At 71.1% G+C, this 56113-nt stretch carries 53 protein-coding genes and 1 pseudogene (1 of these 54 running past the window's edge); 29 read left to right on the forward strand and 25 right to left on the reverse strand.

Annotated elements, in window-relative coordinates:
• Positions 1–673, forward strand: the end of a protein-coding gene (locus ACIBLA_RS22350) for an MFS transporter (RefSeq protein WP_399199576.1). 677 nt of this gene lie to the left of the window's left edge; 673 of the gene's 1350 nt are visible here — the last part of the coding sequence; its start codon lies beyond the left edge, outside the window; it ends in the stop codon at positions 671–673.
• Positions 674–724: 51 nt separating this feature from the next.
• Here the strand turns inward: ACIBLA_RS22350 and ACIBLA_RS22355 are convergent, their stop codons facing one another.
• The 3 genes and pseudogenes from ACIBLA_RS22355 to iscB form a co-directional block, all read right to left on the reverse strand.
• Positions 725–1318, reverse strand: a complete 594-nt coding sequence (locus ACIBLA_RS22355; RefSeq protein ID WP_399199577.1) for a Uma2 family endonuclease — start codon at positions 1316–1318, stop codon at positions 725–727.
• Positions 1319–1429: 111 nt separating this feature from the next.
• The gene (locus tag ACIBLA_RS22360) at positions 1430–1846 is read right to left on the reverse strand and encodes a hypothetical protein (protein WP_399199664.1); all 417 of its coding nucleotides are present in this window, start codon (positions 1844–1846) and stop codon (positions 1430–1432) included.
• 8 nt (positions 1847–1854) lie between these two features.
• Positions 1855–2727, reverse strand: a pseudogene (gene iscB / locus ACIBLA_RS22365) (RNA-guided endonuclease IscB); the annotation flags it as partial.
• A 435-nt stretch (positions 2728–3162) separates the two neighbouring features.
• On the opposite strand from iscB, the gene thpR reads away from it, so the two are divergent.
• Entirely contained in the window at positions 3163–3747 is a 585-nt protein-coding gene (gene thpR / locus ACIBLA_RS22370; RefSeq protein ID WP_399199578.1) for an RNA 2',3'-cyclic phosphodiesterase, read from the forward strand.
• 168 nt (positions 3748–3915) lie between these two features.
• Here the strand turns inward: thpR and ACIBLA_RS22375 are convergent, their stop codons facing one another.
• Together ACIBLA_RS22375 and ACIBLA_RS22380 are read right to left on the reverse strand one after the other, a co-directional pair.
• Positions 3916–4899, reverse strand: coding sequence for an aldo/keto reductase (locus tag ACIBLA_RS22375; protein ID WP_399199579.1), 984 nt, complete (start codon positions 4897–4899; stop codon positions 3916–3918).
• Between the two features lie 74 nt (positions 4900–4973).
• Positions 4974–5663: a GDSL-type esterase/lipase family protein gene (locus tag ACIBLA_RS22380; RefSeq protein ID WP_399199580.1), complete on the reverse strand. Its 690-nt coding sequence runs from the start codon at positions 5661–5663 to the stop codon at positions 4974–4976.
• Between the two features lie 65 nt (positions 5664–5728).
• On the opposite strand from ACIBLA_RS22380, the gene ACIBLA_RS22385 reads away from it, so the two are divergent.
• Positions 5729–6727 (forward strand): WD40 repeat domain-containing protein, encoded by a 999-nt coding sequence (locus ACIBLA_RS22385; protein ID WP_399199581.1) that lies wholly within the window; start codon positions 5729–5731, stop codon positions 6725–6727.
• A 9-nt stretch (positions 6728–6736) separates the two neighbouring features.
• Here ACIBLA_RS22385 and ACIBLA_RS22390 read toward each other — a convergent pair whose 3' ends face one another.
• Positions 6737–7537: a TetR/AcrR family transcriptional regulator gene (locus tag ACIBLA_RS22390; protein WP_363242732.1), complete on the reverse strand. Its 801-nt coding sequence runs from the start codon at positions 7535–7537 to the stop codon at positions 6737–6739.
• A gap of 82 nt (positions 7538–7619) precedes the next feature.
• Between ACIBLA_RS22390 and ACIBLA_RS22395 the strand changes: the two genes are divergently transcribed.
• Complete coding sequence (locus ACIBLA_RS22395; protein WP_399199582.1) at positions 7620–8606, forward strand: ATP-binding cassette domain-containing protein; 987 nt, start codon at positions 7620–7622, stop codon at positions 8604–8606.
• Positions 8603–9430: an ABC transporter permease gene (locus tag ACIBLA_RS22400; protein ID WP_399199584.1), complete on the forward strand. Its 828-nt coding sequence runs from the start codon at positions 8603–8605 to the stop codon at positions 9428–9430. Before ACIBLA_RS22395 ends, ACIBLA_RS22400 begins: the two co-directional genes overlap by 4 nt.
• 80 nt (positions 9431–9510) lie before the next feature.
• On the opposite strand, the gene serC is transcribed toward ACIBLA_RS22400, so the two are convergent.
• The gene (gene serC / locus ACIBLA_RS22405; protein WP_399199585.1) at positions 9511–10629 is read right to left on the reverse strand and encodes a phosphoserine transaminase; all 1119 of its coding nucleotides are present in this window, start codon (positions 10627–10629) and stop codon (positions 9511–9513) included.
• A gap of 134 nt (positions 10630–10763) precedes the next feature.
• On the opposite strand from serC, the gene ACIBLA_RS22410 reads away from it, so the two are divergent.
• Complete coding sequence (locus ACIBLA_RS22410; RefSeq protein WP_399199659.1) at positions 10764–13667, forward strand: FAD-binding and (Fe-S)-binding domain-containing protein; 2904 nt, start codon at positions 10764–10766, stop codon at positions 13665–13667.
• Here ACIBLA_RS22410 and ACIBLA_RS22415 read toward each other — a convergent pair.
• Both ACIBLA_RS22415 and ACIBLA_RS22420 read right to left on the reverse strand, forming a co-directional pair.
• The gene (locus tag ACIBLA_RS22415) at positions 13627–13980 is read right to left on the reverse strand and encodes a hypothetical protein (RefSeq protein WP_399199586.1); all 354 of its coding nucleotides are present in this window, start codon (positions 13978–13980) and stop codon (positions 13627–13629) included. The genes ACIBLA_RS22410 and ACIBLA_RS22415 overlap by 41 nt on opposite strands.
• Positions 13977–14450: a hypothetical protein gene (locus ACIBLA_RS22420; protein ID WP_363242737.1), complete on the reverse strand. Its 474-nt coding sequence runs from the start codon at positions 14448–14450 to the stop codon at positions 13977–13979. The genes ACIBLA_RS22415 and ACIBLA_RS22420 overlap by 4 nt, the downstream gene beginning before the upstream one ends.
• A 167-nt stretch (positions 14451–14617) precedes the next feature.
• Here ACIBLA_RS22420 and ACIBLA_RS22425 point away from each other — a divergent pair, with 167 nt between their 5' ends.
• The 7 genes from ACIBLA_RS22425 (at position 14618) to ACIBLA_RS22455 (ending at position 24584) form a co-directional block, all read left to right on the forward strand.
• Positions 14618–15613: an EamA family transporter gene (locus tag ACIBLA_RS22425; RefSeq protein WP_399199587.1), complete on the forward strand. Its 996-nt coding sequence runs from the start codon at positions 14618–14620 to the stop codon at positions 15611–15613.
• 90 nt (positions 15614–15703) lie between these two features.
• The gene (locus ACIBLA_RS22430; RefSeq protein WP_399199588.1) at positions 15704–16513 is read left to right on the forward strand and encodes a TIGR03084 family metal-binding protein; all 810 of its coding nucleotides are present in this window, start codon (positions 15704–15706) and stop codon (positions 16511–16513) included.
• A complete protein-coding gene (locus tag ACIBLA_RS22435; RefSeq protein ID WP_399199589.1) occupies positions 16510–18237 on the forward strand; it encodes an acyclic terpene utilization AtuA family protein in 1728 nt (575 codons plus the stop codon). The genes ACIBLA_RS22430 and ACIBLA_RS22435 overlap by 4 nt, the downstream gene beginning before the upstream one ends.
• Positions 18234–19832: a carboxyl transferase domain-containing protein gene (locus ACIBLA_RS22440; protein WP_363242741.1), complete on the forward strand. Its 1599-nt coding sequence runs from the start codon at positions 18234–18236 to the stop codon at positions 19830–19832. Before ACIBLA_RS22435 ends, ACIBLA_RS22440 begins: the two co-directional genes overlap by 4 nt.
• An 8-nt stretch (positions 19833–19840) precedes the next feature.
• Positions 19841–21802 (forward strand): acetyl/propionyl/methylcrotonyl-CoA carboxylase subunit alpha, encoded by a 1962-nt coding sequence (locus ACIBLA_RS22445; protein WP_399199590.1) that lies wholly within the window; start codon positions 19841–19843, stop codon positions 21800–21802.
• Positions 21799–22941 carry an acyl-CoA dehydrogenase family protein gene (locus ACIBLA_RS22450; protein WP_399199591.1) on the forward strand — a complete coding sequence of 381 codons (1143 nt, stop codon included), beginning with the start codon at positions 21799–21801 and terminating at the stop codon, positions 22939–22941. The genes ACIBLA_RS22445 and ACIBLA_RS22450 overlap by 4 nt, the downstream gene beginning before the upstream one ends.
• 44 nt (positions 22942–22985) lie before the next feature.
• Positions 22986–24584, forward strand: coding sequence for a 4-coumarate--CoA ligase family protein (locus ACIBLA_RS22455; protein WP_399199592.1), 1599 nt, complete (start codon positions 22986–22988; stop codon positions 24582–24584).
• Positions 24585–24615: 31 nt separating this feature from the next.
• Here the strand turns inward: ACIBLA_RS22455 and ACIBLA_RS22460 are convergent, their stop codons facing one another.
• From ACIBLA_RS22460 to ACIBLA_RS22485, 6 genes are all read right to left on the reverse strand, one after another.
• Positions 24616–25248, reverse strand: coding sequence for a hypothetical protein (locus ACIBLA_RS22460; RefSeq protein ID WP_363242745.1), 633 nt, complete (start codon positions 25246–25248; stop codon positions 24616–24618).
• A 25-nt stretch (positions 25249–25273) separates the two neighbouring features.
• Positions 25274–26494, reverse strand: a complete 1221-nt coding sequence (locus tag ACIBLA_RS22465; protein ID WP_363242746.1) for an AAA family ATPase — start codon at positions 26492–26494, stop codon at positions 25274–25276.
• 39 nt (positions 26495–26533) lie between these two features.
• Entirely contained in the window at positions 26534–27763 is a 1230-nt protein-coding gene (locus ACIBLA_RS22470; RefSeq protein WP_363242747.1) for a methyltransferase domain-containing protein, read from the reverse strand.
• On the reverse strand, positions 27760–28221 hold the full coding sequence (locus ACIBLA_RS22475) for a hypothetical protein (protein ID WP_399199593.1): 462 nt from the start codon (positions 28219–28221) through the stop codon (positions 27760–27762). Before ACIBLA_RS22475 ends, ACIBLA_RS22470 begins: the two co-directional genes overlap by 4 nt.
• Positions 28218–28499, reverse strand: coding sequence for a hypothetical protein (locus ACIBLA_RS22480; protein ID WP_399199594.1), 282 nt, complete (start codon positions 28497–28499; stop codon positions 28218–28220). The genes ACIBLA_RS22475 and ACIBLA_RS22480 overlap by 4 nt, the downstream gene beginning before the upstream one ends.
• 187 nt (positions 28500–28686) lie before the next feature.
• A complete protein-coding gene (locus ACIBLA_RS22485) occupies positions 28687–29304 on the reverse strand; it encodes a TetR/AcrR family transcriptional regulator (RefSeq protein WP_363242749.1) in 618 nt (205 codons plus the stop codon).
• A gap of 100 nt (positions 29305–29404) precedes the next feature.
• Here ACIBLA_RS22485 and ACIBLA_RS22490 point away from each other — a divergent pair, with 100 nt between their 5' ends.
• The 4 genes from ACIBLA_RS22490 to ACIBLA_RS22505 all read left to right on the forward strand — a co-directional run bounded on the left by ACIBLA_RS22490 (position 29405) and on the right by ACIBLA_RS22505 (position 31970).
• Positions 29405–30151 (forward strand): SDR family NAD(P)-dependent oxidoreductase, encoded by a 747-nt coding sequence (locus ACIBLA_RS22490; protein WP_399199660.1) that lies wholly within the window; start codon positions 29405–29407, stop codon positions 30149–30151.
• Positions 30152–30219: 68 nt separating this feature from the next.
• Positions 30220–30612, forward strand: coding sequence for an ester cyclase (locus ACIBLA_RS22495; protein ID WP_363242750.1), 393 nt, complete (start codon positions 30220–30222; stop codon positions 30610–30612).
• Between the two features lie 324 nt (positions 30613–30936).
• On the forward strand, positions 30937–31764 hold the full coding sequence (locus ACIBLA_RS22500; RefSeq protein ID WP_399199595.1) for a helix-turn-helix domain-containing protein: 828 nt from the start codon (positions 30937–30939) through the stop codon (positions 31762–31764).
• Positions 31761–31970: a DUF397 domain-containing protein gene (locus ACIBLA_RS22505; protein ID WP_399199596.1), complete on the forward strand. Its 210-nt coding sequence runs from the start codon at positions 31761–31763 to the stop codon at positions 31968–31970. The genes ACIBLA_RS22500 and ACIBLA_RS22505 overlap by 4 nt, the downstream gene beginning before the upstream one ends.
• 4 nt (positions 31971–31974) lie before the next feature.
• On the opposite strand, the gene ACIBLA_RS22510 is transcribed toward ACIBLA_RS22505, so the two are convergent.
• Positions 31975–33165, reverse strand: coding sequence for a methyltransferase domain-containing protein (locus ACIBLA_RS22510; protein WP_399199597.1), 1191 nt, complete (start codon positions 33163–33165; stop codon positions 31975–31977).
• 453 nt (positions 33166–33618) lie between these two features.
• Between ACIBLA_RS22510 and ACIBLA_RS22515 the strand changes: the two genes are divergently transcribed.
• From ACIBLA_RS22515 to ACIBLA_RS22530, 4 genes are all read left to right on the forward strand, one after another.
• Positions 33619–33936 (forward strand): hypothetical protein, encoded by a 318-nt coding sequence (locus ACIBLA_RS22515; protein WP_399199598.1) that lies wholly within the window; start codon positions 33619–33621, stop codon positions 33934–33936.
• A gap of 145 nt (positions 33937–34081) precedes the next feature.
• Entirely contained in the window at positions 34082–34768 is a 687-nt protein-coding gene (locus ACIBLA_RS22520) for an enoyl-CoA hydratase family protein (protein WP_363242810.1), read from the forward strand.
• A complete protein-coding gene (locus tag ACIBLA_RS22525) occupies positions 34756–35343 on the forward strand; it encodes a TetR/AcrR family transcriptional regulator (RefSeq protein ID WP_363242756.1) in 588 nt (195 codons plus the stop codon). Before ACIBLA_RS22520 ends, ACIBLA_RS22525 begins: the two co-directional genes overlap by 13 nt.
• Before the next feature lie 26 nt (positions 35344–35369).
• Complete coding sequence (locus ACIBLA_RS22530) at positions 35370–35738, forward strand: hypothetical protein (RefSeq protein WP_363242757.1); 369 nt, start codon at positions 35370–35372, stop codon at positions 35736–35738.
• A gap of 28 nt (positions 35739–35766) precedes the next feature.
• On the opposite strand, the gene ACIBLA_RS22535 is transcribed toward ACIBLA_RS22530, so the two are convergent.
• Positions 35767–36873 carry a citrate synthase 2 gene (locus tag ACIBLA_RS22535; RefSeq protein ID WP_363242758.1) on the reverse strand — a complete coding sequence of 369 codons (1107 nt, stop codon included), beginning with the start codon at positions 36871–36873 and terminating at the stop codon, positions 35767–35769.
• Between the two features lie 342 nt (positions 36874–37215).
• Between ACIBLA_RS22535 and pdxH the strand changes: the two genes are divergently transcribed.
• On the forward strand, positions 37216–37845 hold the full coding sequence (gene pdxH, locus ACIBLA_RS22540) for a pyridoxamine 5'-phosphate oxidase (protein ID WP_363242811.1): 630 nt from the start codon (positions 37216–37218) through the stop codon (positions 37843–37845).
• 379 nt (positions 37846–38224) lie between these two features.
• Positions 38225–39628 (forward strand): PAS domain-containing protein, encoded by a 1404-nt coding sequence (locus ACIBLA_RS22545; RefSeq protein WP_399199599.1) that lies wholly within the window; start codon positions 38225–38227, stop codon positions 39626–39628.
• Between the two features lie 28 nt (positions 39629–39656).
• Here ACIBLA_RS22545 and ACIBLA_RS22550 read toward each other — a convergent pair whose 3' ends face one another.
• Complete coding sequence (locus ACIBLA_RS22550) at positions 39657–40412, reverse strand: SIS domain-containing protein (RefSeq protein ID WP_363242760.1); 756 nt, start codon at positions 40410–40412, stop codon at positions 39657–39659.
• 200 nt (positions 40413–40612) lie between these two features.
• On the opposite strand from ACIBLA_RS22550, the gene ACIBLA_RS22555 reads away from it, so the two are divergent.
• Together ACIBLA_RS22555 and ACIBLA_RS22560 are read left to right on the forward strand one after the other, a co-directional pair.
• A complete protein-coding gene (locus ACIBLA_RS22555; RefSeq protein WP_363242761.1) occupies positions 40613–41308 on the forward strand; it encodes a metal-dependent transcriptional regulator in 696 nt (231 codons plus the stop codon).
• A 648-nt stretch (positions 41309–41956) separates the two neighbouring features.
• Positions 41957–42820: an alpha/beta fold hydrolase gene (locus ACIBLA_RS22560; RefSeq protein WP_399199601.1), complete on the forward strand. Its 864-nt coding sequence runs from the start codon at positions 41957–41959 to the stop codon at positions 42818–42820.
• Between the two features lie 227 nt (positions 42821–43047).
• Here ACIBLA_RS22560 and ACIBLA_RS22565 read toward each other — a convergent pair whose 3' ends face one another.
• The 4 genes from ACIBLA_RS22565 to ACIBLA_RS22580 form a co-directional block, all read right to left on the reverse strand.
• Positions 43048–43458: a PPOX class F420-dependent oxidoreductase gene (locus ACIBLA_RS22565; protein ID WP_363242764.1), complete on the reverse strand. Its 411-nt coding sequence runs from the start codon at positions 43456–43458 to the stop codon at positions 43048–43050.
• A gap of 379 nt (positions 43459–43837) precedes the next feature.
• The gene (locus ACIBLA_RS22570; protein ID WP_399199602.1) at positions 43838–45541 is read right to left on the reverse strand and encodes a transporter; all 1704 of its coding nucleotides are present in this window, start codon (positions 45539–45541) and stop codon (positions 43838–43840) included.
• Complete coding sequence (locus tag ACIBLA_RS22575) at positions 45538–46410, reverse strand: ABC transporter ATP-binding protein (protein ID WP_363242766.1); 873 nt, start codon at positions 46408–46410, stop codon at positions 45538–45540. The genes ACIBLA_RS22570 and ACIBLA_RS22575 overlap by 4 nt, the downstream gene beginning before the upstream one ends.
• Positions 46411–46490: 80 nt before the next feature.
• Complete coding sequence (locus ACIBLA_RS22580) at positions 46491–47177, reverse strand: bifunctional DNA primase/polymerase (protein ID WP_399199603.1); 687 nt, start codon at positions 47175–47177, stop codon at positions 46491–46493.
• A gap of 318 nt (positions 47178–47495) precedes the next feature.
• Here ACIBLA_RS22580 and ACIBLA_RS22585 point away from each other — a divergent pair, with 318 nt between their 5' ends.
• Positions 47496–48878 carry a transcriptional regulator gene (locus tag ACIBLA_RS22585; protein ID WP_363242768.1) on the forward strand — a complete coding sequence of 461 codons (1383 nt, stop codon included), beginning with the start codon at positions 47496–47498 and terminating at the stop codon, positions 48876–48878.
• A 332-nt stretch (positions 48879–49210) separates the two neighbouring features.
• Complete coding sequence (locus ACIBLA_RS22590; RefSeq protein ID WP_399199604.1) at positions 49211–50929, forward strand: hypothetical protein; 1719 nt, start codon at positions 49211–49213, stop codon at positions 50927–50929.
• Positions 50930–51053: 124 nt separating this feature from the next.
• Here the strand turns inward: ACIBLA_RS22590 and ACIBLA_RS22595 are convergent, their stop codons facing one another.
• Positions 51054–52361: an ABC transporter substrate-binding protein gene (locus ACIBLA_RS22595; RefSeq protein ID WP_399199605.1), complete on the reverse strand. Its 1308-nt coding sequence runs from the start codon at positions 52359–52361 to the stop codon at positions 51054–51056.
• 183 nt (positions 52362–52544) lie between these two features.
• On the opposite strand from ACIBLA_RS22595, the gene ACIBLA_RS22600 reads away from it, so the two are divergent.
• Positions 52545–52982, forward strand: coding sequence for a hypothetical protein (locus ACIBLA_RS22600; RefSeq protein WP_363242771.1), 438 nt, complete (start codon positions 52545–52547; stop codon positions 52980–52982).
• A gap of 110 nt (positions 52983–53092) precedes the next feature.
• The gene (gene purU / locus ACIBLA_RS22605; RefSeq protein WP_363242772.1) at positions 53093–53989 is read left to right on the forward strand and encodes a formyltetrahydrofolate deformylase; all 897 of its coding nucleotides are present in this window, start codon (positions 53093–53095) and stop codon (positions 53987–53989) included.
• A gap of 26 nt (positions 53990–54015) precedes the next feature.
• Here purU and ACIBLA_RS22610 read toward each other — a convergent pair whose 3' ends face one another.
• A complete protein-coding gene (locus ACIBLA_RS22610) occupies positions 54016–55452 on the reverse strand; it encodes a maleylpyruvate isomerase N-terminal domain-containing protein (protein WP_363242773.1) in 1437 nt (478 codons plus the stop codon).
• Complete coding sequence (locus ACIBLA_RS22615; RefSeq protein WP_363242774.1) at positions 55449–56030, reverse strand: sigma-70 family RNA polymerase sigma factor; 582 nt, start codon at positions 56028–56030, stop codon at positions 55449–55451. The genes ACIBLA_RS22610 and ACIBLA_RS22615 overlap by 4 nt, the downstream gene beginning before the upstream one ends.
• Positions 56031–56113 lie beyond the last annotated feature (83 nt).

The following is a 56113-nucleotide window of genomic DNA, read 5'->3' on the forward strand; positions in this document are numbered from 1 at the left end:
CCCGCGCGGCAAGGGCCAGCTGCGGGAAGGGCTGCGTTACGTCGCGGGAAAGCCCGAACTGATCTGGCCGATCGTGCTCGTCGGTTTCATCGGCACCTTCGGCTTCAACTTCCCGATCTGGCTCTCCGCCTTCGCGGACGACGTCTACCACGCGGGCGCCGGTACGTACGGCCTGCTCAACACCCTGATGGCAGCCGGCTCCCTGATCGGCGCCCTGCTCGCCGCCCGCCGGGGCACCTCCCGGATGCGGCTGCTGGTGGCGGCGGCGGTCCTCTTCGGTGTGCTGGAGATCGTGGCCGCGTTCGCGCCGACGTTCTGGATCTTCGCGGTGCTGCTCGTGCCGATCGGCATGTGCGGCCTGACGGTCAACGTGACGGCCAACTCCAGCATCCAGATGACCACGGACCCGGCCATGCGCGGCCGGGTGATGGCCCTGTTCATGATGGTCTTCGTGGGCGGTACGCCGCTGGGCGCCCCGCTCGTCGGGTGGGTCACCGACACGTACGGGGCCAGGGTCGGCTTCGCGGCGGGCGGCGCGGTCGCGGCGCTGGCGGCGGTGGGCGTGGGGGCGATGCTCGCCCGCGCGGGCGGCCTGCGCGTCAAGATCGACCTGCGGCCGGGGCATCCTCATGTGACGTTCGTGCCGCGGGAGAAGCTGGCGACGGCGGCGTGAGGGACGGCGCCCGCTCGCCCGGAGGGTTCGGGGGAGCGGGCGCGAGGGGGTTCAGCCGCGCGGGAACTCGTCGGTCTTGAGAGTCAGCCCGACGACGGTGTCCTTGAGCTTGATCTCCTCACCGAAGTCGACGGTCCGGTCGACGCCGTACTCGTCCTTCTTCGGTTCGGTGAAGACGCGGCAGCGGCCGACGTACGGATCGACGACGAGATAGACGGGCACGCCGGCGGTCGCGTAGGCGGCCTTCTTCGGGCCGTAGTCGTTGAGGGCGGTCGACTTGGAGATCACCTCGGCCACTAACTCGATGTCCTCGTAGTCCCAGAGACCCTTCGCGTTCTTGGCGGCCTCGCCGGACAGCGCGACAACATCGCAGGCGAACCCGTTCAAGTGGCCGGGGAAGTCGAAGCGGACGTCGGACTTGACCCGGCTGCGCGCGTACCCGGCTGCCCTTAATTGCTCGTAGATGTCCGTGATGATCTGCCAATGGGTGTCCCGTTGCGCCGCTATGAAGACGTGCCCACCGACGATCTCGACCTTGTATCCTCCGGGTACGGGCAACTCCTCAAGCCACTCGAACATCCTGTCCAGAGTCAGTTCGTCGCTCTCGTTGGCCATGGCGATCCTGTCGGTTTCTACGACGGTCATTGATCTCTCCTTTTTCGTGGATACCCCCTGCTCTTAGCTGGGGCAGGAAATGAAGTTCCTGCGGAGCAGGGCAGGGATAGCCGATTCGCCGCCAGGGCGGATCGGCGTCCGCTACGCGGCTGCTGTACGGGCCCGTTCGGGTTGGGTGGTGTAGGCGTAGCCGTCGGCCCGTTGGAGGAGTCGAACGTGCTTGTGGCGGATGCCTTGGACGGTTCCGTGGGTGGTGGTGATGTTGAAGCTGCCGGTGGCGCGTACGGCGACACGGCCGGTGTGCGTCCCCTGCTTCTTGCCAGTGGGCACCACCGCCCGCACGAGGTCGCCGGTGGCGTAGCCGAAGAACTGCTTCTGCCTCGGTATGTGCAGGCGGGGGAATCCGTGCTTGTCGCTGCGGGTCCGGGTGTGCGTGCCACGACCGGCGCATCCGGCGACCAGCACAGTGGTGACGGTTTCGGTGATCGCGTCGAGCTTGCCGACGGCAGAGCGTCCGATGTGTGGGTCTTCGGCAGGCCGCAGCGAGTGCGGTTCCACTTCGTTCGGCCGCCTGAGGCGGTGTGGGTGGGGAGGATGGCGTCGAGTGCCCGCCATAGCGCCCAGCGGGTGGAGTTGACTGCCGCTGCGTCGCGGAGCGGGGCCTTGGCGCGCTTGAGGATGTCGGCGGCCCGCTTCGGGGCGAACTCCTCAACGGGATGATTGGACTTGGTCTCGTTGCAGGGGATGCAGGCGAGGACGAGATTCGAGACGCGGTCGGAGCCGCCCCAGGAACGGGGGTGTACGTGGTCGATGTTGAGCGGCACGTTCGTGATGCCGCAGTACACGCAGGCGCGCCCGAACTTGGCGAGCAGATACTCGCGCACCTCCGTACCAGCCAAGGTGCCTCTCTGGTACTCCGCCCCTTCCAACGGCTTTCCGGCCGAGATGGCGTGGGTGTCGAATGCGACGCGTTCGACACCCACGGCGCGAACCGGAGTCCAGCGTGCGAGCCGGTTCGTCCACGACATCGTGGTCTCGACACGGTGCCGCAGGCTGGGGGCGAGCCAGCCTTTCGGCTTCGTACGGTTGAGAAAGCGGGGTGCCCGGTACCGGAGGTTGCGGGTGCGCCGTCCGCGCCGGTAGGCCGAGCGCTGCTCCATCTTCTTCCGAATCGTCGCGCCTCGGTGATCGAGCCGCACGCTGTACCGGCCGCGCCTCTCACCGGCCTGGACGGTGAACACGGCGATACCGGTGTGCTTGGAGCCGGGGTCGATGCCCAGCTCTACCCCGTCGACCTCCGAGTCGGCGGCGGTGCGGTCTTTGAGGCGGATGACGAACGGCGTGTGCCGGTGGACAACAGCGCGTCCCTTCTTGAGCAGCTTGCGCGCCCGAGCCGGGGTGGTGGGCTGCAACGGGTGGTGGTGCTTGTCGAGCACCATGACGTATGGGTGGGACTCACGTCCCGTCTCCCGAACCTTGCAGTCCGGGGTGACGCCGGCAGCGCCAGGTGAAGCGCTGTCGGTCTCCTCTCGCACATGTTCCGCGCTCGGCGCCTTACGGCGCTCGAGCCCCGTTTCGTCCCTGATCCCGGGGTTGTCTGCTGACTCGAATTCAAGGGAGAGCTGCTGAGGAAGCACAGCGCTGTTGATCTTCTGTCGTACGCGGAACGTAGCCAACTTCGGTCACCTCCTACTTGGTGTTGGCTGGTGCTGGTAACACATGGACCTCAGCCAGTCCGGCTGAAAGCCCCCTCGTTTACGAGGGGGATCCGGTTACCGTGGCGCTCCTCCCCGCTGCCGTACGAAATTCGGCAGCCGCGCAGTACAACGATATCCACGGTGTCCCGGTCACGCCCGAATGCCAGACTGGCCGCCATGCGCCTTTTCGCCGCCGTGCTGCCGCCCGCCCATGCCGCCGACGAACTCGCCGCCGCCGTCGACCGGCGGGTGCGGGGGCTTCCCGGGGCCGACGGGATGCGGTGGACCGGGCAGGCCGGGTGGCACTTCACGCTCGCCTTCATGGGGGAGGTCGACGACGCGCTCGTGCCCGAGCTGACCGAGCGGCTGGAGCGTGCGGCGCACCGGACGTGGGCGTTTCCGCTGCGCCTGCGCGGCGGCGGGCACTTCGGCGGGCGCGCGCTGTGGGCCGGTGCCACCGGGGGCATCGCGGAGCTGCGGCGGCTCGCCGAACGCGCGGACGCCGCCGCGCGCCGGACCGGCCTGCCGATGGAGGAGCACCGGAGCTACCGGCCGCACCTCACGCTGGCCCGTACGCGGACCGAGACCGACCTGCGCCCCTACGTGGCCGCGCTCGACGGTTTCGAGGGCACGCCGTGGGAGGTCGGGGAGCTGGCGCTCGTACGGAGCAGGCTGCCCGTGGCCGGGGTGCCGGGGGAGCAGCCGCGGTACGAGACGCTGGTGCGCTGCCCCACCGCCAGGCCCGCGGCCGGCGGCCGTTAACCTCGACGCGTGGACCCCAAAACCCGGAACCGGATCATGGCCGCCGCGCTGGTGCTGATGTTCGTGATCGTCGCCGTGGCGGGAGCGGTCGGCTAGGGCGTGTTGTGAAACACGCCCTGGCGACCGTCGGAGGGCACGGCCCAAGGGCCGCGCCCTCCCGTGGCGGCACTACCAGGCGAACGCCTCCGGAGACGGCCCCGGACCGGGGAAGATCTCCTCCAGCGACGCCAGCACCTCCTCCGACAGCTCCAGCTCCACCCCGCGCAGCGCGGACTCCAACTGCTCCGCCGTACGCGGGCCGACGATCGGCCCCGTCACACCGGGCCGCGTGAGCAGCCAGGCCAGCGCCGCCTCGCCCGGCTCGACGCCGTGCTTGGCCAGCAGGTCCTCGTACGCCTGGACCTGCTCACGGATCTTCGTGTCCGCGAGCCGGCTGCTCGAACGCTTCCCGGTGCCGCCCTCGCGCTCCTTGCGGATCGCACCGCCGAGGAGCCCGCCCTGGAGCGGCGACCAGGGGATGACCCCGAGGCCGTACTCCTGCGCGGCCGGGATGACCTCCATCTCGGCGCGGCGCTCGGCGAGGTTGTAGAGGCACTGCTCACTGACCAGGCCGTACGAGCCCAGTCGGCGAGCCGTCTCGTTGGTCTGGGCGATCTTCCAGCCGGGGAAGTTCGACGAACCGGCGTAGAGGATCTTGCCCTGCCGGATCAGGGTGTCGATCGCCTGCCAGATCTCCTCGACCGGGGTGTCTCGGTCGATGTGGTGGAACTGGTAGAGATCGATGTGGTCGGTCTGGAGCCGCTTGAGGCTGGCGTCCACCGCGCGGCGGATGTTGAGGGCCGACAGCTTGTCGTGGTTGGGCCACGCGTCGCCCTCGGCGGCCATGTTCCCGTACACCTTGGTGGCGAGCACCACCTTGTCGCGACGGCCGCCGCCCTGGGCGAACCAGGTGCCGAGGATTTCCTCCGTACGGCCCTTGTTCTCCCCCCAGCCGTAGACGTTGGCGGTGTCGAAGAAGTTGATGCCGGCGCCGAGCGCGTCATCCATGATGGCGTGGCTGTCGGCCTCGTTCGTATGAGGCCCGAAGTTCATGGTGCCGAGGACGAGTCGGCTGACTTTGAGTCCGGTGCGTCCGAGCTGCGTGTACTTCATGGCTCAACAGCCAACGCCTTCGAGCGTCCTCGAAGCAAGACCTCACTTCGAGTGACGGGGAGCGGGAGTGACGCTCACCGCCCGGCGTACGGCGCGCCCAGACCCCACGCCTGATGCATCGCGTCGGCGAACGCGCCTGCGAGCAGATGCTCCCCCGAGGGGCCGGGGTGGGTGCCGTCGTAGGTGTCGCGATGGATGTCGTACGACGCGGGGCGTGAGGCCGGCAGCAGCGGCGACTGGGGTTCGTCCAGGTCGGCGACCGTCTTGGCCAGCAGGTCGTTGAAGCGGTCGACCTCGGCGGCGAACGCCGGGTCGGTGGCGGCGCGGGTGTTGGGTATGACGGGCAGCAGCACGATCCGTACGCGCGGATTCGCGGCACGTGCCTCGGCGATGAACTCCCGTGTGTGCACGGCCGTTTGGTCGCTGTTCGTGTAGAAGCCGAGGTCTATCAGGCCCAGCGAGACGAGCAGCACGTCCACGCGGTGCGCGGCGACCGTCGCGCGGATCACCGGCGCCATGTGCTGCCAGCCCTCGCCCCAGCCCGCGAGGTGCGACCAGGCCTTCGCGGGGAAGTCGGGGGCGCGGTACGCGTACGAGACGGGGGCGTTGGGGTGCGCGTCGGAGTCGTACAGGCCGGTCCGGGGGCCGACGATCGCGTACGGGCCGCCGTACGACGCGTTCAGGTGCTGCCACATCCGGTAGCGCCAGGTGAAGTCGCCGGCGCGGCCGATGGTCATCGAGTCGCCGACGAACATGAAACGCATCGGGTCATCATCGCTGATCGAGGGAGGACGGCCGAGCCCGGCCCGTGGGATGGCAGTCTTGGACCATGGTCATGGTCATTCGCCCCTGTTCGCGTCTCGCCGGCGCCGCAATCGCGGCGGCGGTGCTCGCGCTGTCCGCCCCGGTGGCGGTGGCCGCCCCCGCAGCGGACCCCGACCGGAGCTTCCGGATCACGGACCCACGCATCACCGAGTCCAGCGGACTCGCAGCCAGCCGCGCGCATCCCGGCGTCTACTGGACGCACAACGACCAGGACAAGCCCCTGATCTACGGCGTCGACTCCCGGACCGGCGAGACCGTCGCGACCATCACCATGCGCGGGGTCGGGGAGCCCCGCGACATGGAGGCGATCTCCGTCGGCGCCGACGGGAACATCTACGTCGGTGACATCGGCGACAACCTGAACGGCAGTTGGGACCACGTCTGGATCTACCGCTTCCCGGAGCCGAAACGACTCGCGGACGCGACCGTCGACGCGACGCAGTACACCGTCAAGTACGCGGACGGCCCGCGCGACGCCGAGGCGCTGATGGTCCACCCCACCACGGGCCGCGTCTACATCGCCTCGAAGAACGAGGACGGCGGCGGCCTCTACGAAGGCCCCGCGAAGTTGACCAGCGACGGCACGAACACCTTCGAGCGCGTGGGCGAGGTGCCCTGGGTGACCGACGGCGCGTTCTCGCCGGACGGCAAGGAGCTGACGCTGCGTTCGTACTTCAGCGCCCGCGCCTACGTGTGGAAGAACGGCCGCCTGGGCGCGGACCACCGCGTCCGCGCCCCGATCCAGGCCCAGTCGGAGTCGGTGACGTACACGCTGGACGGCTCGGCCCTGATGTTCGGCACGGAGGGCACGCGCAGCGAGGTCAGCCGCGTCGACCTCGGGAAGGGCGGCGGCTCGTCGTCGGGGGGCGGCGGGAGCGCGGGGAACGGCAGTGCGGGTGAGGACGCCGGGGGCGACGGCGGGAACATCACGATCGGCACGGTGGTGCTCGTGGGCGCGGCGGTGCTGTTCTTCGCCTTCAGGCGCAAGAAGGGAAGCACCTGACGTACGGGCCTATTTGCGCTGTTCGTCGGTGCCCTGTGGGCCGGCGCGCTGGGCGACCAGGACCGACAGGCCGTCGAGCAGGCGCTGGAGGCCGAACTCGAAGTGGTCGAAATCCGGGCCGAACGCGTCCTCTCCCAGCGCGGCCATCAACGGGTAGCGACCGCTGGTCATCACCGCCGTCAGGATCGGCTCCTGTGCCTGCCAGAACTCGTCGTCGCTCAGGCCGGTCACCGTACGCGCCTCGACCGATTGGACACGGGTGCGGGCGACCCCGGAGACGTAGCCGCTGACCATGATGATCACGGAGACCAACTCCGGGGAGGTCAGGCCCATGTCCTTGATCCCGGCGAGCATCGACTCCATGCCGCCGACCGCGCCGGGGCCGAGGACGGGCCTGGTCTGGTTGACGGAGAGCAGCCAGGGGTGGGCCTGGTAGAGGGCGAGTTCTTCGCGGGCCGCCGTTTCGACGGTCTTCCGCCAGCCGGGGGGCGCGTCGGCGGTGCCCGTCTCCGAAAGGCGGGGCCGGCGGGCCTTGTCGCCCTGGACGCGGTCCAGCATCAGGTCCACCAGCTCGGCCCGGCCGGGGACATGGCGGTAGAGCGACATCGTTCCCGCGCCCAGTTCCGTGGAGAGCCGGCGCATCGAGACCGCCGCGAGTCCTTCGGCGTCCGCGATCTCGACGGCTGCTGTGACGATCCGGTCGAGGGTCAGCCCCGGTTTCGGGCCACGGGTCGCGCGTTCGCCGGTGCCCCAGAGGAGTTCCAGGCTGCGTGACACATCGCCGCTGCCGCTGCTGTCCGTCGTCGTCATGGCTTCAGCCTAGTCGGCCGGGCATTAATTGGGTACGTTGTACGCGCTATGGGTACGCCGTACTCAATTCTTTGGAGGGGCAGTGACCACCGACTACGCCGTGCACGCCGAAGCGATCCGAAAGAGGTACGGGGACAAGCGGGACAAGCTGGGTAAGCGCGGGGTCAAACACGCCCTCGACGGCTTCGACCTCGCCGTACGCACCGGAACCGTCCACGGGCTCCTCGGCCCCAACGGCGCGGGCAAGACCACAGCGGTGCGCGCCCTCGCCACCCTGCTCAAGCTCGACGGCGGGCGCGCGACCGTCGCCGGGGTCGACGTGGACCGCGACCCGCGGACCGTCCGGAGCCTGATCGGGCTCACCGGGCAGTACGCCGCGGTGGACGAACTCCTCACCGGCCGGCAGAACTTGGAGATGTTCGGCCGGCTCTTCCACCTCGGCGGACGCCGCGCCGCGCTGCGCGCAGGCGAGTTGCTGGAGCAGTTCGACCTGACGGACGCGGCGGCGAAGGGCGTGGGCGAGTACAGCGGCGGCATGCGGCGCCGGCTCGACCTCGCCGCGTCGATGATCCTCGCCCCACGGGTCCTGTTCCTCGACGAGCCGACCACCGGGCTCGACCCGCGCGGACGCGGCGAGGTCTGGGACGCGGTGCGGGCGCTGGTCGCGGGCGGTACGACGGTGCTGCTCACCACGCAGTATCTGGACGAGGCCGACAAGCTCGCCTCCCACATCACGGTCATCGACCGGGGGCGGGCCATCGCGGACGACACCCCGGCTCAGCTGAAGAACACCGTGGGCGGCGACCGGATCGAGGTCGTCGTGTACGAGTCCCACGAACTCCCGGCGGCGGCCGAGGTGGTGGCCCGCGTCGCGGGCTCCGCGCCCGGCACGGACACCGAGGGACGCCGGGTGCACGCGCCGGTCAGTGACCGGGTGGCCGCGCTGACGGAGGTCGCGCGGGAGCTGCGGGACCGGGGGATCGCGGTGGAGGACATCAGCCTGCGCAGACCGAGCCTGGACGACGTGTTCCTGCGGCTGACGGGTCATCGCACGGAGGTGGCCGCATGACCACGAACGTAAGCCTGTCGCCGGAGGGCACGCACGGCCGCGCCTTCTGGGCGGTGGCCGACTGCTGGAACCTCGTACGCCGCAGCCTGACCCACTACCGGCGTCAGCCCACCTTCATCCTCTGGACGCTGGGCTTCCCGCTCGTATCCGTACTGCTCTACGGCTACGTCTTCGGCAGCGCCATGAAGGTGCCGGGCGGCGGGGACTACCGGGAGTTCCTGATGCCGGGCATGTTCACCATGACCATGGCCTTCGGCTTCATGAACACGGCGACCGCTTTCGTCACCGACGCGGGCAGGGGCGTCCACGACCGCTTCCGGTCGATGCCGATGGCACCGTCCGCGGTGGTCACCGGGCGGGGCGTCGTGGACCTGATCACGGCGGGCGCGGAACTGGCGATCCTCGCCCTCGCGGCCCTGGCGATCGGCTGGCGCGCGGACGGCGGCCTGCTCGCCTCCGTGGCGGGCTTCGGTCTGCTCCTGTTGCTGCGCTTCTCGCTGATCTGGCTGGGCGTCTGGCTCGGCCTGGTGGTCCCCGGCCCGGAACAGGCAGGCAGTCTCTTCGCCGTCGCCTTCCCGGTGACGATGATCTCCAGCGTCTTCGTGGCCCCGTCCCTGATGCCGGACTGGCTGGGCACGGTAGCGGCGTGGAACCCGGTGTCGGCGACGGTGACGGCGATCCGCGAACTGTTCGGCAACCCGGTGGCGAGCGGCGGCAGTTGGCCGGAGGAGCACGCGCTGCTGCTGTCGGTGGCCTGGCCGGTGGCGATCACGCTGGTGTTCGTTCCGCTGGCGGTACGGAGGTTCCAGCGGCTGAGCCGGTGAGCGTCAGGTCGCTTTCCCGGGCTCCCCGGCCCGGTCGGTGACCGACCGGGCCGGGCCGGGGAGCGAGACGTACGGCGTCGTCAGAGCTTGTCGATCACGTAGTCCACGCACGCCGTCAGTGCCTCGACGTCCGCCGGGTCGATCGCCGGGAACATCGCGACCCGCAGCTGGTTGCGGCCCAGCTTGCGGTACGGCTCCGTGTCCACGATGCCGTTGGCGCGCAGGGCCTTCGCGACCGCCGACGCGTCGATCTCGTCCGTGAAGTCGATCGTGCCGATCACCTGCGAGCGCTGCGCCGGGTCGACGACGAACGGTGTCGCGTACTTGGACGACTCCGCCCAGCCGTACAGCGCACGCGCCGACGTCGCCGTGCGGGCGGTCGACCAGGCGAGGCCGCCCTGGGTGTTCAGCCAGGTCAGCTGCTCGTTCAGGAGGAAGAGCGTGGCGAGCGCCGGGGTGTTGTACGTCTGGTTCTTCAGCGAGTTGTCGATCGCCGTCGGCAGCGAGAAGAACTCCGGCACGTGCCGGCCCGAGCCGTGGACGCGCGCGGCGCGCTCCAGCGCGGCCGGGGAGAAGACGCCGATCCACAGGCCGCCGTCGGAGGCGAAGGACTTCTGCGGGGCGAAGTAGTAGACGTCGGTCTCGGCGATGTCGACCGGCAGGCCGCCCGCGCCGGACGTGGCGTCGACCAGTACGAGCGCGCCCTCGTCGGCGCCCGCGACGCGCTTGACCGGCGCGGCGACACCGGTGGAGGTCTCGTTGTGCGTGAGCGCGTAGACGTCCACGCCCGTTTCGGCCGCCGCGTCCGGGTGGGTGCCCGGCGAGGAGGAGATGACGGTCGGCTCGGCCAGCCACGGCGCCAGCTTCGACGCCTTCGCGAACTTCGACGAGAACTCGCCGAAGGACAGGTGCTGGGACCTGTTCTCGATCAGACCGTGCGTCGCGATGTCCCAGAAGGCGGTGGAGCCGCCGTTGCCCAGGATCACCTCGTAGCCCTCGGGGAGCTGGAACAGCTCGCGCACACCGTCGCGCACCGCGCCGACCAGGTTCTTCACCGGGGCCTGGCGGTGGGACGTGCCGAGGAGAGACGTACCGGTGGCGGCCAGGGCGTCCACCGCCTCCGTACGCACCTTGGAGGGGCCAGCGCCGAAACGACCGTCGGCGGGCTTGATGTCAGCGGGAATCTGAATATCGGCCACGGCCGCAGCCTAGACGTTTTCTGTCGGCCGTCAGGGGAGTGGTTCACGTCGTGAGACGTGGTGAGACGCGGGTGGCGGGGCATCCTGGGGGAATGGCTGAGCACAGGGAGCGGCACGGGAAGCGGGACACAGCGATGCGTACGGCACCTGCGAGGGCGGCGGTACCGGCGGCGGCGACCACCGCCCTGGCCAGAGACCTGGCCGGTGCCGTCCGCGGCGACGTGGACTTCCGCGCCGCCGCCCGCGCCCTGGTCACCATGGACGCCTCCAACTACCGCCGCGTGCCCGTGGGCGTCGTCGCCCCGCGCGACGCGGACGACGTCGCGGCGGCCCTGGCCGTCTGCCGCACGCATGGCGTGCCCGTCGTGCCACGCGGCGGCGGCACCTCCATCGCGGGGAACGCGATCGGTGTCGGCGTCGTCCTCGATCTCACCCGGCATCTTCGCTCGATCGTGTCGGTCGACACCGAGGCGCGTACCGCGATCGTGCAGCCCGGCGTCGTCCTCGACCGGCTGCGCGACACCGTCGCACCGCACGGTCTGACCTTCGGGCCCGACCCGTCCACGCACAGCCGCTGCACGCTCGGCGGCATGATCGGCAACAACTCGTGCGGGTCGCACTCGGTCGCGTGGGGTACGACCGCCGACAACGTCCACGAGCTGTCGGTCACGACGTACGGGGGCGACACCCTGCGGCTCGCCCGGGGCTGGGACCGTGCGCCCGACGGCCTGCGCCCCCTGCGCCCCCTGGTCGAGCGCAACCTCGCGCTCCTGCGCACCGGTTACCCCACCGGTCTGCCGCGCCGTATCTCCGGCTACGCGATCGACGCGCTGCTCCCCGAGAACGGCACCGACCTCGCCCGCGCCTTCTGCGGCAGCGAGGGCACGCTCGGCGTCGTCACCGAGGCCGTCGTACGGCTCGTCGAATCGCCGCCCGCGCGGGCGCTCGCGGTCCTCGGCTACCCCGACGAGAGCGGGGCGGCCGAGGCGGCGGCCGGGCTGCTGCCGTATCACCCGCTCACCGTCGAGGGCATGGCCGACGACCTCGTCCCCGGCCCGCACGACCTGCCGCGCGGCGGCGCCTGGCTCTTCGTGGAGACCGGCGGCGCCACCGCCGCCGAGGCCCGCGCGCACGCCGAGCGGATCGTGCGCGCCGCCGACGCCCTGGACGGCACGGTCGTGGCCGACCCGGCCGGGATCCGGGCGCTGTGGCGGGTACGGGAGGACGCGTCGGGCACCGCCACCCGCAGTGCCGACGGCGGCGAGGCGTGGCCGGGCTGGGAGGACTGCGCCGTACCGCCTGCCCAACTCGGCGCGTACCTGCGGGACTTCCGCGCGCTCCTCGCCCAGCACGGGCTACGGGGCACGCCGTACGGGCACTTCGGCGACGGCTGCATCCATGTCCGCATCGACTTCGACCTGTTGAGCACGGCTGGGGTGCGTGTCTTCCGCCGCTTCTCGGAGGACGTCGCCGACCTCGTCGTCGCGCACGGCGGCTCGCTCTCCGGCGAGCACGGCGACGGGCTCGCGCGCTCGGAGCTGCTGCCGACAATGTACGGGGACGAACTGACCGCCCTCTTCGGACAGTTCAAGGACGTGTGGGACCCGGCGGGCGGGATGAACCCCGGCTCGATCGCCCGGCCCGCCCGGCTGGACGACAACCTGCGCTTCGAGGTCCTGCCGCGCGAGCGCGTCGACGTCGCCTTCGCCTACCCGCACGACGGCGAGACGGACGGAGTCGTGGGCGGGGACTTCTCGGCGGCCGTACGGCGCTGTGTGGGCGTCGCCAAGTGCCGTGTGGAGGGGCCGAGTTCGGGCGCCGGGGTGATGTGCCCGTCGTACCGCGCGACCGGTGACGAACAGCACTCCACGCGCGGGCGCGCCCGGCTGCTGCACGAGATGCTCGCCGGTGAGGTCGTCACGGACGGCTGGCGCTCGACCGAGGTCAAGGACGCGCTCGACCTCTGTCTGTCCTGCAAGGGCTGCCGCAGCGACTGCCCGGTGGGCGTCGACATGGCCACGTACAAGGCGGAATTCCTGCACCACCACTACGCGGGCCGGCGCCGCCCCGCCGCGCACTACGCGATGGGGCGGCTGCCGCGCTGGCTGCGGGCCGCGGCGTCCTTCGCGCGCGTGCTGAACGCGGCGGTACGGCTGCCGGGAGCCGCCGCGCTGGCCAAGCGCATGGGCGGGATCGCCCCGGAGCGCTCGATCCCGCGCCTGGCGCCGCTGACGTTCACGCGGTGGCTGCGGCGGCAGGGGCGGGAGCCGGTGAAGGACCCGGCGGTGGTGCTGTGGCCGGACACCTTCACCGAGCACCTGTCGCCGTCGGTGGGGCGGGCGGCGGTCCAGGTCATGGACGCGGCCGGCATCGCGCACGCGCTGCCGCCCGGCCCGGTCTGCTGCGGTCTGACGTACGTCTCCACCGGCCAGCTCGAACAGGCCCGCGCGGTCATGCGCCGCACCCTGGACCGGATGGAACCTTTGCTCGAACGGGGCCTGCCGGTCCTCGTCCTGGAGCCGAGCTGCGCCGCCGCGCTCAAGACGGACCTGCCGGAACTGCTCGCCGACGACCCGCGCGCGGCCCGACTCGCCGCGTCGGTACGGACGTTCGCCCAGACCCTGGAGGAGTACGCCCCCGACTGGCAGCCCCCGCGCGTCGACCGCCCGGTCGCGGGTCAGACCCACTGCCACCAGCACGCGGTCCTCGGCGACGCGGCGGAGCGCCGCCTGCGCGAACGGGCGGGCCTCACCGGCGAGTTGAGCGGCGGCTGCTGCGGCCTGGCGGGCAACTTCGGCTTCGAGAAGGGCCATTACGACGTCTCGGTGGCCTGCGCGGAGGACCAACTGCTCCCGGCGGTCCGGTCGGCCCCGGAAGGTACGGAACTGCTGGCGGACGGCTACTCCTGCCGTACTCAACTGGACCAGCTGGCCTCCGCCGACGCGAGGCACCTGGCGGAGGTCCTGGCGGAGGCGCTCGGCCCGGCCGGCCGATCCGTCAGTCCGTCTGCTTCGGATGCCCGGTCCCGGCGAAGGTGATCCATGCGATGTGGTTCGTGTCGTCCACCAGGTACCAGATCCGCCCTCCTCCGGTGACTTCGAACTGCCATCGTTCCAGGCTCTGCCCCTTGAATGAACCCGTACCGAGCGCGCCCTTGAGCCGGTGCTGACGCTCTGGGGTGTCCGCAGCGCGCGGATGTGCGCGGATGCGGTCGTACGCCCGGCGTAAGTTGCCCGCCGCGTGCCGCGACAGGTGCTCCCAGCCCGTGGCGGCCTCGCTGTTCGCGAATCGGAGGTCGTATTCGACGTCAACGGGCGGGGGTGCCGCCCGGTCTCCGCGCTTGGGGCTCATGCCGAGACCTCCGGGCGCCGCGCGGGACCGAGGTCGCCCTCGGGATCCCGCGTCACCGCCCCGAGCAGGGCCGGGTCCGCGTACACCTCGGCCGTGTGCCGCCACTGGATGAGCAGGAGTGCGATGGGTGAGAGGTTGTCCAGGGCTGTCGCGCCCTGTGCGGTGCGGACGAGGTCGTCGATCAGTCCGTCCACATCCTCGGGCGGGAGGAATGTGGTCCATGGCAGGGCGTCCGGCAGTGCGGACCGCAGAGCGGCGATGTTCTCCGTCCGCACGAGTCCGGCCAGCAGGCGAGCGGTGAAATCGACCACCGCACTGTCCCTCTCCAGTTGGTCGACGCTGATCAGGGCGAGGTCATCGGCGTCGCGGCGCCGCAGCCGCAGCGCGCGGACGCTGTCGAGGCGGCGCGTTGTCTTCGCCGGGTGATGCAGCAACTCGCTGAAAGGGACGTACTCGTAAGCTGCGGTCATGACATCCACACTACCTCGGATGTCTAGCTCTGGTAACTCGTTTGAGGGCGGTGTCGGCGCGTGCCTACCGTGGCGGGTCCGCTCGGTGAATGGTCGGACTCGCGAGTGCAGTATGTTAGATCTCTCGGTCTATTGTGTTGTCCTATTCGATGTGAGGGAGGTCCCCGGTGGATGAGCCGCGTACCGCAGCCGTGGGCGCTGCCGTCTCGACCCCGGAGGCCGTCGGAGCGGTGGGGGCCGTGGGCGGTGGCGGGTCCGGGGTCGGGGCCACGGCTTCGCGGCGGGCGCTTGGGCCCGTTGCGCTCGTTGTCGGGGGCATCGTGTCCGTGCAGTTCGGTGCCGCCGTCGCCGTACTGCTGATGCCGCGCGCCGGTGCCGTCGGTGTGGTGACGCTGCGGCTCGTGCTCGCGGCCCTCGTGCTGCTGGTGATCTGCCGGCCCAGGGTCCGGGGTCACTCGCGTGCGGACTGGGGCACCGTGCTCGTCTTCGGTGCCGTCCTGGCGACCATGAACGTCCTCTTCTACCAGGCCGCCGACCGCATTCCACTGGGCGCCGCCGTGACCCTGGAAGTCCTCGGCCCGCTCGCCCTGTCCGTGATCGTCTCCCGCAGGCTCGGCAATCTCCTGTGGGCCGGGCTCGCGCTCGCCGGTGTGGTGCTGCTCAGTGGCGGCGGGTTCGACCGGCTTGATCCGGTGGGCGCGGCGTTCGCGCTCGCGGCCGGTGCGATGTGGGCGACGTACATCGTCTTCAGCGCCCGCATCGGGCAGCGCTTCCCGCAGGCCGACGGGCTCGCGCTCGCCATGGCGTTCGGTGCCGTGCTCACGCTGCCCCTGGGGATCGTGGAGGCGGGTTCGAAGCTGATCGTGCCGTCCACGATCGGGCTGGGCCTCGCGGTCGCGCTGCTGTCGTCGGTCCTGCCGTACACCCTGGAGATGCTCGCCCTGCGGCGGCTGCCCGCGTCGACGTTCGCGATCCTCATGAGCATCGAACCGGCCGTCGCGGCCATGGCGGGCTTCTTCATCCTGCACCAGGCGATGTCCTTCACCGACGCGCTCGCGATCGCGCTGGTCATCGCGGCCAGCATGGGTGCCGTACGGGCGCAGGCCGACAAGCGCGCGGCCGAGGGGAAGGCCGAGCGGGAAGAACTGGCCGCCGAGACGTAAAGCAAGCACGCTTGCTTGTTTCTGTGGGCGCTGCCATGCTCCGGGGCACGTACGACGCCGTGTCCCGACAGCCCGATCGGAGCGCATTCCGTGTCCGACCCCGCCGCGCATCCCGCCGCGTCCCTTCTTGACGATCTGCGCGCCGAGAGCGAGGAAGCCGACCGGCTCGTGGCCGAGTTGGACGACACCGGCTGGTCGCTCGCGACCCCGGCGGCAGGCTGGACCGTCGCCCACCAGATCGCCCATCTGGCGTGGACCGACACGGCGGCCCTCCTCGCCATGACCGACGAGGCCGCCTTCGCCGACGAGGCCGCGAAGGCGCTCGCCGCCCCCGAGACTTTCGTGGACGAGGGCGCCGAGGCGGGAGCCGCCCTGCCACCCGTACGGCTCCTCGCCCACTGGCGCGAGGGCCGCGAACGGCTCCAGCAGGCGCTGCGCTCCGCGCCCGACGGTGGGCGTTTTCCCTGGTACGGGCCGCCGATGAGCGCGCCGTCCATGGCGACCGCCCGCCTGATGGAGACCTGGGCGCACGGCCAGGACATCGCGGACGCGCTCGGCGTACGGCGCGAGCCGACCGCGCGGCTGCGGCATGTGGCGTGGATCGGCGTACGGGCCCGCGACTACGCCTACCTCGTACGGGGTGAGCAGCCGCCCACCACTCCCTTCCGGGTCGAACTCACCTCTCCGGGAGGGGAGTTGTGGACGTACGGCCCCGAAGACGCCGACCAGCGCGTCACCGGCCCCGCGCTCGACTTCTGTCTGCTCGTGACCCAGCGCGCCCACCGCGCGGACCTCGCCGTACGGGCCGAAGGTGCCGACGCCGACCGGTGGTTGGACATCGCGCAGGCCTTCGCGGGCCCGGCCGGGCCCGGCCGCCCGGCGAAGGGGGCGGCGCGGTGAGCACCCCGGCGCGCGTCCTGCGGATCGGCAACGCCTCCGGCTTCTACGGCGACCGCTTCGACGCGCTGCGCGAGATGCTCACAGGCGGCCACCTCGATGTCGTCACCGGCGACTACCTCGCCGAGCTGACCATGCTCATCCTCGGCCGCGACCGGCTGAAGAACCCGGCGGCCGGTTACGCCAAGACCTTCCTGCGGCAGCTGGAGGAAGGGCTCGGGCTCGCCCACGAACGCGGCGTGAAGGTCGTCGCCAACGCGGGCGGGCTGAACCCGGCCGGACTGGCCGCCGCCGTACGCGAATTGGCCGCGCGCGTCGGCGTCCCTGTACGCGTCGCGCACGTCGAGGGCGACGACCTGCTGACACCCGGCCGCGACTGGGGCGAGGGCGTGCTCACCGCCAACGCCTACCTCGGCGGGGCAGGGATCGCGGAATGCCTGCGCGCGGGCGCCGACGTGGTGGTCACCGGGCGGGTCACGGACGCGGCGCTGGTGACAGGACCCGCCACCGCGCACTTCGGGTGGGGTACGGGCGGTCCGGATGATCTCGACGCGCTCGCCGGCGCCGTCGTCGCCGGGCACGTCCTGGAGTGCGGCACCCAGGCCACCGGCGGCAACTACGCCTTCTTCGGCGACCACGACGGCGGACGCGACATCCGCCGCCCCGGCTTCCCTCTCGCCGAACTCCACCCCGACGGCACCGCCGTCATCACCAAGCACCCCGGCACCGGCGGCATCGTCGACATCGGCACCGTCACCGCGCAGTTGCTGTACGAGACCGGAGGCGCCCGGTACCCGGGCCCCGACGTGACGGCCAGGCTCGACACCGTACGGCTCACCCAGGACGGCCCCGACCGGGTCAGGGTCTCCGGCGCACGCGGCGAACCGCCGCCCCCCACGCTCAAGGTGGGGCTGAACCGGATCGGCGGCTGGCGCAACGAGATCGTGTTCGTGCTGACGGGCCTCGACATCGACGCCAAGGCGCGGCTGGTGCGCGAGCAGGTGACGGAGGCGTTCGCGCGCGCCGACCGGGCCCCGGCATCCGTCCGTTGGGAACTGGCCCGCACCGACCGCGCGGACGCCGGCACCGAGGAGACGGCAAGTGCCCTGCTGCGGCTGGTCGTTCGGGACAGCGACCCCGACGCCGTCGGCCGCGCGGTCAGCGGCGCCGCCGTCGAGCTGGCGCTGGGCAGTTACCCCGGCTTCCATGTGACCGCGCCGCCCGGCAAGGGCGCGCCGTACGGCGTCTTCGAGGCGGCGTACGTCGACGCCGCCGACGTCCCGCACACGGCGGTGCTGCCCGACGGCACGCGCGTACCGGTGCCGACTCCCGTACGTACGAGGCCACTTGAGCCCGTCCCGGAGCCCCCGCTCCCCGAGCCTCTGCCCACCGGACCCACCCGCCGCGCCCCCCTCGGTCTGATCGCCGGTGCCCGCAGCGGCGACAAGGGCGGGGACGCCAACGTCGGTGTGTGGGCGCGCAACGACGGTGCCTGGCGCTGGCTCGCACACGAGCTGAATACCGACCTGTTCCGTCAACTGCTCCCGGAGACAGCTGACTTGCCCGTCGTACGACACATCCTGCCGAACCTGCGCGCCCTCAATTTCACCGTCCAGGGCCTCCTCGGCGAAGGCGTCGCCGCCCAGGCCCGTTTCGACCCGCAGGCCAAGGCGCTCGGCGAATGGCTGCGCTCACGCCACGCCGACATCCCGGAGGAACTGCTGTGACCGTCTTCGTATCGGCGCTGGACGTGACGTCCCCCGACTACGCCGAGCACCGCGCCGAGATGCTCGGCAAGCTCGCCGAACTCGGCACGGAGCACGCCAAGGCGCTGGCCGGCGGCGGCGAGAAGTACGTGGCCCGGCACCGTAAACGCGGAAAGCTGCTGGCCCGCGAGCGCGTCGAGCTGCTGCTCGACCCCGACACCCCGTTCCTGGAACTGTCCCCGCTCGCCGCCTGGGGCAGCGACTACCCCGTCGGCGCGTCCATGGTCACCGGCATCGGCGTGGTCGAGGGCGTCGAGTGCGTCATCACCGCCAACGACCCGACCGTGCGCGGCGGCGCGTCCAACCCCTGGACGCTGAAGAAGGCCCTGCGCGCCAACCAGATCGCGTACGAGAACCGGCTGCCGCTGATCAGCCTTGTCGAGTCCGGCGGCGCGGATCTCCCCTCCCAGAAGGAGATCTTCATCCCCGGCGGCGCGCTCTTCCGCGACCTGACGCGGCTGTCCGCCGCCGGGATCCCGACCGTCGCGGTCGTCTTCGGCAACTCGACGGCGGGCGGCGCGTATGTGCCCGGCATGTCCGACCACACCGTGATGATCAAGGAGCGGTCCAAGGTCTTCCTCGGCGGACCGCCGCTGGTGAAGATGGCGACGGGCGAGGAGAGCGACGACGAATCGCTCGGCGGGGCGGAGATGCACGCCCGTACGTCGGGGCTCGCCGACCACTTCGCGGTGGACGAGCCGGACGCGATCCGCCAGGCGCGGCGGATCGTCGCGCGCCTCAACCACCGTAAGGCGCGTCGGGATCCCGGCCCCGCCGATCCTCCCAAGTACGAGGAGGACGAGCTGCTGGGCATCGTCCCCGGCGACTTGAAGATCCCCTTCGACCCGCGCGAGGTGGTGGCGCGGATCGTGGACGGCTCGGACTTCGACGAGTTCAAGCCGCTGTACGGGCCGAGCCTGGTGACGGGCTGGGCGCGGCTGCACGGCTATCCGGTGGGGGTGCTGGCCAACGCGCAGGGCGTGCTGTTCAGCGCCGAGTCGCAGAAGGCCGCGCAGTTCATCCAGCTCGCCAACCAGCGGGACATCCCGCTGGTCTTCCTGCACAACACGACCGGTTACATGGTCGGCAAGGAGTACGAGCAGGGCGGCATCATCAAGCACGGCGCGATGATGATCAACGCGGTCGCCAACTCGACGGTCCCTCATCTGTCGGTCCTGATGGGCGCGTCGTACGGCGCCGGGCACTACGGCATGTGCGGCCGGGCCTACGACCCGCGCTTTCTCTTCGCGTGGCCGAGCGCCAAGTCGGCGGTGATGGGCCCGCAGCAACTGGCGGGGGTGCTGTCGATCGTGGCGCGGGCGTCGGCGGAGGCCAAGGGGAATCCGTACGACGAGGAGGGGGACGCGGCGCTGCGCGCGATGGTGGAGGCGCAGATCGAGTCGGAGTCGCTGCCGGCGTTCCTGTCCGGGCGGCTCTACGACGACGGGGTCATCGACCCGCGTGACACCCGAACGGTGCTCGGCCTGTGCCTGTCGGCGGTCCACACGGCGCCGGTCGAGGGCGTGCGGGGCGGCTTCGGCGTCTTCCGAATGTGAGGATTTTGATGATCACGTCTCTTTTGGTGGCGAACCGCGGTGAGATCGCGTGCCGCGTCTTCCGCACCTGCCGCGAGCGCGGCATCGGGACGGTCGCGGTCTTCTCGGACGCGGACGCGGGCGCGGGCGCGCTGCACGTACGGGAGGCGGACACGGCGGTACGGCTGCCGGGGTCGGCGCCCGCCGACACGTATCTGCGTGGCGACCTGATCGTGAAGGCGGCACTGGCGGCGGGCGCGGACGCGGTGCATCCCGGCTACGGATTCCTGTCGGAGAGCGCCGAGTTCGCGCGGGCGGTGCTGGACGCCGGGCTGGTGTGGGTGGGGCCGCCGCCGGAGGCGATCGAGACGATGGCGTCCAAGACGCGGGCGAAGGAATTGATGGCGGCGGCGGGCGTCCCCCTGCTGGCGCCGGTGGACCCGGCATCGGCGACGGAGGCGGACCTGCCGCTGCTTCTTAAGGCGGCGGCGGGTGGCGGGGGCCGGGGGATGCGGGTGGTCCGCTCGCTCGACGCCCTGGCCGACGAGTTGGCGGCGGCCTCGGCGGAAGCCCGTTCGGCGTTCGGTGACGGAGAGGTCTTCGCGGAGCCGTACGTGGAACGGGGCCGGCATGTCGAGGTCCAGATCCTCGCCGACGCGTACGGCACGGTGTGGGCGCTGGGCACGCGCGACTGCTCCTTGCAGCGACGGCACCAGAAGGTGATCGAGGAGTCCCCGGCGCCGGGCCTGACGGCCGCTCTGCGCGCGACGCTGACGGACGCGGCGGTGGTGGCGGCGCGGGCCGTGGAGTACCGGGGCGCGGGCACGGTCGAGTTCCTGATCTCGCCTGCGGGCGGCGCGTACTTCCTGGAGATGAACACCCGCCTCCAGGTCGAACACCCGGTGACGGAGGAGGTGTTCGGCCTGGACCTGGTGGCCCTCCAACTCGCCTTGGCGGAAGGCGCGAAGCTCCCCCCGGAGCCCCCGTCCCCCGTCGGCCACGCGGTGGAGGCCCGTCTGTACGCGGAGGACCCGTCGCGGGGGTGGGCACCGCAGCCGGGGCGGGTGCACGAGTTGACGGTGTGGGGGGTGGGGGCCACCGACGCGGGCGGACCACGTCTCCGCGTCGACGCCGGGTACACGTCGGGGGACAGCGTCGGGGTGCACTACGACTCCATGCTCGCCAAGGTCATCGCCTGGGCGCCCACCCGTGCCGAGGCCGTCCGGCTGCTGGGCGACGCGCTGCGGCGGGCGCGGGTGCACGGGCCGGTGACCAACCGCGAGCTGCTCGTACGGTCCCTGCGCCACCCGGACTTCACCGGCGGGCAGTTCGACACCGGGTTCTACGAGCGCCACCTCGACGCGCTCACCGAGTCCGACGGCGAGGGCGCCCGGCACGCCGCCGTCGCCGCCGCGCTCGCCGACGCCGTACGGCGCGGTCACCCCGTCGGCGGGTGGCGGAACCTCGCGTCGCAGCCGCAGACCAAGACGTACGGCGGGTACGAGGTGCGTTACCACCGCACCCGCGACGGATTCCGCGTGGAGGACGACGCGGTGCGTGCCGTACGCGTCGTCGCTGTCACACCCCACCGCGTGACCCTCGAAGTCGACGGCGTACAGCGCCACTTCGACGTCGCTGAGTACGGCGCCGAGTACGGCAACGACGACGACCACGTCTACATCGACAGCCCCACCGCCTCGTACCGCCTCCTCGCCCACCCCCGCTTCACCGACCCCCGCACCGCCACCGCCCCCGGTTCGCTGCTCGCGCCCATGCCCGGCACCGTCGTACGGATCGCCCACGGGATCGGCGAAGGCAGCGCCGTCACCGCCGGGCAGCCGCTCATCTGGCTGGAGGCCATGAAGATGGAGCATCGCATCGTCTCTCCCGCCTCCGGCACGCTCACCGCGCTCCACGCCGCCCCCGGCAGTCAGGTCGAGGTCGGCGCGCTCCTCGCCGTAGTCACCGATCTCCCACAGGGGGAACTATGAGCATCGTCGAAACGCAGGAACACCAGGACCTCCGCGCCGCCGTCGCCGCCCTCGGCCGCCGCCACGGCCGCGGCTTCGACCGCGAGACGCTGTGGAGCGAGGCGGGCAAGCTCGGCTATCTCGGTGTGAACCTCCCCGAGGAGTACGGCGGCGGAGGCGGCGGACTCGCCGAACTCTCCATCGTCCTCGAAGAGTTGGGCGCCGCAGGCTGCCCCCTGCTCCTCATGGTCGTGTCGCCCGCCATCTGCGGCACCGTCATCGCCCGCTTCGGCACTGAGGAGCAGAAGCGCGCCTGGCTCCCCGGCCTCGCCGACGGCTCCCGCACCATGGCCTTCGGCATCACCGAACCCGACGCCGGATCCAACTCCCACCGCATCACCACCACCGCGCGCAAGGCGGACGACGGCGAAGGCGGCGGCTGGATACTCAACGGCCGCAAAGTCTTCGTCTCCGGCGTCGACATCACCGACGCCACCCTCATCGTCGGCCGCACGGAGGACGCCAGGACCGGCTCCCTCAAGCCCTGTCTCTTCATCGTCCCGCGCGACGCACAGGGTTTTCACCGGTCACAGATCGACATGGAAATCCTGGCGGTGGAGAAGCAGTTCGAGCTGGTCCTGGACGACGTACGGCTCCCCGCCGACGCGCTCGTCGGCGACGAGGACGCCGGGCTCCTTCAACTCTTCGCCGGCCTCAACCCCGAACGCGTCATGACCGCCGCCTTCGCCCTCGGCATGGGCCGCCACGCGCTCGACAAGGCCGTCGACTACGCCAAGACCCGCCAGGTCTGGCGGCAGCCCATCGGCGCGCACCAGGCCATCGCGCACCCGCTCGCCCAGGCCCACATCGAGATCGAACTCGCCCGCCTCATGATGCGCAAGGCCGCGCACCTCTACGACGCGGGCGACGACGCGGGCGCGGGCGAGGCAGCCAACATGGCCAAGTACGCGGCGGGGGAGGCCTGCGTACGCGCCGTCGACCAGGCCGTACACACCCTCGGCGGCAACGGCCTCACCCGCGAGTACGGCCTCGCGTCCCTCATCACCGCCTCACGCGTGGCCCGTATCGCGCCCGTCAGCCGCGAGATGATCCTGAACTACGTTTCCCATCAGTCCCTGGGTCTCCCCAAGTCGTACTGAGACAGGCCATTCTGGACCGTCCACGCGTCGAAGGGGCCGTTGTCATGATCTTTCACAGCGAGTACGCGGACGTCGAAGCGGTCGAGCAGCCCATCCACAAGGCCGTCCTCGGCCGCGCCGCTGAGTTCGGCGACGCCCTCGCACTGGTCGACGGCATGGACGGAAGCACCGTCAGCTACGCCCAACTGGACGTCTCCCACCGCCGTTTCGCCGCCGGTCTCACCGGGGCCGGTCTGCGCAAGGGTGACGTACTGGCCCTGCACAGCCCCAACACCGTCGCGTATCCGGTCGTGTTCTACGGGGCCACCCGCGCGGGCGCGTCCGTCACCACCGTCCATCCGCTGTCCACCGCCGAGGAGTTCGCGAAGCAGCTGCGCGACTCCTCGGCGCGCTGGATCGTCACGGTGTCGCCGCTGCTCGAAGTCGCCCGCAGATCAGCCGAGTTGGTGGGCGGGATCGAGGAGATCTTCGTCTGCGACCGGGCGCCGGGGCACCGTTCGATGCTGGACATGATCGCAACGGAGCCGGACCCGGCCTCCTCGGACGTCCCCATCGACCCCGCCGAAGACATCGCGGCCCTGCCCTACTCCTCCGGCACCACCGGCACCCCCAAGGGCGTCATGCTGACGCACCGCTCCATCGCCACCAACCTCGCGCAGCTCGACCCCGTCATCCCGATGCACCCCGGCGACCGCATCCTCGCGGTGCTTCCCTTCTTCCACATCTATGGCCTCACGGCCCTGATGAACGCGCCGCTGCGGACCGGCGCCACCGTCGTCGTACTGCCGCGCTTCGACCTCGACCAGTTCCTCGGCGCGATCGAGACGCACCGCATCAACGGCCTGTACGTCGCCCCGCCGATCATCCTCGCGCTCGCCAAGCACCCGGCCGTCGCCCGCTACGACCTCTCCTCGCTCGACTACATCGTGTGCTCCGCCGCGCCCCTCGACGCCCGCCTCGCCGAGGCCTGTTCGGCGAGGCTCGGGCTGCCGCCCGTCCGGCAGGCGTACGGCATGACCGAGCTGTCACCGGGCACGCACGTGGTCCCGCTGGACGCCGACACCCCGCCCGCAGGCGCCGTGGGAAAGCTCCTGCCCAGCACCGAGATGCGCATCCTCTCCCTCGACGACCCCGGCGCGGACGCCCCCGCCGGCGCCGAGGGCGAAGTCCTCATCCGGGGGCCGCAGGTGATGAAGGGTTACCTCGGACAGCCCGAGGAGACCGCCCACATGATCGACGCCGACGGCTGGGTGCACACCGGCGACATCGGCCGGGTCGACGCCGACGGCTGGCTGTTCGTGGTCGACCGGGTGAAGGAACTCATCAAGTACAAGGGGTTCCAGGTCGCCCCGGCCGACCTCGAAGCGCTGCTGCTGGCCCACGAGTCGATAGCGGACGCGGCGGTGATCGGTGTCTACGACGAGGACGGGAACGAGATCCCCAAGGCGTACGTCGTCCGCCAGCCCTCGGCGCCCGAACTGACGGAGCGGGACGTCATGGCGTACGTCGCCGAACACGTTGCCCCGCACAAGAAGGTCCGCAGGGTCGAGTTCATCGGGGGCGTGCCACGGGCGGCGTCCGGGAAGATCCTTAGGCGTGAACTGCGGGACCGGGAGCGGGAGTCGGAGCCGGAGGCCGTATAACCCGTTCCGGCCTGCGCGGCGCCGCCGGTTGTCAGTTGGCCCCGAGATTTTCCAGATCCGCCACGAAGTCGGTGTACGACTGGTTGATCCCCACCGGGTTGTTGATGAGTCCCGCACGCCGCGCCTCAGACATGATGTCCGGGCCCTCGGTCTCCCGGTATGCGGGGGATCCGATTTTGTTCTGAAGCAGTTCCTTGGGGTTCTTGAGGGTGCCAGTGTTCTTGCCCCGTAATCGTGCGGGGACGCTCCACCCGGCGTGTAGGTGAGGGAACGCGTCCGGGAAGAGGAGCAGCCACGCTTCCGTCTCCTCGGCGGCGAGGGCGAGCGCCGTGCCGCACGGGCTTTCCTTGGCCAACGCGTCGGCAAGTCGGCGGCGGACCGCCGCGTACTGCGGTCCGGTGGGGGCGTCCAGGTCTTCGTGGACGATGAGCCCCGACAGACGTGCGCGGTCGCGTGCGGCGCGGCCCTTCGCCTTGTTGACGATCGTGCCTATGCGCTTGGTGAGGTTGTCCCCGGTGGCCGTCTTCAGCCTTACGGGGTCGCCGATGCGGACGAGTTTGCTCTTCAGCGCGGGCCGCAGTTCCCGGACAAGGATCTCCACGGTCTTGCAGTCGTTGGTGTCCTCCCCCGCGACCACGATCACGGACGCGCCTGGGGGTGTCATTCTTGCGTCTTTGCCTTTGGCCCTGTTACTCAATGCCGCCGCCGAGCACCCCGGAGAACCACAGCTCGCCCAGTGGAAGGTCTTCGCTGGACTCCACAATCTCCTCGATCTGCTCCGTACTGAGGGCGGGGATGATCGACGCCCCGAGATCGTCGCGCTCGCAGACGACCAGTTCGTCGGGACGCAGCCGGTCCGCGAGAGCCGGCGAGTGGGTGGCCACCAGGTACTGGCTTCGGGCACTGGCTTCGCGTAGCCGCTCAACCAGCAGTTCAAGGGCTTGAGGATGGAGCCCGTGGTCGATCTCCTCCACACATGTCAGCGCCGCCGGGCGCGGATCGTAAAGCAGGGCCAGCAAGGCGAGGAGCCTGACGGTGCCGTAGGAGGCGTCGGCGAGCGGTGTGGACCGGCGCAAGCCGTGTTCTTTGAGGATCACGGTGATCTCGTCGGCTGAGCCTCCGGTTAATTCGAACTCGATCGTTCGCAGTTGCGGCAGCACCGAGCGCGCGTCCGCCAGCAGGCGGCTCCATACCTCGTCGTCCTCGCTGAGGTCGAAGAGAAAGTCCGCCAGATTGCGCGCGTCGGGAGCGAGAGCGTTGCTGACACCGAAATGGGTCCGCGACGGCCGTCGGGCGGCGTCCACATCCACATCGAACACGCGAAGTGAGGACAGACGCCGGGCCACAGCGGTGACTTCGGCGCCCCCCTCGGTCTTGGCGAGCCGGGGCAGGGTGGACAGACCGCTGCTCAGTTTATTGATGCCGATGTTGCTGTGCCCGGTCTTCTTGTCGCCCTGAGTGTTGGTGACGGTCGCCTGCTGGCCGGAGACGGTGATTCTCCGGCCACGCCCACGGGTGCGTTTGAACACGAACTTCTCGCGCCGCATGAGGATGCTGCGTCCGTCGTGACGCCTCTCCCCCGGGAGTAACCTGCGCTGGATTGTCAGCTCGTAGTTGTCGGGAGCGTTGACCGTCGAGTGGGTGGTCCAGGTCGCGGTCAGGCCGATTCGCAGGCTGCTGGGCGGCTTCTCGCCGCCCCAGAAAGCCACCTCCTCGAAACCGCCCCGGGATTCGAGCGCCGGCTGGAGATCGGTACGGATGATGTCTGCGAGGAAGCTGAAGACCTGGAGGACGTTCGACTTGCCGACACCGTTCGGGCCGACGAGCACGGTGAGGTCACCGAGCGGAATGCTGACGTCTCGCAGGCTGCGGAAGTTCTCGGCCTCGAGGCGGAGCAGGCGTGCGGGCATGCGCTGAGACTACTTTGATCTGACCTCGATCCGGCCGGTTTACCACATTCCAGGTGAGCCGTTGAGATCGAGTGACGATGGGCAGGTACTCGTGCGCTCCATTCGTTTCCCGGCCCACATCCTGAACGATTGCCCGCCTTCTGAGGTCAGGTCACGCAACACGGGATTGTCAGGCGAGTCCAGCCAGGCCCGTTCACCATCCGCGTCCACGGTCAGCCCGAAGCGGTCGAAGCCGGGGCGTTCCTGCTCCACCCACCAACTGTGCGCGGCTTCCACCTCGTCCCACAGGCGTCGGGGACCCGACTGGTACACCTTGGCTTCCTCGCGGTCGGCGCGGAAGACCACGACCGCCCATGACCTGTCCGAGCGCCCGTAGAACCACACGGCGCGCCTGCCGTCACGTTCGCGGTCGACCGTGTGGGCGACGGCGGGGACGCGCAAGCCCAACGCGAATCCGATCACGTCGAAGCTTCCCGTGCCGCGGAGCTCCGCCTCGGTCATCGCCGTGAACGACGTGTCCGCGGCATCCATCGCGCCCGCCGGAACGAACTCGTCATGCCGGGGCCACACCATCCGCTGAGAACGCAGGCGCATGAATGCCACCGGGCGCGAGAACGGTCCCGACGCACTCCGACGGTCTTCGGCGACCACCAGGCGGGCGGTGGCCTCGCCGGGCCCGTAGTAGGTCCCCCAGGGAACGAGGATCACCCCTCCGGGGCTGGACTGTTCCACCCATGCGAACGGGACCTTTCGCAGACCGCACGTGACGATGACGCGGTCGTACGGAGCCCGTTTCGCGTATCCGAGGAAGCCGTCTCCGTGCACCACTTCCACCGGAAGTCCGAAGCGGTTCAACGCCTCCTGAGCCTCTGACGCGACGGCGCCGTCCACCTCCGCGGTGACGACATTCCCGGCGCCCAGTCGGTGCGCGAGAAGCGCGGCGTTCCATCCCGTGCCGGTGCCGATCTCCAACACACGGTGACCTGGCTTCACGTCAAGGTCGGCCAGCATGGAGAAGACCAGGCTGGGCATGGACGATGACGAGCTGAACAACGTGCCCGGCTCCTGGCCGACATGCGCGCCGTCGTCCCACTGGGTGACGATGGGGACGTCCGAGTCGGCGTACCTCTGCCACGCCTGCGGGTCCTGCTCCTTGTCGACCGCGACGCATCGGCCGGTGGCCATGTCGTGCGGCCACATCACGTCTGGCAGGAAGCGGGAGCGGGGAACCGCTTGACAGGCCTCGGCCCAGTCGGGCGAAGTCGTCACTTTCGGTGGTCTCCGTCGCCGGGGGGCGTGGATCCGTCCGGGTGTGGGTCCTCGGTCGGCGACCACGGCTGACCGGGAAGCCCGTCCCCTTCGCCGTCGTCCTGGCCGTGCCCGCCGCCTTGTGCGAGATGGGTGGTGCCGGATCGGATGGGCACTGCTTCTCCTCCTTGAGAGGCACGGGTCCTCATTGTGCTGGGCAATTCACCGAGGCCGGTGCGGCTACGGGTGTTGGCGTCCGCGACGCGGGCGCTGAGCAGTTCGGCCTGGCTCAGCGGCCGTACGCGGGCCGGGTCGGCGTCCCACTCGCGTCCGCCGCCGAGCGGGCGGAGCTGGACGTAGGGGCCCTGTCGGGCCATGACGACGCCGACCCGGTCACGGCCCGAGTCGCGGACGGTGTCCCCGACGGCGGGCGGCGCGGGCGGTGCGGCCTCCCGTACCGGCCGCGCACCGTCCGTCACCGCCCGGCCCCGTCCACGATGACGGCGGCGAGCGCGAGGGCGACGGGCGCGGAGCAGACGCCGAGGTGGATGAGCGCGTAGCGGGTGGCGCGTCCGGCATCGCTGTCGTCGGTGACGGGCCACGGGGTGCGGACGTCCATGGCGGGCAACTGAATCCCGGCCCGCGTCAACGCCTCCGCCAGCGAGTCCCGCGCCTCGACGGCTTCCTGAATCTTCTCGGTGGCGATGCGCTGGGGGGTACGGCGGGGGAGCGGCGGCTTGGGAGTCGTGGACGTCATGGGGGGCTCCTTCGGCTGTGAATTGCCGTGCGTAGTGGGCTCATTACGAGAATGCGCCCGCGGAGGAGCCGTCCACGCCGAGTACGGGGGGTGCTTCCCTGGCAGGTGAAACACCTTCCACACCTGCCACGCCGGCCGGACCAAGCCCTCGCCGCCCCCGCTTCTGCGCGGCTACCGTCGACCGCCCCTACCTTCCCGCGCCAGGTGGCCAGCTTCGCAAGGCCATGTCAGCCACCTGCTGGAGGTCGTCACGCGTGGCGCCGCTGACGGCTTGGACGGCGATGCCGTTCGCCACGGTCATGAGGTAACGGGCGAGCAGGCCGGGATCGGCGTCGGGGGGCAGGTCGCCGTCGTCGACGGCTTGCTGGAACCGGTCGCGGAGGACTGAGGTGTGCTCGTTGCGCCAGACGGCGAGGGCGTCGCGGGCGTTGCTTCCCGGGGCTCCGGCGGCGAGTGATCCCTGGACGCCGAGGCACCCGGTGGGGCAGCCGGGGCGGGTGGTGGCCCGGACGGAGCCGTTGAGGAACGCGGTGGCCACCTGCCGAGCAGTCGGTTCTCGCAGGGCCAAGGCCCCGTACGAGGCGGGGCCCTCGGTGTAGCGCTCCAGGGCCTTGCGGAACAGGTCCTCCTTGTTGCCGAAGGCCGCGTACATGCTGGTACGGGTGATGCCCATGGCCTTGGTGAGATCGGTGAGGCTGGCGCCTTCGTAGCCCTGCTCCCAGAAGACCCGCATGGCGGTTTCGAGCGCCTTGTCGGCGTCGAAACCCCTCGGTCGGCCGATCGGTGCCTTCTGTCCCGTCTCCATGCGATTGATCATACCTCTTCTGTACCGGTCGATACGTAAGGTGCTACGGTGTCTTTCAGTATCGATCGGTACCGAACTTTGTGGAGGTCGTGACGTGAGCGTGGGACAGCTTGAAGGCAAGACAGCCGTCGTCACCGGCGGCGGCACCGGAATAGGCCTGGCCACCGCCGTACGGCTGGCGGCCGAGGGTGCGCACGTGTTCATCACCGGCCGGCGCAAGACCGTGCTGGACGCGGCCGTCGAGACCATCGGCCCGGCACGGGCCACCCCGGTGGTGGGCGACATCTCCAGCCTGGCCGACCTGGACCGGCTCTACGACGCGGTACGCGCCCGCGGCCGGGGCCTGGACGTACTGTTCGCCAACGCCGCCACCGCGTCGTTCGCGACGCTGGAGCAGGTCACCGAGGAACACTTCGATGAGACCTTCGGCGTCAACGTCCGGGGCACCTTGTTCACGGTGCAGAAGGCGCTGCCGCTGCTCAACGACGGCGCATCGGTGATCCTGAACTCCTCGGTGCGCGCCGACGACGGCGTCGCGGCGTTCGGCGCGTACGCGGCCTCCAAGGCGGCGGTCCGGTCCTTCGCCCGCACCTGGGCCAACGAGTTGAAGGACCGGGGCATCCGCGTCAACGCGATCTCCCCGGGCACCATCGACACCCCTGGACTCGACGCCGTGACCGCGGGAGACACGTCCCTCACCAAGTCACAGTTCGCCGCAGGTGTCCCACTGGGCCGGATCGGCCACCCGGAAGAGGTCGCCAACGCGGTGGCCTTCCTCGCTTCCGAGCAGAGCGGGTTCGTCCACGGCAGCAACCTGTACGTCGACGGCGGCGAGAACCAGATCTGACCTGCGGGCGCGGAACGTCATCACCTTCCGAATGCACAACCCCGATCCGGGGCGACAGAGAGGCCATCATGTCCGGCACCGACCTGCGCACGTTCTTCCAGCGCTACATCGACGCACTCAACACTCATGAGTTTCAGCGCATGACCGAATTCATCCACGACGAGCTCATCATGAACGGCCGGCCGGTCACGCGGGACGACGTCATCGCGGAGCTGGAGGGACACGGCGCCGCGGTGCCGGACTTCACCTGGCGCGTCCAAGACCTCGCCATCGAGGACGATCGCATCGCGGCCCGTCTGTTCAACAAGGGCACGCCCGTGAAGGAGTGGTTCGGCCTGACCCCCACCGGCGCCACGGTCGAGTACGCGGAGTACGCCTTCCACAAGGTCCGTGACGGGCGCTTCTACGAGATGAACTATCTGATCGACGCCCAGGCGGTTCAGCGGCAACTGGCCGACTGACGGGCCCGCCGCCTCGTCCCGTCGCACCCGCTAGAGCCCTCCGGTGCCGCCGCAGGACTGCGAACGCCGGGATGGGTACGCAGCGCACTGTGCGGTCTTGCTGCCTGGGCATGAGGTGAGCCTTCTGCGCGCTTTCCGGATCCGTTCCCGGAAACGACGCTGGGCGCACCGGACACGGTTCTCCGGGCGCGCCCGGCCTGGCAACGACTACTTTCGATTGGTTGTTGCGCGGTTTCCCCATCGGGGGCCAATAGCGTGAATTACCTTGCGCGAAGGGCTCGTTACGGGGCGAAAGCCCCTTCACCTTTCACGGAGGGCAGCACCATGCCGACGAGACGAGTGGTCACCAGCCGCAGCAGGGAACCCCGCGCACGGTTCGCGGAGGAACTGCGCTCCCTGCGCGCCGCACGCGGCGAGAGCCTGCGCCAGCTTGGCGAACGGCTGGGCTGGGACTGGTCGTTGTTCGGCAAGATGGAGAAGGGCGAGACGCTGGGCGGCCCGGAGGTGGTCCAGGCGCTCGACACGTACTACGGGACGCCGGGGTTGTTGCTCGCGCTGTGGGAGTTGGCGGTGAGTGACAAGTCGCAGTTCAAGGAGCAGTACCGACGGTACATGTCGTTGGAGTCGGAGGCGACGAGTCTGTGGCACTTCGCGGTGAGCATGTTGCCGGGGTTGTTGCAGACGGAGGGGTACGCGCGGGAGGTGCTGGCGGCTGGTGGGACCAAGGAGCCTCAGCTGACACAACAGGTTGAAGCCCGAATGGGGCGGCGGGAGTTGCTGGAGGGCGACAACGCGCCTCCGTTCCGAACGATCCTTTCGGAGGCGGTACTGAGAACGCCGCTGCGCAACTTGGGAGAGTGGCGGAGGCAGTTGGAGTACCTGCGGAAAGTGAGCGAGCGGGATGAAGTGATCATTCAGGTGCTGCCGTTCCTTGCGGGACCGTACGGCTTGGACAGCACCGACGTCTGGTTCCTGCGCCTTGCAGGCGGGCGCACCGTGGCGTACACCGAGAACGCCTATGGGGGCGAACTCATTGAGACAGACGGGCCGGTTGAACGCCTACAACGTGCTTACGATGCCGTACGTGACTTGGCCATGTCCCCGGCCGAGTCACGAAAGTTCATCCTGCGCATGTTGGAGGAAGTGCCTTGAAATCCCTCGACCTGAGCGCCGCTAACTGGCGCAAGAGCTCCTACAGCAATTCGGATGGTGGTGCCTGCGTCGAGGTCTCCGACGACTTCGCTGCCGTCGTCCCCGTGCGCGACAGCAAGAACCCCCACGGCCCGGTGATCGCGTTCCACGCGCCCGGCTGGGCTTCGTTCGTCTCGGCCGTGAGGCACGGCGCGTTGGACGCCTGACGCGTCAGTTGTACGAGGCGGGCCCGCCGACCGGCATGACCGGTTCGCGGGTGCCGTCCGCCCCCTCCACCCACGCCGTCTGAGCCCCTGCCGCATTCACCGTGAGCCCGTACTGGTCGACGCTCGGGCGGCCAAGGGTCTCCCAGCGGGAGTGAGCCGCCGTGATCTCGTCCCAGAGGCGTCGGGGGCCGGCCTGGGTGACGGTGAACCGGTCGGCGCTGTGGCCGTCGTAGTCGACCGTCGCCCAGGACGGCCCCGTGTCATCCGCCACGGCGAGACGCGTGGGTGCGTGCTCGCCGCTCGTGTCCCAGGCGAAATAGGCTCCGGGGACCGCGAGGCCGACGTGGAACTCCGCGTTCAGGTCCCCGGCCGCGACGGCCCACGGCGACAAGACCGAGGACGTCGTTTCCTCGGGCAGTCCGCAGTCGCCCTCGGCGGCCACGACCATCGGCGGGACGGCGGCCTCCCGCATCGGCATGAACGAGGCAAAGTCGTGGAACCGGCCCTCGCCGCACCCGTCCTGTGACGCCGTCAGTCGCAGCGTCCCGTATCCGCACCAGGCGGAGTTCCACGGGGTGACGATGAGCCCGCCCGGCTCCGCCTGGTCCAGCCATGCCGGTGGGACCCGGTCGACCGAGAACGTGGCGATGATCCGCTCGTACGGAGCCCCGGCGGGCCAGCCGGTCGCGGCGTCACCGCGTACCACCTTCGGTGTGTGGCCGACAGCTTTGAGATTCCGCTCAGCCTGCGCCGCGAGCGTGGGGTCCAACTCGACTGTCGTCACGGCCTGATCACCGCAGAGATGGGAGAGCAGGGCCGCGTTGTACCCGGTGCCCGCGCCCAGTTCGAGAACCCGGCGCCCTGCCGACTCCCGGTCCAGGCCCGCGAGAGCGAGCATGCGGAGCACCATGGAGGGCATGGACGCGGACGACGTCGGCAGGCCGTCGGTGAACTGGGTAACCAACGGGGCGTCGCTGTAGGCCGCGCTCAGCCATTCGTCCGGGGTGGTGGCTCGGTCGCACAGCCGGTGGCCACCCTTCCCGTCCCGCAGCCAGATGCGAGCCGGGAGGAACACGTGCCTCGGGACCGCGCGGATTGCGCGGTCGAGGGCGGGCGGCTGGGGGCCGATGAATTGGGTTACATCGGCAAGGAGTTGCTCGGTGTGGTCAGCCGTCGACCGCGTCGGTGTGTTCACTTCACCTACTTCTTTGGGGGAGGCGGCGGCGGTGTTGGCGGTGCCGGCGGGATGGGTCGGCCGGGCTGGTGGCCGTCGTCGCCACTGGGGTTACGGTGTTTGGCCGTCGTTGCCGTTTCCATGCCCGCCTCCGGAATGCGTAGATTTACTCTCCCACCGTAGAGAATTATGCCCGGGTTCGTGTAGGGCGCATTGACGGCACGTGGTGGAGATAACCCCCGGCCGGATACGGCAATGCGCCCCCTCGTGGCCGCCCGGTGCCTCCGGCAGGCTCGTCCGTACGGCGCGGACCGCACCGCACGGACTGATCACGGGGAGCCGGGACGAAGCGTGCGCAACGGGCGTTGGTGACCGCGACCACCGCCGTCGCGAAGATGATGGCGTCGACCGCTGCCGTTGCCGCGCCGACAGACAAGGCGGCGGACCGCCGGGCGTTGCAGGAGCGGCTGGACCATGTCGTCGCCACCGGCGCGGGACCTCAACCGGTTCGTCGCCGCGTTGCTCGACGGGAGTCTGCTGCCGGATCACCTGCTGGACGAGATGAGGAAACCCGCCGTCGAGGGTGCGACGTACGGGCTCGGGCTGGACTGGTACGACACCACGTGCGGGGTTCGTGTGTACGGCAACGACGGTGACGCCCTGGCGTACCAGGCCTGGGCGTACTCCACCGCCGACGGGAGCCGGCAGGTCGCGGTCGGGGTCACGCCCAACCGCCCCGCCGACCCGGCCGACGCCGTCCACGCGCTCCTGGACGCGGCCTTCTGCGGCTGACGCGGTGACGGTACGGGAACCATGCGTGCGCGCTTGATTGATTCGGTGTGCGCTGCCAGTCTCTGAACCCTCGTAAACGGGAGAGGGAGACCACCACGTGACGCTCGTCGCGACCGCGCACGAGCGCGGCATCACCACCCTGACCATGGACGCGCCGGCGAAGCGCAACGCCCTGTCGGCGCGGCTCGTCGGGGAGTTGGCCGACGGGCTCACCCGCTGCGCCGGGGATCCGGACGTCCGGGCCGTCGTACTCAGCCACACCGGGTCCACCTTCTGCGCGGGCGCCGATCTGAAGGAGCCGCCGAACCCGTACACCTTCGTCGCGCTCCTGCGGCAGATCGTCGAGCACCCCAAGCCCGTCGTCGCCCGCGTCACCGGCCATGTACGGGCCGGGGGACTGGGGCTGCTCGGGGCCTGCGACATCGTGGTCGCGTCCAGCGGCTCGGACTTCGCCTTCACGGAGGTACGGATCGGCGTCGCGCCCGCCGTCATCTCGATGCCGCTGCTGCCCCGGATGGCACCGCGCGCCGCCGCCCGTCACTGCCTCACCGGCGAGACCTTCGGCGCGGCCGAGGCCGTGACCGACGGGCTCGTCACGCAGGCCGCCGACGACGTGGACACGGCGCTCGCGCCGATTCTCGACGCGCTGCGCCGAGGCTCCCCGCAGGGGCTGGCCGAGTCCAAGAAGCTGCTGACCGAGCCGGTGCTGGCGGCCTTCGACCAGTACGCGGAGGACCTGGTCCAGCGCTCGGCCACGCTCTTCGCGACGGCCGAGGCCCGCGAGGGCATGTCGGCGTTCCTCGAACGGCGGGACGCCGCATGGGTGCGCTAGCCGCGCCCCAGCAGGACCGCAGCCGGGCCACCCGGCGACGGCTGCTGGAGGCCGCCGTCGCGTGCCTCGCCGAACACGGCTGGGCCGGGTCCACGGTCGCCGTCGTCGCCGAACGCGCCGGGGTGTCGCGCGGCGCGGCGCAGCACCACTTCCGTACTCGCGAGGACCTGTTCACGGCGGCCGTCGAGTACGTCGCCGAGGAACGCTCCACCGCGCTGCGCGCCCTCGCGCCGACCGGGCCGACCCGCCGCCGCGAGGTGGTGGAGGCGGTCGTGGCGCTCTACACCGGGCCACTGTTCCGGGCCGCGCTGCATCTGTGGGTCGCCGCGTCCGACGAGGAACAACTGCGGCCCCGCGTCGCCGAACTCGAAGCGCGCGTCGGCCGCGAGGCGCACCGTATGACCGTCGAACTCCTGGGCGCGGACGAGTCGGTGCCCGGCGTACGCGAGACGGTCCAGGGCCTGCTGGACATGGCGCGCGGACTGGGCCTGGCCACGCTGCTGACGGACGACACACAGCGGCGGAACCGGGTGGTGGCGCAGTGGGCGAGAATCCTGGACACCGTGCTGGACTGACGAGCGCTTCGGCGAAGGGGGCGGCGATGGACGGCGTGTTCGTGATCGTCGCGGTCGGCATCGCGCTCATGGCGGCCGGGGCCATCTGGAAGGGCCAGGTCCGCAAGCCGTACCTGCGGGGCCGCGCGCGGGACGCCACGTACCGGCGGCTGCCCCGCGATCTGCGCCGGTCCGCCGACATGGCGATCGCCGCGGCCCGCCACGCCGCGGCGGCGGACGAACCGGCGATCGTCAGGGTGGACGACGTACTGACCGTGGCCGCCGAGCACTTCGGGCACGGTGCCGTGCCGCGCGAGTCGGCGGTGGACGCACTGCGCGAGCGTTACGAGCGCAACCGCTGCGACGCGGACTGTGTGACGGACGCCTATGACGCCTATGAGGAGGGTGGGGCGTGACCTCCTGCCCCACCCCTCCCCACACGTGTCAGGGCGCGGTGGCGATGCTGTCGTACCCCTCGATCTCCCGCGGGTCCCGCACCCCCGGACCCACGTACCGCGCCGACGGCCGGACCAGCCGCCCCGTCCGCTTCTGCTCCAGGATGTGCGCCGACCAGCCGGCCGTACGGGCGCAGGTGAACATCGACGTGAACATGTGCGCGGGCACCTCCGCGAAGTCCAGCATGATCGCCGCCCAGAACTCCACGTTCGTCGCCAGCACCCGGTCCGGACGGCGTGCGTGCAGCTCCTCCAGTGCCGCCTTCTCCAGCGCCTCGGCGACCTCGTAACGCGGCGCGTCCAGTTCCTTCGCCGTACGCCGCAGGACGCGGGCGCGCGGGTCCTCCGCGCGGTACACGCGGTGGCCGAAGCCCATCAGCCGCTCGCCCTTGTCGAGCGTCTTCTTCACGTACGCCGTGGCGTCGCCCATCCGCTCGATCTCCTCGATCATGCCGAGGACGCGCGAGGGGGCGCCGCCGTGCAGTGGGCCGGACATGGCGCCGACGGCCCCCGAGAGGGCCGCGGCGACGTCCGCGCCGGTGGAGGCGATGACGCGGGCCGTGAACGTCGACGCGTTCATGCCGTGCTCGGCCGCCGACGTCCAGTACGCGTCGACCGCCTTGATGTGCCGGGGGTCGGGCTCCCCGCGCCAGCGGATCATGAAGCGTTCGACAACGGACTCCGCCTTGTCGATCTCGCTCTGCGGCACCATCGGCACGCCCTGCCCGCGCGCCGACTGCGCCACGTACGACAGGGCCATGACGGCGGCCCGCGCCAGCTCGTCGCGCGCCGTCGCCTCGTCGGTGTCGAGGAGCGGTTTCAGGCCCCAGACGGGGGCGAGCATCGCGAGCGCCGACTGGACGTCGACGCGGATGTCGCCGGAGTGGACGGGGATGGGGAAGGGCTCGGCGGGCGGCAGGCCGGGGTTGAACGCGCCGTCGACGAGCAGGCCCCACACGTTTCCGTAGGAGACACGGCCGACCAGATCCTCGATGTCGACGCCCCGGTAGCGGAGGGCACCGCCCTCCTTGTCCGGTTCGGCGATCTCCGTCTCGAAAGCGACGACTCCTTCGAGTCCGGGTACGAAATCGGACATCAGGCGGCTCCTCTGGTGTGAAGGACGTGGAAGCGTCCGGCTCTGTCTGACGGCTGTACCGGACGGCTGATCCGGACGACGGCTTGCGGCCTACGGCCTACGGCCCGGCGGTCCGGTGTCAGAAGTTGTCGGTGCCGGCCCGGATCCACGGTCGTTCTCGTACGACTCGCGGTCCGGAACGGTCATCCGTTACTCCCGTCCTGCCCAGACCCGGCATCGAATCAACCATGCTGCGGGCCTGTCATGTGCGTGAGAATGGGTCGCGTGCCTCACACTCCGCCCGCCGAGACCCCCGACCCGGCCGAGACCCCGGACCCGGCCGAGACGCCCGACCCGGCCCTGATGCGCGAGCAGTACCGCGCGGTCACGTTCCTGGAGACCGACCTCGCCCCCACGCCCATGGACCAGTTCGCGAGCTGGTTCAAGGACGCGGCGGCCGGAGGTCTGCACGAGCCGAACGCGATGGTGGTCTCCACCGCGACCCCCGACGGCCGCCCCTCGTCGCGCACGGTGCTTCTCAAGGCGTACGACGAGCGGGGCTTCGTCTTCTTCACCAACTACGGATCACGCAAGGGCCGGGAGATCGACGCGAACCCGCACGTCGGCCTTCTCTTCCCCTGGCACGCGCTGGGGCTACAGGTCGTCGTCACCGGTACGGCGTCGCGCGTCAGCCGCGCGGAGACGGCGGCGTACTTCCGCACCCGACCGCACGGCTCCCAGCTCGGCGCCTGGGCGAGCGACCAGTCCGAGCCGGTCGGCTCGCGCGCGGAGCTGCTGGAACGGTACGAGGCACTGGCCGCCCGCTACCCCGACGACGAGCCGGTCCCGGTCCCGCCGCACTGGGGTGGGATCAGGGTCGTCCCGGAGACCGTCGAGTTCTGGCAGGGGCACGAGAACCGGCTGCACGACCGGCTGCGGTACGTCCGGCGGGACGCCGGAGACGGCTGGCGGGTGGAGAGGCTCTGCCCGTAACGCCGTCGCAGTCGGAGGGGGAACGCCGGGGGGAACGCAGACGACCCGCGCGCTCAGGTTCCTCCGGGGAGGAGCCGGCCGGACTTACCGGCGAGCACGCGGGTCGGGTGACTGCTTGGATTGGGCCGGTGGTTCACCGGCACCGCACGTGTGCGACGACGGGCGTCAGCCCGCAGCCACCTCACTTGTCCGGATTGAAATCACTTCCGAACCACCTCCCTTCTAGTGTGCTCACCACCCTAGGAACCCGTCCGGCGGCCCACAAGCGATTATTTGGATTTCCTCCGCACAACGATTTTCGGGAACAAGGTGTGTGCTGGGTCACGTTCGAGTTGAATGATCGTAGGTGTGACCGAGCAGCCGGCAGGGGGTGCCAAGGATGAGTGCTTCCCGAAGCGAGACCACTCGCCCGCCCGACCCCGAGAGCGCCCACGGGGCGGACCTGCTCGCCGCGCTGCTAGACGGGATGGACGCCGCTCTCTGCGCGTTCGACGCCGACGGCGTGATCACGCACTGGAACCGCGAGGCGGAGCGGATATTGGGCTGGTCCGCCGACGAGGCCGTCGGCCGGCGCGGATTCGCCGGCTGGGCCGTGCGCAGCGCCGACGCCGATGAGGTGCACGGGCGGCTGATGTCGGCGATGGGCGTGCCGGGACGGCTGGTGCACGAGTTCGCGCTGCTGCGCAAGGACGGCGGCCGGGTGCTCGTACGGACACAGTCCGCCGGTGTGCGCGGGGCGGACGGCGGGCCCGCGGGGGTGTACTGCGCGTTCAGCGAGGTGCACGCGCAGATCGATCTTGAGCGGTCCATCGCGCTCAGCGAGGCCCTGTTCGACGACGCCCTGTGGGGCGTGGTCCTGGTCGACGTGGACCTGCGGCCGACCGTCGTGAACGGGCACGCCGCGCGTGCGCTCGGCTCCGGCCGTACGGCGCTGCTCGGGCGGCCCCTGGGCGAGACCGTCGTCCAGGGCGTGGAGGAGCTGGAGGGCGCCCTCCAGCACGTACTGGCCGAGGGCGCGCCGCGGGCGCTCGCCGAGCAGTGGGTGACGCTGCGCACGGCGGACGGGGGCGAACGGCGCCGCTGCTGGCGCAGCGGCTTCCTCCGGCTGGCCTCGCCGCTCGCCGAGGAGCCGGTGCCGCTGGGCGTCGGCTGGCTGTTCCAGGACGTCACGGAGGCGAAGCTCGCGGCACAGGAGGCGGACAAGCTGCGCTTCCGCTCCAGCCAGCTGCACCGCGCGGGGCGGGCCGCGGCCGAGTGCGAGAGCCCGATGGAGGCGGCGACGGTCTGCCTGGACTTCGCGCTCGTGGGCTTCGCCGACCACGCGCTGATCGACCTGGTCATGGGCGAGCCGGCCCCCGTCGCCCCCTACGGGGTGACGGGGGCCGGCGACGGGCCGCCGACCCGGCTCGTACGGGTGGCGGCCACGCCGGGCGGTTCGGTCGGGCCCTGCTTGCCGGTGGCGGCCGGTGGCATCCCCGTGCGGTATCTGGAGGGCCACCCGGCGCTCCAGGCGGTGGCCCGCGCGGGCTCGGTGCGCGCGAGCGCGCCCTCGGGGACGCTGACCACCCCGACCTGGTCGGTCTCCCGCCAGTGGCCGCCCGACTCCGTGCACGCGCTCTGTACGGTGCTGCGGAGCCGGGGCAGGACGCTGGGCGTGGTCACCTTCCTGCGGGGCGCGAGCCGTCCGTCGTTCGAACGCCCGGACGCGGTGTACGCGGAGGACGTCACGGCACGGATGGCGGCCTCGCTGGACCTGCTGGACCTGTTCCGGCCGGAGGCGTAGTCCAGGACCCGGCCTTGGTGGCCCAGGCTCAGTGGCGGTAGAAGATCCGGTCCCCGTACTCCTTCATCACGCGCCCGTTCCACTCGTGCCCGCCGTCCACGTTCCCCGAGCGCAGCATCGGCGGCTCGATGCCGCGCTCGACCAGGGCGCCCGCCGCCGTCGCCACCATCGCCTGCATCAGCGCGCTCGTCACGACGGTCGACGCGGGCGCGAACGGTGCCACGATGCCGTCCGCCGACAACTCCGCGTCGCCCACCGCGATCTTGCTGTCGAGGACGATGTCGCAGTGGTCCTTGAGGTACGTCCCCGAGACGTGCCGGGACTTCGTCTCCGTCGCGTACGCCACCGACGTCACACCGATCACCTTCAGGCCCAGCGCCCGCGCGTTCAACGCCATCTCCACGGGGAGCGCGTTGCGCCCGGACAGCGAGATGATCACCAGAACGTCGCCCGCCTGCGCCGGGGCGGAGTCCAGCACGGCGCTCGCCAGGCCGTCGACGCGCTCCAGCGCGGAGCCGAGCGTCGCGGGCATGACGTCGACGCCGATCACGCCGGGCACGTTGAGCAGGTTCATGAGGGCGAGACCGCCGGCCCGGTAGACGACGTCCTGCGCGGCGAGCGAGGAGTGGCCGGCGCCGAAGGCGAAGACACGGCCGCCGGCGGCCACGGTCTCGGCGATCGCGTTCCCGGCGGCTTCGATGTTCGCGGCCTCCTCGTCGCGTACGCGCTCCAGCAGACCGATCGCGGCGCCGAAGAACTGACCGGCCAGCGTGCTCTCGCTCATCGAGAGAGACCTTCCGTAGGGGGCGGAACGGGGGCGGGAATGCCTGTGCCGCGGATCACGTTGCGGTCTGGACCTTTACCGTGTCAATACGGCTTCGCCTTCGGCGGCTTCCCGCACGGCACGGTTGTCGGTGCGATGCGTCAGAATTGAGCAGGGGCCAGCGCACGGTTGTTTTCATGTCACAGCATCGAGGGGCACGTATGTCCGGACTGATTGACACCACGGAGATGTATCTCCGCACCATCCTCGAACTCGAAGAGGAAGGTGTGGTCCCCATGCGCGCCCGGATCGCGGAGCGGCTGGATCAGAGCGGGCCGACGGTCAGCCAGACCGTGGCCCGCATGGAGCGCGACGGACTGGTGCACGTCGCGGGTGACCGGCATCTGGAGCTGACGGAGGAGGGCCGCAGACTGGCGACGCGCGTGATGCGCAAGCACCGCCTCGCCGAGTGTCTGCTGGTCGACGTGATCGGCCTGGAGTGGGAGCAGGTCCACGCGGAGGCCTGCCGCTGGGAGCACGTGATGAGCGAGGCGGTGGAGCGGCGGGTGCTGGAGCTGCTGCGTCACCCGACGGAGTCGCCGTACGGGAACCCGATTCCGGGCCTGGAGGAGCTGGGCGAGAAGACCGAGGCGGACCCGTTCCTCGACGAGGGCATGGTCTCGCTGGCGGATCTGGACCCGGGCGCCGAGGGCAAGACGGTCGTGGTGCGCCGGATCGGTGAGCCGATCCAGACCGACGCCCAGCTGATGTACACGCTGCGACGGGCCGGCGTGCAGCCCGGCTCCGTGGTGAGCGTGACGGAGTCGCCGGTCGGCGGGGTGCTCGTGGGGAGCAGCGGGGAGGCGGCGGAGCTGGACTCCGAGGTCGCCTCGCACGTGTTCGTCGCCAAGCGCTGACGCCCTGCCGGGGTTCCGTCCCGGACCTGCGGGGCCGGGGCTTCGGCATGCCCGTCGGCGGCTGCGGAGAGTATTCCTCCGACAGCGGAGAATAGGATTTCCCGGCGGAATGGCAGCGGTCGGGCGATTCGCGTGCCAGGCTGGCCCTGGGGCATATGACCTGAGGGCAGCGGTCGCGGACCTCGTCCCGCGGCCTAGGAGGGAGCGGGGCTGTGCGCCTGATGCGGATAGCTGTGTCTGTTGTGCCTGCTGTGGCTGCTGCGCCTTCCGCGCCCGACACCGCGTGCGTCGTGCACGCCCCGCACGATAAGGGCCCCGGCGCTGAGCGGCGCCGGGGCCTGTCCTCCCCTTTTCCGACCCGGAGCCCCGAGCTCCCAGGGTCGGTTCCCACGGACCCTCATCCCCGAGTGGTCCGCCTCCCGCAGAAGATCTCCCCTCCAGCGCTTCGGCCAACCCTTGACGACCGTCACTCGAACGAGCGGTGTTGGGCCTGGGAGGCAGGCTTTCGAACGGGAGTTCGATAGTCTGGGGGAGTCGCTACGAGAACGGCACGGCGGCACGGCGACGTGACGGCACGACCGAACGGCACGGAATCGAGCCCGTGCCATCGGACTCGACCACTCAGGACCGAAGGGGGTGCCACGACACATGATGCAGCGCATCGATGTGACCGGATTCGACGGGTTGCGGCTCGCAGCCTGGGAGTTCGCGGACCAGCCCAAGGAGCGGGCCGAGACCGGGCGCACCCCCGGTGTGCTGCTGCTCCACGGCCTGATGGGCCGTGCCTCGCACTGGGCGTCCACGGCGCGCTGGATGTCCGGGCGCCATCGGGCCGTCGCGCTCGACCAGCGGGGCCACGGCCGCAGCGACAAGCCCCGCGAAGCGTCGTACACCCGCGAGGCGTACGTGTCGGACGCCGAAGCCGCGATCGAACAGCTCGGCCTGGCGCCCGTCACCCTCGTCGGCCACGCCATGGGCGCGCTGACCGCCTGGCAACTCGCCGCGAAGCGCCCCGACCTGGTCGGCGCGTTGATCATCTGCGACATGCGGGCGTCCGCGCTGGGGGCGGCGTCGCAGCACGCATGGGACGACTGGTTCCGGACCTGGCCGGTGCCGTTCCCGTCGCTCGCGGAGGTACGGAAGTGGTTCGCCGAGGACGACCCGTGGCTTGAGCGGCCGAATCCGGGCCGGGGCGAGTTCTTCGCCGAGGTGATGACCGAGCGCGCCGACGGCTGGTGGCCGGTCTTCTCCCGCCGCCAGATGCTCAGGTCACGCGCGACGTGGGTGCACGACGCGCACTGGGAGGAGCTGGCGCAGGTCCGCTGCCCCACGCTGGTCGTACGGTGCCTGGACGGCGAGTTGGGCCGCGCGGAGGCCCAGGAGATGGTGCGGGTGCTGCCGCGCGGGCAGTACGCGGAGGTGGACGACGCCGGCCATCTCGTCCACTACGTCCGCCCGGACGCGTGGCGCGCGGCGATAGAACCCTTCCTGGACGGCGCGTTGACGCCCTAGGCCGTGTCTGACAAATAGCGCCGTCCGCCCTTGGGGCGGGGCGCGCGGCGTCCGGTGCGTGCGATCGCAAGGCGGAGGATCGCTCTCGTACTGGGCGTACTCGGGCGACTCCGACAACGCAGCGAGCGTGCGTGCCGGGCGTCGCGCGCCAGGCGGGATTTGTCAGACACGGCCTAGCGGGCGTCGCTCGGAGCACCGGTCCCGCGGCGGACCGGCGCCCGCCCCGGTCAGGCCGTCGCGTTGCCCGTCAGGCGGGTTGGGGTGATGCGGATCGTGACGCGCACGGCTTCGGGTGGGAGGTCCGCGTACTCCTGGCCGGCGCCGGGGCCCTCGTACTTCTCCGCCAGGGTGATGGCCGTCCGCCTCGCGACGTCCTCGCCGACCGTGGCCGTGCCGCGTACCTCGACGTAACGCTCCGGGTCGGCCATGTCGAACACGCTGAGGCTGACGCGCGGGTCAGCGGTCACGTTCGTCACCTTGCGGCGGCCCGCCTGCGAGGAGATGACCAGGTCGTCGCCGTCGGTGCCGACCCAGACCACGGAAGACTGCGGGCTGCCGTCCGGGCTGATCGTGCACAGGACGGCGGGGTTGCGGCCGTCGAGGATCTTCCGGGCGGCGTCGCTCAGGGTGACAGTCATACCGGCGAGCTTAAAGCGTGTGCCCAGCGCGCGGCAGGACGACCCGGACCGTCAGTCCGAGCCTCCTGGCTCTCCCCGACGCCGGCGCTGCACGCGGCGTGAGATGTGAGAATGGCGCCCATGAGGACGTGCAGGAAGTGCGGGGGGAGGCGACGCCGGTGGCCACGGAGCTGCCGGCGGTGCCGTAGCGGGGCGGCAGACCGTGCGGAGACGGCGACTGACGTTGCTGAACTGGCGGCGGAGGTCGGCGTGTTCGGGTGGATAGCACGGGGGTTCGCGGCAGCGTTCCGGCTCGTGCTGCGCGTCCTGAACTGACCACCTGGCCGCCCCGAGGCCGCCGCGCTCCGCATCGAGGGCCCCGCCCCGCAGCCGCGCCCCCTCAGCCCTTGCTCACCGCCGTCAGAATCTCCGGCAGCCTCGACGCCGTCCATGGCGCCGCCAGCCGGACCCCCGCCCAGGCGATCAGCGCGCCGTACGCCGTGCCCAGCGGGAGCACCAGCCACGTCCAGCCGTCCGCGCCCGAGGTGTGGAGGGTGATCGTCAGGACGATCACCGGGGCGCACAGCAGGGCGCCGCCCAGCATGCCGCCGAGGATGGAGATCCAGGCGAGCCCGGCCTGGCCGGGGGCGACGTTCTTGTACGCGCTGCCCTGCGGGATCGAGTACGGGAAGCGGGCCGACGCCACCGCGCCCGTCGCCATCATCGCGCCGAGCAGCGCGAAGGACAGCCCGAGTGCTTCGGGCAGTGCCCGCCAGTCGCCCAGCAGCGCCGCCGTCAGGATCGTCACCAGCGCCGAGTACGGCAGTGTGATCACCAGCAGGGCGTAGGCCCGCGCTCGCAGTTCCAGATACGCGTCACGCGTGGAGGAGATCGTCAGGGCCACCATCCAGAACGCGGAGGTGTCCTGGCCGAACTGGTTGTACATCTGGATCCCGAGCATCCCCGCCGCGAAGCACGCGAGATAGATCGAGCCGTTGCCCTGAAGGGCGTTGACCAGCGGCACGATCAGTCCGATCGCCAGCGAGGTCACCCACGCCGCCTTCGTCTTGGGGTCGCGCCACACGTACCGCAGACTCCGCTGCATCACCGTGCCCGTACGCCCCTCCGGCAGCAGCCGGTCCAGACCGGACGCCGACTCCTTACGGGCCGGGCCGGCCGCCGCGGTGATCGTCGAACCGTCCGGGCTGGTCATCAGCTTCACGAGCGAGAGCTGCCACCAGTACACGAGCGCGGCCAACGCGGCCAGCGACAGCAGCAGTTGAGCCGCGGCCTGCCCGTAGGCGCCGTCGCTCACCGCGTCCACCGCGCCGATCGCCGACGCGGGCGGCAGCCACCGTACGACGTCCGCCGCCGGGTCGAGCGCCGAGAGGCCGCCCGCCTCGTTGAGCCGCTGGATACCGAAGTTGACGAACTGGATGCCGACGGCGATCACCAGACCGCTCAGCACGGCCAGGTCCCGCCCCTTGCGCGAGGTCAGCAGCCGGATGTTGGCCGCGGCCACGGCACGCGACAGCGCCACGCACACCAGCAGGGCCAGCGGCACGGCGATCACCGACAGCACCACTGCCGCGGCGCCGTGCGCGACGGCGATCGCGGAGCCCAGCACCAGGCAGAGCGTGAACAGCGGCCCGATACCGACCAGGGACGCGGCGAGCAGCGCGCCGATCAGCGACTGGGGCCGCAGCGGCAGCATCACGAGCCGGCTGGGGTCGAGCGTCTCGTCACCGCTGGGGAAGAAGAGCGGCAGCATCGCCCAGCCGAGGGCCACCAGCGCGGTCAGTACGACGACGAGGGTGGCCGCGCCGTCGTTCCCGCGCAGCAGGATCAGGCCCAGGAGCTGGCCGGCGGCCACGAGCAGGGCGAAGACGACGGAGACGACGTACGCGGCGGTACGGCCCGAGGACTGCCGCAGCCCGTTGCGCAGCAGCGACAGCTTCAGCCGTACGAAGACGGGCGTGAGGGACCGGGTGCCCAGGGTGACGACGGGCGTCGTGCCCGAACCGACGGGACCGGTGGGACCGGCGGGACGGGCGGGACGGGCGGTCTCAGCGAGGCCCGTGGGGTCGGCTGCCGCCGCGCTCATCGCGCACCGCCCAGCCAGTCCAGGGACTCACCGGTGTCGCGGCCCTGCGCGCCGACCAGTTCGAGGAACGCGTTCTGGAGTGACGCCGCATCGCCCCGTACCTCCGCGAGCGTCCCCTGCGCGCGGATGCGGCCCGCGGCCATCACCGCGACCCAGTCGCACAGCGACTCGACCAGCTCCATCACATGGCTGGAGAAGACGACCGTCGCGCCGGACTCGGTGTAGCGCTCCAGGACCCCGCGGATCGTCTGCGCCGACACCGGGTCGACGCCCTCGAACGGCTCGTCCAGGAACAGGACTTCGGGGTTGTGCAGCAGCGCCGCCGCCAGGCCGATCTTCTTCCGCATACCGGTCGAGTAGTCCACGACGAGCTTGTGCTGCGCGCCCGCCAGGTCCAGTACGTCCAGGAGTTGCGTGGCGCGCTTGTCGACCTCGTCACCGGGCAGCCCCCGCAGCCGGCCGGTGTAGCCGAGGAGTTCGCGGCCGGACAGCCGCTCGAAGAGGCGCAGCCCCTCGGGCAGTACGCCGATCCTGGCCTTGACCGCGACCGGATCGCCCCAGACGTCGTGCCCGGCCACCTGGACGCGGCCCATGTCCGGCCGCAGCAGGCCGGTCACCATGGAGAGCGTGGTGGTCTTGCCCGCGCCGTTCGGGCCGACGAGACCCACGAACTGGCCGGCGGGCAGATCGAGGTCGATCCCGGCGACGGCGACCTGCTCGCCGAAGCGCTTCCACAGCCCCTCCACGCGGACGGCGGGCGGAGCGGCCGGGGCGGCCGTACGCGCCCCGCCCGCCGGGTCCGCCGATTCAGGCGCCGCCGTCCGTCGCTCCGTCTGGTCCGCCGCTCGCTCCGGTGCCTGATCCGGCATGCCGCACTGCCCTTCGGGTGTTCCTTTTCGAGGTGCCGAGAGGACCCACCATAAGACCGCGGCCCGTGGCGCGCGGTTCCTCAGCCTCGCTGTGCCCGCGCGGCTGCCGCGTCCCGGCCGCACGCGTACGCCAGCGGGCTGATCAGCTCCTCGACGTCCGGCAGCCAGCGGTTCGCGTGAGTGGGCCGCCGGGCCCACTGCACCGCGCCGAGGCCGCCGACGCGGGTGGGCGGGGCCGCCACGTAATGCGCCTCGCCGCGCGCCGTCAGATCGATCGCCGACGCCGACCAGCCCAGCCTCCGTACGAGGTCGGCCACCTTCAGTGAGCCGCCCGGCAGGACGAAGAAGATCATCCGGCGGGCGGGGGTGCAGGTGACGGGGCCGAGCGTCATCTCCATCCGCTCCATCCGCGCGAGCGCCAGGAAGCCCGCCGACTCAGGAACATCGAGCGCGTCGAACGTGCGGCCCGTCGGCAGCAGGATCGACGCGTGCGGCTGTTTCGTCCACAGCCTGCGCGCGCCGACCCCGCTGCCCGTCGCCTGGGCCGCCCAGTCCGGCCGGGTCGGATGTGCTCCGGGGGACGGGCAGCCGACGCTGGCGCACGAGCACCGTTCCATGCCGCCCACCACCTCCAGCCAGGTGCCGGGGAACACGTCCCAGTGCCGCTCCTCCGCGTACCGCACGGCGCTGTCCAGCAGCAGGTCGCCCCGCTGCTTGGGGATCTGCGCGGCGTCAGTTACGTCCGTGACTCCGATGGTCTTGTCCACGAAGAACACAACTCCCGCCCGCACCTCCGGTTACGGGCGGCGTCGACCGTCGCGCAGGAGCATCGATCCTGCAAGTGGGGCGCACGGATGCATGGGCGGGGGCGCGTACGAAGTTGCCGCGTGTGGATGGGTAACCACAATCGGTGACCGGAGGTTGCCCATGAGGGAGCGTGAGGCGAGTCACACACCTCGGTGCCAAAGGGGCGGCGTTTCCTGAAAGTTACCGAAGATTGCTGATTTCGACCATCGCACGCATTTACTGCGTTTCCGCCGGGCAGTGATCCCTCCAACGATCACTGCGGCCACAGGGGGTATCCATTGGCAGCCAGGCCTCTCGTCGCCCGTCAGCCGAACGAACGGTTGCAAACACTCATCCAGGAGGCCGGTTGTTCCAACGCCGGGCTCGCCCGCCGGGTCAACATGGTCGGGACGGAGCGCGGTCTCGACCTCCGTTACGACAAGACGTCCGTGGCGCGCTGGTTGCGCGGACAGCAGCCGCGCGGCCGGGCGCCGGGGATCATCGCCGAGGCGCTGGGCCGCAAGCTGGGGCGCACGGTCACCATCGACGAGCTGGGGATGGCCAACGGCAAGAACCTGGCCTCGGGTGTCGGCCTCCAGTTCTCGCCGACGGTCATCGGCGCGATCGAGCAGGTCTGCGAGCTGTGGCGCAGCGATGTCGGCCGGCGTGACTTCCTGTCCGGATCGGCGGTGGCGTCGTCGGCGCTCGTCGAGCCGAGCAGGGACTGGCTGATCACGGGCGCGGACGCGTCCGTGGCGCGCAACACCGGTGCGCGGGTGGGGGATTCGGACGTGTCGGCGGTCGCCGCCATGACGGCCGCGCTGGTCGATCTGGACCACCGCTTCGGCAGCGGCCATGTCCGCCCCGTCGTCGTGCACTATCTGAACAGCGTGGTGTCGGGCCTGCTCTCGGGGTCGTATCGGGAAGGCGTCGGCCGCAGGCTCTTCGCCACCGTCGCCCGACTCACCGAGCTGGCGGGGTACATGGCGGTGGACACCGGCCAGCCCGGGCTCGCCCAGCGGTATTACATCCAGTCGCTGCGGCTCGCGCAGGCCGCCGGGGACCGGGGATACGGCGGGTATGTGCTCGCCGCGTCCATGAGCCATCTCGCGGCCCAGCTCGGAAACCCGCGCGAGATCGCCCAGTTGGCACGGGCCGCGCAGGAAGGCGCGCGCGGGCAGGTCACCCCGAGGGCGCAGGCCATGTTCCTGGCCGCCGAGGCGCGCGGGCACGCGCTGATGGGCGAAGCGAGCCAGTGCCACGCGGTCGCGGGCCGGGCGCTCACCGCGCTGGAGCACGCCGATCCGGAGGCCGACGAGGACCCGGTGTGGATCGCGCACTTCGACCAGGCCTATCTGTCCGACGAGTTGGCGCACTGCTACCGAGATCTGGGACAGGCCCAGGCGGCGGCGCGCCACGCGTCCGACGCGCTGGCGGGGCACCCGGAGACACGGGCCAGGCGGCGGGCGATCGGCCTGGTCCTGCTGGCCACGGCACAGATCCAGCAGCGCGAGGTGGAGGAGGCGTGCCGTACGGGCACGCGCGCGGCGGAGCTGCTCGGCACGCTGCGCTCCAGCAGAGGGGCGGAGTATCTGGACGATCTCCAGCAGCGGTTGGAGCCGTACGGCGCGGAGCCGGCGGTGCGGGAGTTCACCGCCCGGCTGGAGATCCAGGCCGCGTGACACGGCTTTGCTACAACTTCCGCCGGGGGTCAGGCGGTGCGGCGGTCGTGGGCGTCCGTCGTGCGGTGGTCGCAGAGCCACCGCACGACGGTGGCGCGGTGGTGGGCGGGGTGCGGTGTTACCGGGGCGGCGCGTCCGTGACCGGGGAGGGAAGGGGCGGGGCCGGCCGTGGGGGCGGCGGCGGGTGGTCGGCCCGATCGATCCGCGTCAACGGGGTTGACGGGGGGTGTCTTGAACAGGCGGGGCGTGACTGGTTCCAGGCGCGTAGCAGGGCGGCTGATTCACCCGGTAGCGTGAACTGACGATTCCGTAGGTCCACACTAGGAGCCCCGGTGACGCAAAGCGGACAAAGGGACGAGCCGCAGTCGCCTGCCGCTCGGCCCGCGCACGAAGGCATCGTGCTGCCCGCCGACGGCGGCCCGCCCTTGATCCCCGGCGCCCCGGCGCAGCTCCCGCCCCCGGCCGATCCTGGCGGCCCGGCGGGCGGGCAGCCGTGGGGGCAGCCCTGGGGTCCGGGCGCGCCACAGTCGCTTCCCGAGCCGGAGCCGGAGCCCCAGCTGCCGGACGTGGGTGCTTACGGGGCGTACGGAAGCGGGACCGGGGGCGGCAGTTACGGCTACCCGCAACAGTCCCAGGCGCCTCAGCAGGCCCAGCCGCCCATGCCGCCCCAGCAGCAGCCGTACCAGGCGCACCAGCAGCCCCTGCCGCCCGCCCAACCGCAGCCGCAACCGCAGCTTCCGCCGCAGCCCTCGCAGCAGCTTCCGCCGCAGCAGTACGGGGCGCCGCAGGGCGGCACGTACGGCGCGCAGCCGCTGCCGGCCGAGGCACCGCCTCCCGGCGGCAGCGCGGACGCGACGCAGTATCTGCCGCCGGTGCCGCCGGCACAGGCGCCGGCCGCCGGGCCCGCCGACGCCACGCAGTACATACCGCCGGTGCCGCAGTACCAGCAGGGCCAGAGCCCCGGCGGGCTGCCGCCCGAGCGCCCCGCCGAATCCACCCAGTACCTCGGCACCGCCCAGCCGCCCGCGCAGGGCACCTCGGACGCGGACGCCACGCAGTTCATCGCGCCCATCCCGCCGACCGGCCCGCACGACATCCCGGCCGTGCCCCCCGGCGCGCCGTTCGGCATCAGGCCCGGCGCCCCAGGCGACCGCCAGCCGCCCGCCGAGTTCGACAGCCTCTTCCGTACGGAGGCCCCCGGCGGGCCGAACGCCCCGGACGAGACACAGCAGTTGCCGCACTTCGATCCGGGCGCGGGTCCGGGCGCGGGTCCCGGCCGGGGCAGGGGCGGCCCCCAGCGGCACGCCCAGCAGGGTTACGGGCAGCAGGGTTACGGGCAGGGCGGCACGCCGCCGCCCCCGTACGCCCAGCCGCGCGGCCCCCAGGAGCCGTCGGGCCCGCAGGGCCGGGCCGCCGGGCGCCGCAAGACCTCACCGCTCCCGCTGATCGCCGCCGTCGTGGTCGGCTGCGCCGTCCTCGGCCTCGGCGCCGGCTGGCTGATGAGCGGCGACGACTCCAAGAAGCAGGACAACAACCAGACCGTGTCCTCGGAGTCCTCACCGTCGGCCCCGGGCCCCGACCCGGCCGAGGACGACCCCGCCAAGCCGCAGGCGCAGGAGTTGGACAAGCTCCTCGCCGAGAGCAACGACAGCCGGGCGGCGGTGATCAGCGCGGTCGAGTCCATCAAGACCTGCCAGAATCTGGACAAGGCCGTCAGCGACCTCCAGGGCGCGGCCGACCAGCGCCGCGACCTGGTCGCCCGGCTCAAGGAACTCAACCTCGACAAGCTGCCCCGGCACGGCCAGTTGTCGTCCTCGCTGACCAAGGCGTGGGAGGCGTCCGCGTCGGCGGACGACCACTACGCGACCTGGGCGGGCGAGGCGAAGACGAAGAAGGGCTGCAAGGACGGCAAGGCCCGTACGACGAAGTCGGCCTCCGAGGGCCACGCCGCGAGCGGCGAGGCGACGGCGGCGAAGCGCAAGGCGTCGGGCCTGTGGAACGGCATCGCGTCCGAGTACGGCCTCACGAAGCGCGCCCCGACGGAGCTGTGAGCCGACCCGGATCGCCCGCGATCCGGGTCGGGTGCGGCGGGCCAGGAAGGCCAGCAGGGTCCGGTTGACCCGACCCGACCCGACCCGACCCGACCCGGCCCGACCCGGCCGCGTGTCCTACGCCCTACGCGCTCCGGCCCGCGTCGCTCAAGGTGCCCCGTACGTCCACGAAACCGTCCCGCAGGGACACCAGCCGGCCCTCGCGCACCACCTGGAACGTCACCTCGCTGTTCACGATGCGCGGGTAGCCGGGGGAGCCGAGCATGTCCTCGTAGCGCCAGCGCAGTGTGGGGGTGAGGCCCCCGGTGTCGACCTTCGCGCCCTTGTCCAGCGCGTGCGAGAGCGTGCCGGAGGAGATCGTGTCCTTGCCGACCGACTCGATGACCGACTTGAGCGCGGTGAAGGCGATCCAGGTGGTCTGGACGCCGGGGTCGGCCGGGTCGATGCTGTCGTCGCCGAACGCGTGCTTACGGATCACGTCCCGCATCGGCTGCCACGCCGGATCCTCCGCCTCCGGGTACCAGCCCGTGACGTACGCGCCCTCGAAGACGCCCTTCGAGCCGCCCGTCCGGTCCACCAGGGGCTGGCCGACGCTGCCGAGGACGGAGGAGATACGGACGGTTCCACCGTCGTCGGGGAGGCGCCGGTAGGAGTCGAAGAACGTTTCCGTACGGTCGCCGAGCACCGCCGTGACGCAGCCGTCGGCGGCGGTGGCCGCGTTCTCGCGGGCCTTCTGTGCCGAGTCGAAGTAGTCGGTGGCGTCCTCGGCGGCGCGGATGTCCTTCGCCTTCCCGCCGCCGCTGTCACTCTTGCCCTGGCCCTTGCTGAGACCGGAGTTGAGCAGTTCCGGCATCGCGTCGCCCGTTATCGTGTCGGGCCGCACGATCGACACCCGGTCGCACTCCCCGCCCAGCTGTATACCGTTCCCCGCCAGCAGCGACGCCTGGCCTCCGTTGACCGGATACGAGACGAAGCTGGAGAACTCCCGCTCGGTGATGCCGTAGCCCCCGAGATAGGGGATCCCGGCCGCCTCCAGCGGCGCCATGAAGGCGTTGCCGTGCTGGCTGTACGAGCCGACGACGGCCGTGACGTCCTTGTCGGCGGCCAGCCGTGCGCAGTCCGCCGCGCCCGCCGAGGTGTTGCGCTCGTTGCAGGTCAGCACGCGCAGCTCGTGGCCGTCGATACCGCCCGCCGCGTTGACCCAGCGCGCGTACGCCTTGGCCATGGCCGGCATGCCCGGCATGTTCGTCGCGCCGGTGCCCTCGGGTGCCCAGGTCATGACCGTGACCGGCTCCCTGGAGCCCCCGGGGTTTCCAGGGAGCACACCGCACCCGGTGACCAGCGACGCCCCGGCCGCCAGCGTGCACACGACGCGGGCCGCCTGAGTCCGGCGGGAGGGGCGGGGGGAGGAGGGCTGCTGCCTACCGGTCATGTGTCCGCACACTTCCGGTCTGTGGGTAACTGCCAGGTTGGGGTTGTTCAACCGGAGATGACCAGGAGGTGAATTGCGGGGGGCCATGTGACCGCCCGAGGCCGGACCGTACGATCGACTCCTGTGCAGCAAGGTTCGGATAACTCTTCCCGTCGTGGCAGTCGCTCATCCACCATGGGCGGCATGCCGCTCAATGACATTCCCTGGTGGCGCTGGCGCAGCAATGTGCGCTCGGCGCTGCACATGCTTTCCGATCCCGTCTTCCACCAGGAGTACTGGCTGGCCGGCCGAGAGGGGTACGGCGACGTCACCGACGCCGTGTACCGGCTGGTCGAGGACACCTGGCTGGACAACTGGTCGGCGGAGAAATACGTCGGGACGATCTTCCGCGACTCCGGCGAGGCCGCGCTGGTCGACGTCGCCGTGCTGCGGGTGCTGCGGATCATGCACCAGGTGGGGCCGGACGCCCCGATCTCGGTGTATCTGGAGCACCACGGCTGGCCGGAGGCGGTACGGGCCGCGCGCGAGGCGCACGTGAGGCTGGCCGTCAACGACGGCGAGGACCCGGACACGGTGCCGCGCTCGCTGGACGTGCTGCGGATCCTGACGCGGTCGGCCTGACGCGGTCCGCCTGACGTCCGGCGCACCTCGCGTGACGCGATCCGCGCGACGCGGTCCGCCTGGCGGTCACGAACCGCCCGCGCTCGTCCCGTATGGGATCCTCTGGGGTCATGAGTGCCCCGCAGCAGCCCGCCGCCCAGGCCGACCGGCCCGCCCCGTCCGACCAGTACGTCCTGACGTTGTCCTGCCCGGACAAGCAGGGCATCGTGCACGCCGTGTCCAGCTTTCTCTTCATGACCGGCTGCAACATCGAGGACAGCCAGCAGTTCGGCGACCGTGACACGGGGCTGTTCTTCATGCGGGTCCACTTCTCGGCCGAGGTGCCGGTGACGCTGGAGAAGCTGCGGGCGAGCTTCGCCGCCGTGGGGGACTCCTTCCGGATGGACTGGCAGCTCCACCAGGCCGGGGACCGGATGCGGATCATCCTGATGGTCAGCAAGTTCGGCCACTGCCTGAACGACCTGCTCTTCCGGTCGCGGACCGGCGCGCTCCCCGTCGACATCGCCGCCGTCGTCTCCAACCACACGGATTTCGCCGAGTTGGTCGCCTCGTACGACATCCCCTTCCACCACATCCCCGTGACGAAGGACACCAAGGCGGCGGCCGAGGCCGAACTGCTGGAGCTGGTACGCGCCGAGGACGTCGAACTGGTGGTGCTGGCCCGCTACATGCAGGTCATCTCCGACGATCTGTGCAAGCAGCTCAACGGCCGGATCATCAACATCCACCACTCCTTCCTGCCGAGCTTCAAGGGCGCCAAGCCCTACCACCAGGCGCACGCCAGGGGCGTGAAGCTGATCGGCGCGACCGCGCACTATGTGACGGCCGACCTCGACGAGGGCCCGATCATCGAGCAGGAGGTCGAGCGCGTCGGCCACGAGGTCACCCCGGAGCAACTGGTCGCGATCGGCCGGGACGTGGAGTGCCAGGCACTGGCACGCGCGGTGAAGTGGCACGCGGAGCACCGGATCCTGCTGAACGGCCGCCGCACGGTGATCTTCGGCTAGGTCCTGTTGCGAAAGTAGCGCCGCCCCTACAGCCGGCTCAGCGAAGCCGCCGCGAACAGCACGTCCCGGATCGCCTCGCGGTCGCCGCACTGACCGGCCGCCGCTTCCTCCGGTGAGATGTGCCCCGCCACCAGCTGGCAGAACTCCACGTCGTCCAGCGCCACTTGGGCCACCGCACGCTCGGCCGTGCCGACCGCCGCCGGTGAGTCCAGCGCGATGTACCAGTCGCCGCCGCCCGCGCCCTCCACCTCCAGATGCAGCGACCGCCCCGGCGAACCCGGCACGACCAGGTTCTGGGCGGGCGACGCCAGGCCCGCGCGGCGGCGGCCCGCGAGGGCGGACGGGATCAGCTGTGCGGCGAGGTCGATCATCACGCGCAGATGCGGACCACTCGGCTTCGGATACGGGTAGTTCACCGCCTCGGCGATGTCCCAGCCGTGTATCCAGCACTCGAAGGCCCGGTCGATCAGCGCGTCACGCAACGGCAGGGCGAACTCGCCGTACGAGACGGACAGTTCGGCCACCCCACGCCCCGCGAAGGACACCGTCCTGATCATTGTGTGGCTCTGGTCGCGCCACGGCTCGCGGATCGTGCGGGTGGGCGGCGGGTGCGCCGTACGCCAGAACTCCTCGGTCCGGTCGGTCGGCGACAGCGGCGCCCGCGCGCCCAGCGGATCTTCGAGTCCCAGCGCCGACGCGACCAGCCCGTCGACGGTCATCAGATGCCCGATGACCCCGGCGACCGTGGCCCTGCGCGTGGTGGGTTCCTCCTTCTCGAACCACTTGAGCTGGAGCGGCGCGTGCCACTCCGCGTCGCCGAAGTCGCGCAGGAGGGCGTCGAGCCGGGCGGTCTCGGCGTCGTACGGGGTGGCCCACACCGGCACCGGGATACGGGCGGCCCGGCGGTCCAGGCAGTTCTCCAGCACGCGCGCCCGCAGCAGCGGCGGGAGATCGAGATTGCGGTCGGTCTGCAACAGGCCGACGGCGTCCCGCAGTTTGAGGGCCTCGTCGGCGCACGGCGCGCACTCGGTGAGGTGGTTCTCGACGTGGGTCGTCTCCTCCGGTGAGCAGGCGGCCAGCGCCCAGGCGCCGAGCAGGGACTTCAGTACGGAGTGCGAGGGCGGCGGCGAGTCGTCCGGGTGGTGCCGCTCGCCGGTCATGTGCTGCTCCGGAGCCGGAGGGTCCTGAGGGTCCTGAGGGTCCGGATCGGGCGGGTGGGCCGGCTCGTCGGGCTCACGGGGCTCATGGGGCTCACGGGGCGCTTCCGGTTCGCGGTTCTCCTCCGCCGCCCGCGCGGCCCGCGCCGCGTCTTCGACGGCCCGGCGCAGCACGTCCGCCGCGGGCGGCTCCAGGTCGTCCGCGGCGGCGCGCTGGCCGGGTATGCGCGGGATGCCTCGTACGCCGTCGGGCTCGTCCGGATTGCTGCGACCGCCGTTCCGGCCGCCGTCGAGCGGCCCGCTCACAGCGACCGTCCGTGTCCGGGCGGCGAGGAGCCCTCCAGGGGCCGGGTGTTCGCCGACGAGAGCAGTTGCAGACCGAGCCGCAGCCGGCGCCGCGCCTCGTCCTCGGTGACTCCGAGGTCGGCGGCGGTCTGCCGGTAGTCGCGGCGCTGGAAGTACGCCAGGTCCAGTGCGGCGCGCAGGGGAGCGGGCATGGAGGTGACGATGTAGTCGGCGCGTGCGGCGGCGGACGCCTCGCGGATCTTCTGCTCCAACTCCTCCGCGCTGCCCTCGCCGCTGGCCTGGTGGGCGGCCGTCTCCAGCTGCCGCAGCCGGTTCACGGCCTGGAGGCGGGCGAGCTTGGCGATCCAGGACCGCATCGAGCCCTGCTTGGGGTCGAAGACGTCCGGGTGCTCCCACACGTAACCGAAGACCTCGCGCGTTATCCGGTCGGCGGCCTCGCTGTCGTCGAGCACCCGGTGCGCGAGGCTGTGCACGAGCGAGGCGAAGCGGTCGTACAGCTCCCCGAGCGCGGCGGCCTCACCCCGCGCGAGCCGCTGCTGCATCCTGCGGTCCCAGCGGGGCGGTGTGTCCTTTGCCATGAGACCCCCAGCCCTGTGCCTGCTCCGTTTCGAATGTAATGGCCAGTCTCATCGAAGTGCGCCCCTTTGCGTCAAGTGCGCCC

The organism is Streptomyces sp. NPDC050433 (genome assembly GCF_044458565.1).
Classification (GTDB): domain Bacteria; phylum Actinomycetota; class Actinomycetes; order Streptomycetales; family Streptomycetaceae; genus Streptomyces.

Bases quoted from the DNA above. Each gene is read 5' to 3' on its own strand.
- ACIBLA_RS22410 (WP_399199659.1), top strand. From the start codon at position 10,764: ATGCGTACGGCACCTGCGAGGGCGGCGGTACCGGCGGCGGCGACCACC.
- ACIBLA_RS22495 (WP_363242750.1), top strand. From the start codon at position 30,220: ATGTCCGGCACCGACCTGCGCACGTTCTTCCAGCGCTACATCGACGCA.
- ACIBLA_RS22500 (WP_399199595.1), top strand. From the start codon at position 30,937: ATGCCGACGAGACGAGTGGTCACCAGCCGCAGCAGGGAACCCCGCGCA.
- ACIBLA_RS22450 (WP_399199591.1), top strand. From the start codon at position 21,799: ATGAGCATCGTCGAAACGCAGGAACACCAGGACCTCCGCGCCGCCGTC.
- ACIBLA_RS22460 (WP_363242745.1), bottom strand. From the start codon at position 25,248: ATGACACCCCCAGGCGCGTCCGTGATCGTGGTCGCGGGGGAGGACACC.
- purU (WP_363242772.1), top strand. From the start codon at position 53,093: ATGAGTGCCCCGCAGCAGCCCGCCGCCCAGGCCGACCGGCCCGCCCCG.
- ACIBLA_RS22420 (WP_363242737.1), bottom strand. From the start codon at position 14,450: ATGACCGCAGCTTACGAGTACGTCCCTTTCAGCGAGTTGCTGCATCAC.
- ACIBLA_RS22485 (WP_363242749.1), bottom strand. From the start codon at position 29,304: ATGGAGACGGGACAGAAGGCACCGATCGGCCGACCGAGGGGTTTCGAC.
- ACIBLA_RS22550 (WP_363242760.1), bottom strand. From the start codon at position 40,412: ATGAGCGAGAGCACGCTGGCCGGTCAGTTCTTCGGCGCCGCGATCGGT.
- ACIBLA_RS22600 (WP_363242771.1), top strand. From the start codon at position 52,545: ATGCCGCTCAATGACATTCCCTGGTGGCGCTGGCGCAGCAATGTGCGC.
- ACIBLA_RS22535 (WP_363242758.1), bottom strand. From the start codon at position 36,873: ATGTCCGATTTCGTACCCGGACTCGAAGGAGTCGTCGCTTTCGAGACG.
- ACIBLA_RS22465 (WP_363242746.1), bottom strand. From the start codon at position 26,494: ATGCCCGCACGCCTGCTCCGCCTCGAGGCCGAGAACTTCCGCAGCCTG.
- ACIBLA_RS22595 (WP_399199605.1), bottom strand. From the start codon at position 52,361: ATGACCGGTAGGCAGCAGCCCTCCTCCCCCCGCCCCTCCCGCCGGACT.
- pdxH (WP_363242811.1), top strand. From the start codon at position 37,216: ATGCGCGAGCAGTACCGCGCGGTCACGTTCCTGGAGACCGACCTCGCC.
- ACIBLA_RS22415 (WP_399199586.1), bottom strand. From the start codon at position 13,980: ATGAGCCCCAAGCGCGGAGACCGGGCGGCACCCCCGCCCGTTGACGTC.
- thpR (WP_399199578.1), top strand. From the start codon at position 3,163: ATGCGCCTTTTCGCCGCCGTGCTGCCGCCCGCCCATGCCGCCGACGAA.
- ACIBLA_RS22400 (WP_399199584.1), top strand. From the start codon at position 8,603: ATGACCACGAACGTAAGCCTGTCGCCGGAGGGCACGCACGGCCGCGCC.
- ACIBLA_RS22545 (WP_399199599.1), top strand. From the start codon at position 38,225: ATGAGTGCTTCCCGAAGCGAGACCACTCGCCCGCCCGACCCCGAGAGC.
- ACIBLA_RS22570 (WP_399199602.1), bottom strand. From the start codon at position 45,541: ATGAGCGCGGCGGCAGCCGACCCCACGGGCCTCGCTGAGACCGCCCGT.
- ACIBLA_RS22520 (WP_363242810.1), top strand. From the start codon at position 34,082: ATGGACGCGCCGGCGAAGCGCAACGCCCTGTCGGCGCGGCTCGTCGGG.
- ACIBLA_RS22525 (WP_363242756.1), top strand. From the start codon at position 34,756: ATGGGTGCGCTAGCCGCGCCCCAGCAGGACCGCAGCCGGGCCACCCGG.
- ACIBLA_RS22615 (WP_363242774.1), bottom strand. From the start codon at position 56,030: ATGGCAAAGGACACACCGCCCCGCTGGGACCGCAGGATGCAGCAGCGG.
- ACIBLA_RS22385 (WP_399199581.1), top strand. From the start codon at position 5,729: ATGGTCATGGTCATTCGCCCCTGTTCGCGTCTCGCCGGCGCCGCAATC.
- ACIBLA_RS22515 (WP_399199598.1), top strand. From the start codon at position 33,619: ATGTCGTCGCCACCGGCGCGGGACCTCAACCGGTTCGTCGCCGCGTTG.
- ACIBLA_RS22480 (WP_399199594.1), bottom strand. From the start codon at position 28,499: ATGACGTCCACGACTCCCAAGCCGCCGCTCCCCCGCCGTACCCCCCAG.
- ACIBLA_RS22380 (WP_399199580.1), bottom strand. From the start codon at position 5,663: ATGCGTTTCATGTTCGTCGGCGACTCGATGACCATCGGCCGCGCCGGC.
- ACIBLA_RS22390 (WP_363242732.1), bottom strand. From the start codon at position 7,537: ATGACGACGACGGACAGCAGCGGCAGCGGCGATGTGTCACGCAGCCTG.
- ACIBLA_RS22565 (WP_363242764.1), bottom strand. From the start codon at position 43,458: ATGACTGTCACCCTGAGCGACGCCGCCCGGAAGATCCTCGACGGCCGC.
- ACIBLA_RS22445 (WP_399199590.1), top strand. From the start codon at position 19,841: ATGATCACGTCTCTTTTGGTGGCGAACCGCGGTGAGATCGCGTGCCGC.
- ACIBLA_RS22455 (WP_399199592.1), top strand. From the start codon at position 22,986: ATGATCTTTCACAGCGAGTACGCGGACGTCGAAGCGGTCGAGCAGCCC.
- ACIBLA_RS22560 (WP_399199601.1), top strand. From the start codon at position 41,957: ATGATGCAGCGCATCGATGTGACCGGATTCGACGGGTTGCGGCTCGCA.
- ACIBLA_RS22375 (WP_399199579.1), bottom strand. From the start codon at position 4,899: ATGAAGTACACGCAGCTCGGACGCACCGGACTCAAAGTCAGCCGACTC.
- ACIBLA_RS22575 (WP_363242766.1), bottom strand. From the start codon at position 46,410: ATGCCGGATCAGGCACCGGAGCGAGCGGCGGACCAGACGGAGCGACGG.
- ACIBLA_RS22530 (WP_363242757.1), top strand. From the start codon at position 35,370: ATGGACGGCGTGTTCGTGATCGTCGCGGTCGGCATCGCGCTCATGGCG.
- ACIBLA_RS22555 (WP_363242761.1), top strand. From the start codon at position 40,613: ATGTCCGGACTGATTGACACCACGGAGATGTATCTCCGCACCATCCTC.
- ACIBLA_RS22355 (WP_399199577.1), bottom strand. From the start codon at position 1,318: ATGACCGTCGTAGAAACCGACAGGATCGCCATGGCCAACGAGAGCGAC.